The organism is Alteromonas sp. 5E99-2, assembly GCF_017368475.1.
In the GTDB taxonomy this organism is placed as follows: domain Bacteria; phylum Pseudomonadota; class Gammaproteobacteria; order Enterobacterales; family Alteromonadaceae; genus Alteromonas_F.
In genome coordinates this window covers 1-57,671 of sequence record NZ_JAFNJE010000013.1, presented here as the reverse complement: position 1 = coordinate 57,671, position 57,671 = coordinate 1, and the positions used below count along the sequence as shown (strand labels likewise).

The window sequence follows — 57,671 nt, the reverse complement described above, 5'->3', positions numbered from 1 at the left end:
AGTGCAACGTGCTTTAAAGATCTTTTGCGAACATTACAATTTAACTGAAGTTAACGCTTACGAGATATCAGCAGGCAAGCGTAAAAAAAACGAAGACAAGAGACTAGCGTCCGATTATTACACCATTGAGGACGTTGTATCTATTACATACGCAATTGAACTAGGGCTGAGTACCAAAAGCTTATCGAGTCACGATGAGTTATTGCTGCGTCTTGCGCGAGTTTTTATTAAAACAGGCTGGAACCTTTCCCCTGTATTGAGATTAGAAGTTGACGACATACTACAGCTAAGTGCACCAATTACAGGTAAAGCCATGCACTTCGTTAGGCTTTTCAAAAAAAGAGCTAAGTATGACACTCAATTTTATGAATTCGACATGGATGCAGACAATATTGATGAAGAAGGCTTAATTTTTGGTAAGGAAGTCACAAATGCTCTATCAGACCTAGAATACATTCGTGACAAGCTATCGTCCTACTTGCGTGCTCAATTAAAACCAGATAGCAAGCTGAAGTACCGTTTAGCTCTATATAAGGATGAGGATGGTAAAACATTTGGATTCGCAAAAGAAAGCTTCTCAAGCAAAGTTAATGACGTTCTCAAGATGTTTCAATGTGACGTATCTTTCAACACTCAACGCATTCGCAAAGGTGGATTGAACTATGTTTACAAGAAATTTGCCAAGGACTTTAAGAAATACAAAAAGGCAGGCCAACATTCGTTAAAAGTGTTCCTAGATGTATACCTTAGAGATGATGGCATTGGTTCTGAAGAAAAAATAGCATCAGCATCAACAACCATGTCTGACTACTTTTCAGGTCGTCCGCTTACTGATGACATAATCATCGTTACAGAAATACCTGCTAGTACTAAGCAAACACCCTCTGGTCGATGCGCCTCCCAAGGTAACGATGAAGAAGCAGAAGCATTTCGAAAAGCTCAACAGCGCCTCAATAAAGATTCCGGCACAGAAACATCTCAATGTGGCGACTTCAACGCCTGTTTATTTTGTAGACATTTCAGGCTAGTTGCTGATGCAGAACATGTCTGGCGTCTCTTGTCTTACCAATATTATGTAGTCGGTGAAATGGAGCGAGGTGTTAGTGACTATGAAGGCACTACAGATCAAGCTGAATATATTGAAATCATTAACAATCGAGTCGATGAGATTCTAGATGAGTTATCAGAATATAGCCAAGAAGCCGTAAGCCTTGGAAGAGACCTTTTAGAAGAAAAAGGATGCCATGAAGATTGGGCTTTTTTCGCTAACTTGGGAGCGCTGTAATGCAGTTAATCGACCTAATAGAAAGTATCTCTAAGCCAGATGAAACAGGGCTATTGACCATAAAATTATTGCAAAATTTTGAGGTTAATTCGCTCAATTCGGTTGAAATCAATACCGTTGAAAGTGCAAATGAAAAGTACAACGGCCCGATCCACTTCGGAGATGACACATGGCGAGAGTCATCTTCCGAATCAATTAGCTTCAAAGGCTTAAAACCGAACTTCATGTATGAGGTGAAATCAGCAGCACTGCTGGCAACGCACTCTGGATTGTTTGAAGGTGGAGATGGCCAAAAATTTGGAACTACTGTTAGACAGATTCGTCCTTTGATTAAGTTTGCTAAACAACTTCAAAGCTTAAATGTAGACTCATTTGCATCTTTTAATTTATTGCCACCTCTTATTCGAAGAAACCACTTTGTTGACTTCATAACAAAGGAGCTAGACCTAGAATCAGGAGAGACTTTAGCAAGCCCCAGATTCTTCGGCATACACACAAACTATGGCCTGTTTTCAGAAGATTCGTTAGATATCTTCTGGGAGGAAATAGATAAACTCGGCATTACAATAGAAAGGAGCCATCCGGCAAAATCATACCCAATAATTCCATCTGGCATTTTAAAAGAAATTATTAAAGACTGTGAGAGACGGTTAAAAGAGGCAAAAGAACAAATTAGCAACTGGGAAGCTGTAAATAATGAGTTTATAGATGCTATAGGAAATTCTTTCATAGTTAATGTCGAAAACAACACCTCTTCAATAGTGAGGCAGGCTGTTGGAGAAAGCTTCAATGATAGGTTAAGAGCTGGTTTTTCTGCATTCAATAACCTGAAGTTAAATGTTTTAACCTACATTCTCACTTATACGGGCATGCGAAGAGAAGAAGCACTGAGCTGTACATTAGGTTGCGCTACTAAAAAAGATGGTCGTTATTATGTTGAGGCCGTCCTAACAAAAACCGATGAAGGTGAAATCAAGTTAAAGTGGGTAGCAAATAAGGACACATATGACGCGATAAAGCTTTTAGAACGCTATATAAAAGGTATGCATAAAAGAGCAAAAGTCATACTAGAAAACCACAGTGATATTTTAACGAGCGGCCTAAAACATCGTTTGCAGCATGGATTGGATAAGAAACTAATCTTTGGGGTCGCTGACTATCTGACGTCTATTAACTTTACTGAATCAAAGCTGGGCCAAACCTCTTCTAACCCTGAAAAAGATCCAAAGTTTTCTTTGCACAAGTTTGAATATCGATTATCTGCTGAAGATATTGACCAGCTAGAAGCACTGGACTGCAATTACAAACCAGTTCGTGGAAAATACAAAGGAGTAAAATACATAGAAGGTGAGGTTTATCACATATCACCCCACATGTTCAGGCATAACTTTGCTTGGTTCATAATTGCAAATCGCTTGGGAGAACTAGACGACATAAAACATCAGTTCAAACACCTAGCAAGCTCAATGACAATGGTTTATGCCACTCGTGGTTATCAATCAATGGACGAAATGATCAACATGTTTGAAGATTTTGAAGAACTACTTGTAGAAACAATTGCTTCAGAGCTTGCTGAAGAAGCTGAGGAGGGTAACTTATCTGGTGCGGGAGGTGAACGACTAAACAAAGGAGCAAAAAGCCTTGTATTTGACGTTGACGCTTCTGGTGAATCGAATACTGGTCGCACAATTAAGCAGATACATTTCAAAGACCTCAACTCATACAAAGAATTCCTAGTTCAGAACCTCAAAAACATACGTGGTTTACCGCATGGCTACTGTACTGGTGGTGCCGAATGTAAATTGAAGAACGTTGGCCTACCCAGCGGCTGTGTTTATTGCCCTAGTTACACGGTAACTGAAAAACAAAAAGTACACTGGCGAGCGATGAAAAACCAAGCAAATAGCATGTTAACGCGTTTCACCTCTCTTTCACCTTCCGAACAAGAGGAACATTCCTTGATGGCTGAAAGTTGGCGAAACACTGTTAATGCTGCAAAAGTTATCTTAACTGATAGCAAGCCATTTGTTGTGGACGATGAGGCTATCGCATGATCATCAATAGAATAAAATAGGTCTCCATTAATGACTAACTCTAATCAAGAACAAACAGTTGAATTGACCGGGCAAGAGCTAATGGAGAAAGCTCTAGAAAAGCTTATAGCAAATCCAACAGCAGTAATAAACCGACTACAGGTCGCTAAACTCGCTGGACGGAGCCATTCTGTCTTGCGGAAAAAATCATATGAAAAAATTCGGACTAAAATAATTGATGCTGAGAAGATACGAAAAGTCGAGTTAGAAAACCTTAGCCTCCAAGAGAGAGTAAACAAACTGGAAGCTGAGTTGGAAGAAGCCAAGTCTAAGATTTCCGAGTTGAAAAAAAATAAACCTAACGGTCCAAGTGAAAAAGAAACGAAAGAAGCGGAAGGAGCTTTAATATCCCGACTTACAGAAATGTATCGATACAATGACGCATTGAGATTTCAATTAATCGAAAAACACCAGATTGATATCGATGAAGAAACTGGCGAAATATTACATGTTGAGTTTGGAAAAAAGAGATAACTTGGAGATTAAAGTGCCAGAACAGAATCTGGCACTTTAACTAATCTACATATTTTGCTCTGTAAACTGAGCTAAGCTACTACGTTCTACCTCATCGAATATAAGAACAGAGCCTTTCTCATAATGACGATAGACGTTGACGGCGGCAGAAGCTCCACTTGAGGCGGCTGTTACAAACTTATCATCAATCTGCGCGAGGTTACCTAGTACAATAGTACGACAGTTCTTTCCACCTCGACTGAGCATCCCTTTGATTTGAGCACGCGTCATATTCTGAGCTTCATCAATAATGAGAACCGCATCATCGATAGAACGCCCTCGAAAATAAGCCATGCTGGTGAACTCAATGTTTGCTCGCTCAATGATATGCTCCACTGTAGCATGGATGTTACCATCATGGTTGTCGTCTGAATGCATTGATATCAGGGCATCAGTAATACCAGCCAATAATGGCATCGATTTTTCAGTCAAATCTCCGGGTAAAAAGCCGGGGTCGTCATCCATGAAGTCACGAGAACGAACTACGACGATTTTTTTGTACTGCTTTAATTCAACTACCTGATGTAACGCAGCAGCGACAGCTAAGAAAGTCTTTCCTGAGCCAGCAGGCCCAAGAATAATGTTTAAATCATAATATGGGTCGGTAAGTTGATTTAAAGCAACTGCCTGACGTTGGTTCTTAGGTGAGATGCCCCAAATTTTATCTTGCTTTCTAGGCAGTAACTTGGTGTATACCTTTTCGTCAGCAACTTCAGTGACCAAGCCAATGTGCCCAGCTTCATCGTACCAATACATGTTAGGTTGAACTTCATCATTAAATAATGAAACTGGGAACGCATAAACCTCGCCAGACAGTTTAAAATCTTTGTCCGACTCAATAAGATCAAATAGATCGCCCTCGAACGCTTGCACACCTGTATATAGCAGATCAACATCAGATATTTGATTATCAACAGAGACATCTTCAGCAGCTACACCTACAGTACGAGCTTTCAGACGCATATTGATATCTCGACTGACTATCGTAACGTCTTTTTTCAAATCTTTTTGAAGATGAAGTGCGTAGTTGATAATGCGGTTGTCCGCATCACTTCCAATTCCGTGCTTAAGCTCTTTCGCCATATCTAGCTGAGTATCGATGCCTATGAAAAGCTTGCCTCTTTTAGCTGTTTCAGTTGACGGTAAAGGGATACCAGCTTCCATTTCATCAGCGCTATGACCATTGATTATATCTTCTAGCATCCGAATACAAACACGTGCGTCAGCACTGACAGATTTATTAGTTCTTTCTTTTAAGTTATCGAGTTCTTCTAATACTGTTAAACAAATATAGACATCACCGCTATATGCAAGGAGAGACTTTGGGTCGTGAACTAAAGCAGAGGTATCGAGTACACGTAAGTTATTTTCTTTTGAATTATTCATTATAGATTTACCTCAAGATTATTGATTGTAGTTAGTGCCTTCTTGCTGGTTAAATCCTTACAGTTATGAGTTTCACTCTCTATTTTTTGTTTGACTGGTTCGTTATTAACATTAAAGATATTCATACTAAGCCACCTCTTTCAAGTGACAGCTCATTAAGCAATCATCATTTGCTGAATCTAGGGGTAACAACCCTGTATTTTGAGCATGATTCTTATAGTTAAAATTACTTGTTTTTTGAGAAAATAGTGTTACCCCTTGCTCAGGCCAGTAAATACGGTGGGGTAACAAGATATTGACCAAATAAGAAATTGGGTAAGGTGTTAGATAGTTGCTGTCTATTTGCGATAAGTTTCCTCCACAAATCAGCTTAGTCCCTTCACCACAACGGGTAATGATGGTTTTCAGTTGAGATGCAGTTAGGTTTTGCGATTCATCAAGAATAACGATGGCATTTTGAATGCTACGCCCACGCATAAAGTTCACCGATTTAAACTGAATATTGGCTTTTTCCATAATGTAACTCATGGAGCCTTTCACGTTTTCATCGTGTTTGTGTAGCACTTCTAAAGAATCGGTAATTGCCGCCAACCAAGGCGCCATTTTTTCTTCTTCAGTGCCGGGTAAAAAGCCAATAGATTCAGCTATTTCCGGTGTGCTTCGGGTAACAATGATTTTGTCGTACATATTCCTTTCGACAACCATTTCTAGCGCTGCGGCTAAAGCTAGCAGGGTTTTACCGCTACCCGCGGGTCCTGTGAGTATAACTAAATCTATGTGTGGGTCTAGCAAAGCATGCAGCGCCATGGCTTGGCCAATATTTTTAGGTGAAATTCCCCATGCGTTTCGACCCATAATTCGTTCAACACCTAGGTCTAACACTTCGATATGTTCATCGGAAATATGTTCAACCAAACCAGCGAATTGATTTGATTCATCAACAAGAAACTCGTTGATATAGGCATCGGGCACTAAACTACGTTCAATAGTATGAACTGTATCCCGACCTTCAGTTTTACTTTCAACGGACTTAACTTGGTCCCAAAAGTTACCTTCAAACTCGTGATAGCCTTTAGACAGGTATTTAATATCCGTAACTAACTGATCGGTGCGGTAATCTTCAACTTGTGCCAGCCCTGCGCCTTTGGCTTTTAAACGCATATTGAGGTCTTTGGTTACCAACACAACTGGCTGAGGTGAGAATTCATTTTGTAAATGTAGGGCGACGTTAATAATGCGGTTGTCGTTTTCGTTAGAAGCAAATACTTGTAAGTTTTTAACCATACTCAAATCGCTGAATATAGATAAGGTTCCAGTAGGCGCTGTTGGCCCCGACCCTAAACCTTTTAAACTTACCCCTGCAAGCATTTGTTCCGGTGTAGCGTCGTGGAGTAAATCTTCCATTGCTCGAATTGACACTCTAGCATCTCGAGCAACGTCCTTCTTGCTGTCTTTGATGTAGTCGAGTTCTTCAAGTACTGTCATTGGAACAACTACGTCATGCTCTTTGAAAGACATAAACGCGTGTGGCTCATGCAGTAGTATGTTGGTATCAAGGACATAAATCTTAGTGGAATCACTTTTTTTCGGTGGCATAGTTCACTCCTTTACCCTCTCTCTTCCAACATTAGTGCAGTTTGCAAAAAAACACACCAATTTCTTGCAGATTTTTGCATTGCTTGCCACGCTTACATACAATACGCGCCGCACAAAATCGTGCATTGTCGGCAAGGAATTTTATGAGTAACACACCGTCGTTTTCTATGGGCCAGCGTTGGCTAAGTAATACCGAAAGTGAATTAGGCTTAGGTATGGTTATGAATGTTGAGGGGCGTACTGTTGAAGTACTTTATCCCGCAACAAATGAGAGCCGTACTTACACGCAAAAAGATGCACCGCTCACGCGCCTGATATTAGCGGAAGGTGATAAAGTAAAAACAGCTACAGGTTGGCCTTGTCGCATTACTGACGTAGAAGAAAACCAAGGTGTTGTTATTTATCGCGCTATTCGCGAAGACGACAAATCAGATGTAGTAATTCCTGAGACTCAGCTAGATCACAACTTACAAATGGACAAACCCGAAGAGCGTTTGTTTAACTTGCAAGTTGATCACCCTAAATGGTTCGATTTACGCCTTGCATCACTTCACCATAGATATCAGCACGGTATATCTGAAGTACGTGGTTTATCCGGTGCTCGTATCTCTCTTATCCCACACCAAATTTACATTGCATCAGAAGTGGCAAATCGCCACGCCCCGAGAGTGCTGTTAGCCGATGAAGTTGGACTGGGTAAAACTATCGAAGCCGCGCTTATTATTCACCAGCAAATATTATCGGGCAGAGCAAAACGGGTATTGATAGCGGTACCTGATTCTTTAGTTCATCAATGGTTAGTAGAAATGCTGCGCAAAGTGAATTTAGCCTTTGCCATATTTGATGACAGCCGTTGGGAAGCTATTAAAGAATCAGAAGAAGGAAACCCCTTTGAACAAGAACAACTTGTTTTGTGCAGCACGTCGTTTTTAACGGGCTCCGAAAAGCGTCTTGCCGCTTGCGCAGAAGCTGGATGGGATTTATTGGTTGTTGATGAAGCCCACCATTTAAGTTGGTCTGCTGAGGCACCATCAGAAGAATATTTAGCGGTAGAAACTTTAGCGGCCCAAAGCGCTGGCTTAATATTGTTAACTGCAACCCCAGATCAGCTTGGCCATGAAAGTCATTTTGCACGGCTTCGCCTGCTAGACCCTGACCGTTTTTACGATTACCAAGCTTTTCTAGATGAAGAAGAAAAATACGCAACCTTAGCTGAAGCGGTTTCCCCTCTATTCGAGAATGCGCCCTTATCTCAAGCCCATACAGATACATTGACCGCGTTTGCACCAGAAATCATGGCGCAATTCACTCATGTTGAATCTGACGAAGAAAAACACGAATTACTCACCCAGCTTATCGATTGTCACGGTACAGGTCGTTTATTGTTTAGAAACCGCCGTGCCAATATAGCAGGTTTCCCTTCAAGAAAGCTTATTCGCCACCCACTTGAAGGCGCTGACGAGTTAAAAGCCAAAATAGTGTGGCTCATTGGCCAGTTGGAAATTTTAAAACCAGAAAAAGTGCTACTTATCTGCCAACGTGCAGACACGGCGTTATTACTAGGTGAAACACTGCGTACGCAAACGGGTATTCGTCATACTGTATTCCATGAAGGCATGAGTATTGTAGAGCGAGATAAATCAGCTCACTTTTTCTCTGATCCTGACGATGGCGCACAAGTTATGTTGTGTTCTGAAATTGGCAGTGAAGGTCGAAACTTCCAATTTGCTCATCATTTGGTTTTATTCGACTTACCCATGAGCCCAGATTTACTTGAACAACGTATTGGTCGTCTCGATCGTATTGGGCAAACTCGGGATGTCAATATTCATGTTCCTATTATTGAAAATACCTCTCAAGCTGTTTTAGCTGACTGGTATGAACATGGCTTAAATGCCTTCGAGCAAACGTGTCCAACAGGCCGTGCGGTGTTTGAACAAGTACAAGCTCAGCTAGATGAAGCTATGCATGTGCCAGAAGACGACGAGTTAATTGAGAACTTAATTCAAGAAACCGCCGACATTAATCAGGCGCTAAAAGCACAGCTAGAGGAAGGCCGTGACAAACTGCTTGAACTTAGTGCCTCTGGTATGAATAAAGTTGACCCATTGTTAGATGAAATTGTAGAGCAAGATACGTCATCTGAACTGCCTCGTTTTATGAGCCGTTTATTTGATGCCTTAGGCGTTCACCAAGAAGAAAAAGATGTCGATACCTTTATTCTAACGCCCACAGAAACCATGGTGAGTAACCTACCAGGCTTAGACCCAGAAGGCATGACGGTAACTTATCGCAGAGCAACAGCGACATCTTTAGAGCATGTACACTTTTTAACTTGGGATCACCCTTTAGTGCAAGCGGCAATAGACAATGTATTGCTTGAAGTCATAGGTAAAAGCTCACTGGCGTTTATTGCAGATAACAAACTGCCTAAAGGTCAATACTGGGTAGAGTGTGTATTTAAACTACAAACTAGTGGTCCAAGTGAATTACAAATTGACCGTTTTCTTCCGCCTACCCCTATTCACCTGACTATTGACCCCAACGGCAATGCCTGTGATTTGTCTGCGGAAGTAAGCCGCAAGGTGAATCGCAAAATAGCCAAACAATTGGTTGGCGCACTGCAACCCTTAATAGAGCAGCATTTAACCACCGCAAGGGATATCGCTCAGTCTCGAGCCGATCTTATTTTGCAAGGTGCGTTAGCAGATATGCACGAGACTATTGGTGGTGAAGTAACACGTTTGCAGACCTTAAAAACCTTGAACCCTTCAGTACGAGACTCAGAAATTGCGTTTTTTGTTGCACAACAATCGCAGTTAGACACCTTGCTAAAAAATGCGGAAGTACAACTAGACGCAATAAGAGTCATAGTAAATAACCCAACATGACACTAAGGGATTTTGTCTATCGCCCACCGGCTCGCCCTTATTTACCCCTGCTGTATGTTGATGACCACATTGTGGTTATCAACAAACCCAGCGGGCTTTTAAGTGTGCCTGGTAAAGAAAAGGCTCATTTAGATTCGGCTTGGTATCGCGCTAGCCGTGTTTTTCCTTCGGTATCTGTTGTGCATCGTTTGGATATGGCAACCTCAGGGGTATTAGTACTTGCCAGAAACAAAGCCGCTCATAAACATTTGTCGTATCAGTTTGCTAACCGTATCACTCACAAACGCTATTATGCCCGTTTATTTGGAGAGCCAGACGCCGACAAAGGAATAATGAACATTCCATTAATTGTGGACTATCCCAATCGGCCGTTACAAAAAGTCGATTGGGAAAACGGTAAACCCTCTTTAACCTGCTATAAAGTCATTCAGCCAGAACCTTTCGGTATGCTTGTTGAGCTACATCCAATTACCGGGCGTTCGCACCAATTGCGCGTACATATGCGCGAATTGGGTACGCCCATACTCGGCGACCGTTTATATTCTCCAGTAGAATCGGTAAAAGCCGTTACTCGACTGCAACTCCATGCGCAAACCATAAATTTTGTTCATCCGTTAACGGGAAAACGAATCAGCTTTAGCGCCCCTATACCTTTTAGTCAATATTCCCCACTTTGTTTAAAAGAAACCTATACTGAAGCTAAAGAAATGCTGATACAGCACGATATAGAGATATCAGACTTTATAGAGTAACTTTCGTTGAATTTTCGCTTCTTGGTATGTGTCGTTGCACTTATTCTTTGCCAGCATACCGTGTTGGCTAGCGACATTGCGCGTCAATTTCCCACCCATACAGTGAATGAGATTAACCTCGAAAACAGCGCAACATATAGCATAAGAATTGATGCTCAACGACCTTTAACTCTCGGTTTAGCTACGGTTTTTGTCAGTCCAGGAAGAGGAAAGTTATCTTTTTATTCAGCATTAGATTTAGCCAATGAATTGGCGCAAAAAGGCTGGCATGTCGATCTTGTATCTTCTAGTTGGTTATCGTCACAACCCAACCCCAAAATTGACCTAATTGACAAAGAGAGCATGAAAGACGCAGCAACTATGACTGACGCTGCAAGCATGAAAGAGACTGAAACCATGGCTATGACGGAAAAAAACATACAACCTTGGATGTCGACGCTAGAGCCGGATATCGATTTCACTTCGCTACAAACACAAATGGTTTCGCTGGTTAATCATTTAAACGACACCACCGATACCAATGGTTTTAGGTTATTTATTGCAGAGGGCGTAGTCGCAGCATTACTGTTAGCTTCAGCATCAGACACGTTGGTTGCTACTCCTGACGCTGTTGCTTTAATTTCTCCGTTTTGGCCTCAAAACGAAATAAATAATACAATTCCAGAATTGACCGCTGCTTATCCTTATCCACTTTTAGATATTGGATTTGCTGCTTCTAATCGATTTGCGTTATCGACAATTAACGCAAGAAAGACGCAAGCCAACGTAAAAATAAAATTAGATTATCGCCAACGTATGCTGCCGAGAGCCCAGTCACGTACGGCAATTGACTGGGTTGGGACCGAAATAGTGGGTTGGACAAGATCCTTAGGATGGTAATGCGAATTAATTAATATTGTCTATACTCTAAAAGGTTAGTTTTTGACAACACAAAGAGTATGGCCGTTAGTAACTTCATCAGACATAAAACAGTACAGCTAGTGTATTACGTTCGCGGATTTTGGCGAGGCCTAATTCCGTATAGCGAAATTAACTTGTTTGTCTGGGACACCTTTGAAGAATGGAGGCAGGTCACGAATAGACATTCCTCTCCCCTGAGTGAACGAGAACAAGTGTTTTGGCACTTAATTTATCAAGTGCATGCTTTGCCTCCAGATTCACTTCTTCAAGACAACACGCTTCGCACAGAGCTTGCACAGTGTATTGAGTTTCTTGAACACGGCGGGTTTAAACCTTTTGAGTGTGTTGGAATTCGCCCTTAAGGTGTTGTAATTTTACCGTAAAGAAGGTCAAATGGCCTTTGTATTTTCTTTAGAGTTTCTTTTTTGACTTCGCTCAAACACGCAATATCACAATTTCGCGACAAACGCCTTCTCACCATTTTTTGCTTTGGCATCGCCAGCGGTTTTCCTTGGATAATGATAGGTTCAGTCATGTCTGCATGGCTGAAAGATGACGGATTTTCACGAACTGACATTGGACTTTTTGGCCTTGTGTTTGCTATGTATACCTTTAATTTTGCCTGGTCTCCATTAGTAGACCGACTTTCTTTACCTATTTTTAAACGACTCGGTCGAAGGAAAAGTTGGGTCTTTGCTATGCAACTGCTGTTAGTTGTCTTTTGCCTAATTATTTCCCAACTGCAATTAAGCACCCAAATTTGGTGGCTAGCGCTTTTAGGTGTTGCCATTGCAACCAGCTCTGCTACTCAAGACATTGCGATTGATGGTTATCGAATCGACAGTATGGGCAATGACAAAGCAGCCATGACAGCGTCATCCTCTATGGCTACCGCTGGGTGGTGGACAGGCTACGGAGGTTTAGGCGCTATTCCTTTTTTCCTAGCAGACCTTCCCGGTTGGAGCTGGCCTCAAGTATATTTAGTGTTAGCTGGAATCATGTCATTACTGGCGTTAATAACCTTGTGCGTAAACGAGCCGCCACTCATACAAAGAACGAGCGAAAATAACACTGAATCCATGCCTCTATGGTTCGTTAATACATTAATAAAACCGTTTGCTGATTTCTTTGCTCGTAATGGAATAAAAATCGGCCTTACCATTTTGTTGTTTATATTTTCGTTCAAAATTGGAGAAGCGTTCGTTGGCCGTATGAGCATTGTTTTTTACAAAGAACTGGGGTTTAGTAATTCAGACATTGGAGCTTATTCAAAGTTAATCAACTGGTGGGTTACTATTGTGTTTGCCATTATTGGTGGCGCCTTCACTATACGCTTTGGTATTTATAAAGGGCTTGTAGTCGCTGGCATTGCGATGGCGGCAAGTAACCTGATGTTTTCAGTGATGGCTCAAGTTGGCCCTGACCCAAGCTGGTTTATTGCAGCAGTGGTAATCGACGGTTTCACCGCAGCGTGGAGCACAGTAGCTATGGTAGCCTTTATTTCACTACTGTGTAATCACACTTTTTCCGCTAGCCAATACGCGTTAATGGCATCTGTGAGTTCCTTTGGTCGAACTGCGCTTTCAGGGGCCAGTGGTTGGCTAGTAGATATCATGAATGGCAATTGGACCTTATTCTTTTTAATCACCGCATTAATGGTTATACCTGCGCTAATGTTATTACGGCATCTCAAATCAAAATTACCCCTACTCAATAATTAGCTGAAGGCGTAAATAATAAAATTGCTTAAAAAGGCCCTTGAAATGCATATACAAAAGTTATACATTATATTCTCGATGTATATTTATTAAGGAAGTGCCACCATGGCTAAAGTTAAAACAATCAAAAAAGAAATTAAAGCTAGAAAATTAAAAATCGCAAAACAAGAAAAAAAGCTTAAAAAACTTAAGAAGCAACTTAAAAAAGCGTAATAAAAATACAAAAAAGCGACCTTCGAGTCGTTTTTTTGTATCTGCTAAAGCGAAAGTTGAAAACCCGATTTAACAGGGCTATTCTGCCAGCTATAAATCGACAACCTTTATTCATTCCAGCATGACTCCACATACAGCACCACTTCGATTCGCCTACGTCTTACTATCTTTACTTTTACTGTCGGCATGTAATGGAAAAGTCATCACACCACCAACTGATGAGCACACTACTTTGACCAATACCGTGAAATTTGCTTCTTTCAATGTGTCGTTTGCTCACGATGGCGATCCATCGGAGAACTTTGAACAATGGGTAAGCTTTATGAATATCCCCGTTGAACAACAAAAAGTGCTCATTCAGTCGTGGAAAAAGGGGACATTAGATGAAAGCCAGAACCGACTAGCTGAACGTATTATTCAAATTCGCAATGTTGCCGCCATTATCCAAAAAGTACGACCCGATGTGCTGTTACTCAATGAATTTAATAACGACGGAACAGGCAAAAACACCCTAGCGTTAACAGGGTTTCAAACACACTATTTGTCCGTAAGCCAAAGCATGAATAGCGTTGACGGTGGCGACATGCTAGAGCCGATTCACTACCCTTATCAACAAAGTTACGCAACAAATACAGGCCTAGCTTCAGGAATGAATTTAACCAAAAGCGCAACGGGTTATGACAATACAAATCCTAACAACGCCTATGGATACGGTGTTTATCATGGCCATTATGCATTTGCCTTGTTGTCGAAGTATGAAATTGATCAAAACAACACTCGCACGTTTCAGACATTTAAACGCAAAGATTTACCCCACGCAGTCAATCCCACCATTAATGTTTGTGATGATACAAAACCCTTGCCCTCAGCCATGGCATGTGGCGACAACTGGTTTTCCGATGAAGAATGGCAGAACCTAAGATTGTCTTCAAAAAACCACGTTGATGCGCCCATTCACATTCCTACCCAATCGGGAGTAAAAACCATTCATGCTCTGTTATCTCACCCTACTCCACCGGCATTTGATACCTTTAGCGACAATAATAAATACCGCAACAGTGACGAGAACTTGTTTTGGCTGCATTACATCAGCAATAACGACACCAGCGTCTTATATGATGACAAGGGTCAATACGGTGGACTTGGAAAAGAAAGCTTTGTGATCATGGGCGACTTAAATGCTGATACAACATGGGGAAGAACCACTGACGAGAGGTTCAATGGTATTCAACAGCTTATGTTTCATCCACTCGTCAATCAAAAGGTTACCCGTATCGACGGTAATCACTTTCCTGTTTCCTTAGGAGCTGAACAAGAGCCAAATAAGCGCAACCACCCTCACCCGAAAATTCGTACAGCGACCTTCGGAAGCAAAGCCGATTACAGCGTGCCCTCTGCCGATTTGCAGGTGCTTGATTCTGGTGTGTATTGGCCCGCTGAATCTGAGTCCGGCCGCTTACTGTTCAACGACCCACGTATAGGGCAACGGGGAACAGATAAAGAAGTTTCATCAGATCACCGATTGGTATGGGTAACTCTGGACGTATCCAACTAACGCTATATTGATAACTGGTATGCGCACATATTCACTGCGCTTGCCAGATTAAGTGAATCAATAGCACCATTCCCCGGAATAGTAAAAGCCTGAGCGTTACATTTCGCTAACGCTTCTTTGGGTACACCTCTAGCTTCGTTACCAAATAAATAGCATTGATAATCGGCAAATTCTGGAGTAGAAATCGGTTTGCCTTGCATGTCCAAGTATGCAAATTGGGTATAGCGCTTTTGTAAATCCGCTAGCGTCACATCTAATTCCATAGGTACATGAAATATCGCCCCCATACTTGCGCGAACCACTTTAGGGTTAAAAGGATCGACGCTATTTTCACTCAGCAATAATTTGAAATTCCCAAACCACGCCAACGTTCTCAATATCGTACCTAAGTTACCGGGGTCTTGTACTTCGTGCAGGTAAACACTGGGCATAGTGTTTTTTAAAGCTGGAGCAACATTAGCCTTACTGGGTAAGGGAACACAAGCAATAATACCTTGAGGGGATTTCGTATTACTCAACTGAGACATTTGCTTGTTGTTAACCACTACCAAGGTATAGTCAAACTGTAACCTTGCCGCCCAGTCTTGGTAGTCGCTGGTGACATAAAGCGTAATATCGGTATAGTCACTTTTAGACAAGGCTGCTTTTTGTAACTCCAGTACTAGATGCTCTCCTTCAACTAGATAATAGCCAAATTGCGCTCGGTACTTTTTTTGATGTAACTTTTTGACGTCGTCTAATTTCATGTCGCCTTGCCTAACAGCTATAACGGAGTCTTAATAGGGTGAATTATATCTGTTTGCGTAATTCAAGTCAGAAAAAACCGCTGTCATAGGTTAAATGCAAATAAACCTCTGAATTGTGGCGCCAATGAATTGGAAAATATCCGTTGCCCGCTTACAATAGGCGGGATTCCAAAAACAGTAACGGCAGAGTAATTTATGGCACAGTCAGGCAGCAGTAAAAAATGGATGGAGGAACACTTAAGTGACCTCTATGTAAAAAAAGCCCAAGCTGACGGCTACCGCTCTCGTGCTAGTTATAAATTGCTTGAAATCAATGAAAAAGACAAACTCATTCAGCCCGGTCATGTGGTTATGGATTTAGGTGCAGCGCCAGGTGGTTGGTCGCAAGTGATTGCGCCCATAGTTGTAGACTCAGGGCGCCTGATATCCTCCGATATCCTTCCTATGGATAGCATCATTGGTGCGCATTTTATTCAAGGTGACTTCACCGAAGAATCTGTATACAACGAAATACTAGCTGCGTTAAATAACCAAAAAGTTGATGTAGTAGTCTCCGATATGGCGCCAAATTTAAGCGGCGTAAAAACCACAGATCAGTACTCATCTATTTACCTTGTTGAACTTGCCTTAGACATGGCTCGAAATGTTCTTAAGCCCAATGGCAGTTTTTGCGCCAAGGTGTTCCAAGGTGTGGGTTACGAAGCCTATGTAAAAGACGTACGCCAATCTTTTAACAAAGTGATTATTCGCAAGCCCGATGCGTCCAGACCCCGATCACGAGAAGTCTATGTAGTAGGTAAAGGCTTTAAAGGTTAAGCACGTATTCCTGTACCTTGTGCATGCACTGATTTAAAATAGTCTAGCCCTGACAGAAAGGCTGTCCGGCATATTCAAGAGACTGTTTACTATGTTGCGCTTAACCGATATCAAATTACCCCTAGATCACGATGACCAAGCCATTGAACACGCTATTTTAGCCAAGCTTAATATTAGTGATAATGAGCTAGTATCTTTTGATATGTTCAAACGAGGTTACGACGCGCGAAACAACAAAAATATTCAGCTCATATACACCTTAGATGTTGCTGTCACTAATGAAACCGAACTATTAGCCACCTTTGAAAAAGACCAACACGTTCGTCAAACCCCTGACATGACGTATAAATTTGTCGCTCAAGCCCCCAGTAATCTAACCGAACGCCCAGTGGTCGTTGGGCTTGGTCCTTGTGGTTTGTTGGCGGCTTTAACGCTGGCACAAATGGGGTTTAAACCCATTATTTTAGAACGCGGAAAAGTGGTTCGTGAACGCACCAAAGACACCTTTGGTTTTTGGCGTAAAAAGAATGATCTTAATCCCGAATCCAATGTGCAATTTGGCGAAGGTGGTGCCGGTACATTTTCCGATGGCAAGCTTTATAGCCAAATAAAAGACCCCAAACACTATGGCCGTAAGGTACTAAAAGAATTTGTCGACGCTGGTGCTCCCAAAGAAATCATGTACGTCAGTAAGCCTCATATTGGTACTTATAAACTGATCAATATGATGGAAGCCATGCGTAAAACCATTATCGAACTGGGCGGTGAATTTCGCTTTAGTACTCGCGTGGAAAAGCTAGATTTCGACACCACAGATGACACCAACAAACGCAAGATAAAAGGTTTGTTCTTGTCTAATGACGAATACCTGAGTTGTAAACACGTTATTTTAGCCATAGGCCACAGCGCTCGTGATACCTTTGAGGCTCTTTATGACCAAGGTGTGTACATTGAAGCCAAGCCCTTTTCAATTGGCTTTAGAGTTGAGCATAGACAAAGCATGATCGACAGTTGTCGGTTTGGCGATAACGTGGGTAACCCAATCCTAGGTACCGCAGATTACAAATTAGTGCACCACTGTAAAAACGGCCGCTCAGTGTATAGTTTTTGTATGTGTCCTGGTGGAACTGTGGTTGCCGCTGCATCGGAAGAAAAACGCGTTGTTACCAATGGAATGAGTCAATATTCCCGTCATGAAAGTAACGCAAACAGCGCCATCGTGGTGGGCATTACCCCTGAAAAAGACTACCCCGGACACCCATTAGCGGGTATAGAATTACAGCGTAATTTGGAATCACTCGCGTTTCATGCTGGCGGCGAAAACTACCATGCCCCCGCACAATACATAGGTGATTTCCTCAATAATAAGACCAGTGCAACAACCCCAGAAGGTGATGTAAAGCCCTCTTATACTCCGGGAATAACCTTAACCGATTTAAGTAAGGTCGTGCCTGATTATGTAACCAATGCCATTCGTGAAGCCATTCCCGCTTTTGATAAAAAGATAAAAGGTTTTGCCAAAGCAGATGGGTTACTGACCGGTGTTGAAACCCGCACTTCTTCGCCTATTTGTATTAAGCGAGACAAGGATTTTCAAAGCGTTAATGTTCACGGTTTATACCCAGCAGGAGAAGGCGCTGGCTACGCGGGCGGAATTTGGTCGGCAGGTATCGACGGCATACGCATTGCAGAAGCTGTGGCCTTGTCTATAACCGAAAACAACTAATACAATGACTAGCCAAACACGTAGGAAAAAAACAAAATGAGGCTGTTTTATTGGCTCACTATCCTTGCTAGCTTGTCTTGCTCCGCAAAGAATAATGGATTCGATATTGTCGCCTTGGGTACAGCGGGGGGAACAAAAAGCAGTAATCTGTCGTCGTTTTTAATTGCTCCTCATGGCAGTCAATCCGGTGTTGCTTGCGATGCAGGTAGCTTAGTTGACGGCATAGAAAAAGCGGTAGAACAAGGCAGTTTTGTTGAAGCTAATGACTCAATAAAGCAAAGAAACAATGGGATAGTTATTCCTCGTTCATCAACACATCAGCTTACTGGAAATGTATTACAGAACTATATAAAAGGGTATTTGATTTCCCATAGTCACTTAGACCACTTGGCAGGTTTACTCGTAGGTTCGGTAGATGATTCGGCAAAACCGCTTTATGCTTTTGAACCTGTATTACAAAACATTGAAACCAACTATTTTAATTGGCAATCGTGGCCAAATTTTGCTGATAAAGGCAAACAACCTAGGCTAAATAAATACCAATATCGTGAATTACTTCCCGATAAAAAGCAGCAAATTCACAATACCGATATGTTCGTCACAGCTTATCCGTTAAGTCACAGCGGCCAACTATCAAGTGCTTTTGTAATTGAATATCAAAACGACATAGTTCTATGTTTGGGTGATACAGGCGCAGATTCCATTGAGCAAGTCGACAAGCTAGCCTCATTGTGGCAAGCCATCAAACCTGCCGTATTAAAGGGGCAGCTCAAAGCGATTATAATAGAAAGTTCTTTCTCAAATGAAAGGCCTACTAACCTGTTATTTGGGCATTTAACGCCTCAATTGGTAAACCAAGAAATCGCTTTCCTTGTACAAATCCTTGGTGAGCCTTCGGCCATTAAAGGACTTCCCATCATTATAAGCCATATTAAACCGGTGTTACGTCGCCCCAATCCAACGAACCCCGTAACAATACAAGAAAAAATTCTGGCTCAATTAACCGCAGAAAACCCCTTCGGTGTTAATTACATTATTCCTGAACAAGGACAATATTGGCATGTTGAATAGTGTCTTGGTAGGTTAATTGAAAATTCATACTTTATTTCGGAAGTCTTAGCCTATTTCTTTTCGTAACACTTTAATGGGAAATATGTTCCTATCCAATGCTTATAATTACTGGTAAAAATAATTAAGGTTAGCAGTGACAGCCAGCCAATTATTGGCAATGATAGCTTAAATGCGCCCAAGGTAATCAAGCATAATAGTATTGATACACCCCATGAATAATAATAATTAACTTCAATGATTGAGCCGCACCCTAGGCATTCAGCTCCAATAAATAAGTCATTCTCATTAACACTTTGAATTTTACATACGGGGCACTTCCTAAGCTTTGGCTTCATAATGACATCATTACTTATAGCGACTAAACGACAATATTTGTTTTTGCTGTAAGATAATCGACTTCTATTGGCATCTTATGATTTTTAGGTATTTCAGGAAAGTCAGCTGGGGAGCTAAGTCCAAGTTTGAGTATCTGTTTATTTTCCGTAATTTTGGAACGAATATTCATACCAAAAGACTCGGCTAGATCTACAATCAAATAAGGTGCAATGCTAAGAAATGCCCCCTGAGAATTATAAATATCTGAGTGTCTGTTATTGGCCTCTTTATGATGTGCTAGCAGCATAGAGTCTATCGCAGCAGACAAACTATTTTCATCTCTTTTAACCAAATGAGAAATGGCCTCAACAGACCCCGGTAATACTAATGTATACTTTTTACTCTCCATTTTGCTAAACCAATCCAAATATGGAGTATAATCACATCCCAACTTTAAACACGAAATGACTGTGAATAGATGAGTGATATACTCATTTGTATTGCTACTAGCTAACGAAACTATCTGTTTAGCAATGTCAGTCACGTCTTCTAATTTTATTGTTCTTGCCAGAAAAACAGCTTCTAAACTTTTCAGCGTACTCTCAGAATGAGCTTGAACAGCGGATAAACTCATTTCATTTATGTGCATTAGTGTATTATTTCGAGACTCTAACTTTTCTGATAATGCAGTTTCATATATATAGATACCGTAGTATACACCTGCCAATGATCTATATCTGTTAGCTACTTTTGCCCCCGGCAAACTCATATTTGGTCTGGTTTGAGCTAAGCCTTTCAGATAACTTAGCCTGAACTCAATTTCATCTTTTACATTCATACCATATGCCTTACAACAAACACAGTGACGTATATAAATACGCCACTCTTAAAGCTTTTTTGGCTCTATATTTAGAAATCCCCAAATATCTGCCACACAATAATTTACGGATTAATCGGTACTTCAATAATTACGATATCGTCCAATTTGTCAGAACCATTTTTTCCAAAGGTTGAATCGTTGGCAAGTCGTTGGGTGATTCCTGAACCAACATATCTAGATTTAGTAACCCTTAGAAAACTGCCGCTAATGCCGTTGAATACAATAAGCGTAACAACTATAAAAAAAAGATGCAGCAAGCCCAAATAATATACCTGTGACGTGCGCTACTGTAGCTGAATTGGAGTTTAATAGTTCACCACTAATTAAACCGATAATACCGACTATTCCGATAGTGTAAGAAAAGCCTTGAGGTAAGTTATTTTTGTAAAAGCAGTTGTAACCTAATAGCCAACTAAAAAGAGCAAAATTACCAGATGAAATACCGCCATAATTATCAAATACACTCCCTCCGAAGACAAACTGACAATAAGCACCAACGGCATTACCAATAATAAATATGAAGGTACTTTTATACCCAGTTAGAGAAATAGATAACGTCCCCACCATTAAAAGAGTCAAATAGTTTACAAAAAAGTGAAGCAAAGAATAATGAAGGTTGGGGCCTGTAAAGAATCGCCAATAATCCTGATTAGAAACCTCTTCATACATAATGCCATAAAGTTCAAATACAGCATCAGTGGTACCTAAAAATTGTTGAAAAAACAATTGTAAAAAAGCTATTCCACCGCCATACAAAACACAAAATAATAATGCTTTTCGGGGTACTACAGAGTTAAATAACCAATAATAAAATAGTGACCTTTCCTTTATTAATTTTGTATTACTTAAACCAAGCTTATAGGTTAAGAAATACGCCAAACATAAACCAATAAATCCTAGGGCACTACCTACAGCTTCATAATCGAATTTGTAATTGAAAAAAAAATGTAATAGTAAAAAAAGGTACACAGGAATAATAGAAGTAACCGATATTACCTTATACCTGTATTTCAAATTATTTTTAATGATTTTCCGATATTTACTACAGTAAATTGGAGGAACCATCCGATGAAAACGATTCAAGTTGATTAGCAGTCTTTGCTGAGGTTGCCACCTCCTAATACGCTCGCGTTGCTCTTCTAGCGAGCTTAGTTTTATTTCATTTTTATTCAACTTTCCCCAACAATCCCCCTCTTTTAAAGGAAGGTTTGTATGTGAAAGCCACTCAACTCTATTCATTAACTTTACCTACGTATTTCCCTAGGTATGCCCAAATTTGACTCTTGCCTAGCCAAGCTTGTGATAAAGCTATTAGACTATCTAATGGCTGCTCACTATATCAATTTTGTTTAATCGTTATGCTAGCTGAAACTTATAAGAGTTCTCGATTTAAACAGAAACACAATAAATCCTTCAAGCACGGGTTAATCAAGATTAAAAAGATACAATAATTTACTTAATGGACATTATGTTATTCAGGTATCTGATCAGCTACAAATTGCGCAACAGCTAAACCTCCCGCAGCTCCCAATGCAAAAGCACCTACAGCCCAACCGATAGGAGTAACAGATAATGCAGCTCCAAAACCATACACGGCAATGACAGCCCCAGCACCCTCGTAGTCACTTATTCCACCATTAACTTCTTTAATTTCGCCTACGTTTAATTCACGCATGATGTTTTCCTCCATGAGTCCGATTTTAGTCGGTAATAGTTAGCTCAATACCTTATAGTAATCAGCAATTAGGCTAGCTTTATTTATGTCGCTAAAGTTAATTAAAACCAGCCCGTCTTATTTCCTATTCGAGAGTATTTAATAAAACTTTGAATAGGAAATACAAACTTACACAACCGCAGAGTATATCGAAACTGTACTAATGGAGAAAATCAGAGTGAAATACTGTTGCAATGAGTAACGCCCTCCTTTGATGTTAATTGCATTATTCCTAAGCAAGGGCAATATTGGCATGTTGAATAATATTATTGGTGAACTTTACTAAAAATAACTTTTATCACCACTACACAGAAAACGGATAGTGAATTGCCTCATGGCTTTCATAGCCTTCAACAGTAAAATCATCTGTTGTCACCCAGGTTTCAATATCTTTGAGTGTTTTAATATCGGGATTGATAATGAGCTTTGGTGATGCAAAGGGTGTGCGCTTTAGCTGTACATCTCGCATTAATTCCAACTGGTTTTCATAAATATGTGCATTCACAATCTTATGAAAAACTTTTGCCGGTTTTAGGTTTGTGATTTGCGCAATTAACGCCAACAAAACAAAGCACTGTATTTGATTAAAATTTTGTCCAAGAGGTACATCACAGCTGCGTTGTATACTGGTTAAATAGAGTTCATCGCCAAGCAATGAAAAATTGTGGGTGTGCATACAAGGTCGTAAACATCCAAGGTCGAACTCTCCCGGATTATAGAAGGTCACGATTTCACCTCGATCATCAATCCCTTTGGATAAGTTGTCGACCACTTTAGCTAGCTGATCCAAACTGGTTTTATCGGGGCGCATCCAAGAACGGCCTTGTACACCATAAACCCGCCCCATATCGTCTTCACCTTTGCGATTTGGGTTGTTCAACCACACTGCATTGTCGTTTGCGTTCGCATCCCAGGTTTTACACCCAATTTCCCTAAATTGAGCGGCATTGTCATAGCCCCTTAAATAACCTAAAAGTTCAGCAATTGCCGACTTGTAGTAACTTTTTCTTGTGGTTACTAATGGAAATTCGTTATTTGCTACGTCGTATTCCATATCAGCGTTAATTACGGTTAAGCAACGCACACCGGTTCGTTTGTTTTCAACCCATTTACCGCTATCAATGATTCTTTGGCATAACTCTAAATACTGTTTCATGGTCACTATCTCTTAATAAACGGGTTAATCTGAATGTTCTTATTGGCGGCTAATGTCCAAAACAATGCTGCTCCCAATATTATCATTGGTACACAAAGAAGTTGCCCCTGAGTTAGCCCTATTTTGTATAAGCCAATATGTGCATCGGGTTGGCGAAAAAACTCTACAATAAATCTAAATAGTCCATAACAAACTAAAAACAACGCTGACACAGTTCCGTACTTTCGTGTTGTTGCTGAATACACCCAAAGTACAATAAACAGTATCATCCCTTCTAGTGCGAATTCATAAAGCTGTGACGGATGTCTTGGATCGCCACCAGCATTGGGAAAAATAACAGCCCAAGGCAATGATGATGGCCGCCCCCACAGTTCAGCGTTAATAAAGTTTCCAATATGCCCAGCCCCTAGCCCTATTGGTACAAGAGGAACTATGTAATCAGTGACAGGCAAAAAGTCACTATTCATCACTTTTGACCTCCATGCAATAACCCCAATGGCCCCGAGCAAAGCACCGTGAAAAGACATGCCACCGTGCCAAATTTGAAATAAAAATAAAGGGTTATGCAATAAAAAATCAAACTGATAAAAAACGACGTAGCCAAGCCTTCCACCAATAATAATTCCTACGAAACACCAAAAGAGTAAATCTACAATTTGTATTTTTGTCCAATTCGTTTTTTCTTGTCTACGAAAACCAAGGTATAAGGCTGCAATAAAGCCAACCAGATACATAAGGCCATACCATTTTACACTGACAGGCCCAAGGCTAAACATAACTGGGTCGATACCTGAAAAAATAAGGTACTCGTTTCTATTCATACTCTAAAGTACTCCACTTATCATTTTCGCGCTGACTAACAACAAAAAAAAAGCGAAAACTCGCTTCAACTTATCGGTATTCATATTTTGTCCATACTTAGCGCCAAGTGGAGCTACAAGTACTGACGTTAGTGAAATGCTCACAACTGCGGGGATAAAAAGATAACCATATGCATACACTACATCTTCATTTACAGCGCTATCAAACAAAAGGAAACTAAGAGTACCAAATAGCGCTATGATTAAACCACACGCAGATGAAACGCCTATAGATGTACGCAAGGCCACACCGCACCAACATAACGCCGAAACCAAAATTGCGCCACCACCAATTCCCATTGCCGCCGACATCATCCCCGTGGCCATCCCCACCACAACAAGAAGTATTTTATTAGGAGTTTGTTGTTTAACTATCATTCTTCCGAATAGCATGTTCAATGCAATAGCAAAAGCAAACACAGCGATAATCACTGTCAGTAGTTCACCGCTAACACGAGATACAAATTGCGCTCCGGCCACTGCGCCAATTGCAACACCAATGCCACAGGAAAGTAATATTTGTTTGTCTAAATTACCTAATTTGAAATGTGCTTTTGCAGAAACGAAACCGGTAAACACAATAGTTGAAAGCGATGTCGCTACAGCCATAGGCATCGCGGTAGACAAAGAAAGGTTGAAGTATTTCATGAGCAAGAAACTGAGCACAGGAACAATAATCAAGCCACCGCCAATACCAAGTAACCCAGCAAGCCACCCAACGACAATACCCATCAATAAACAGGATAGAACGACAATTCCTAGGGTATTCATTAACTCCCAGCTCGCACCAAACCGCCGATGCCGTTTTTTTCTAAATAGTGATTAAGTAGTTCGAGAACCTGCGCAGGTGTATCGGCAGCTATAGCCTCTGCCATAACCAATTCAGCTTCTTTTAAATCTACGTTACGGATCACCCATTTTATTTTACGCAGGTTATGAGGGCTCATACTGAGCTTTCGATACCCCATTGCCATTAACAACAAAGCTCCGCCAGGTTCCCCTGCAAATTCACCACATACGGTAACCGGAATATTTAGTGCACGGCTTTGATTAATCACGCTAAACAAGGCGTTAAGTACGGCCGGGTGATACGTGGTAAATAGGCCTGCGACACGCGGATTGTTGCGATCTACAGCCAACAAGTATTGAGTAAGATCATTGCTTCCTACTGAAAAGAAATCAACTAAACGAGCCAGTTGGGGAAGTTGATAAAGCACCGACGGCACTTCTAACATAATACCAATTTGCGGCTGATAAATGGTTTTGTTATCGCTTTTGGTTTCTTCTGTTACTTCCCTAAACGCTTGTTCGATAAGACGCTTTGCCTCAACAACTTCTGTCACCGAACTTATCATCGGCAACATAATGCGTAAATTATCAAAGCCTGCACTGGCCTTTAACATTGCTCGTATTTGAACAAGAAATATCTCTGGGTGATCTAGTGTAGTGCGAATACCTCGCCAACCCAAAAACGGATTTTCTTCCGCTATTGGAAAATAAGGTAAAGGTTTATCACCACCCACATCAAGCGTTCTTAATGTAACTTCGGACTCAGGGAGTTCTTTAAAAATTCTTGCGTAAAGGGTGACTTGCTCACTTTCTGATGGAAAGCGGTCGCTTAGCATAAAAGGAATTTCTGTTCGGTACAGCCCAATTCCTTTCGAGTCGCTAGTCTTAAATTCCTCGGCTTGAGCAGAAAGCCCAGCATTGGTTAACAGCGTAATATCTGAACCATCAAGTGTTTCTGCTGCTTTACCCGCTTCGGCATCAATTCTTTTGGCTAGCAAAGCCTCTTCGGTAACGAGGCGCTGAAATTCCTCAAGGATAGTACTTTCCGGCGATATAACGACATCACCTGAATAACCATCAAGTAATATCAGCTTATGGTTTAATAGGCTTGGTGATACGTTTTGTAACCCCATGACCGCAGGAACACCCATGGCTCTTGCTAAAATAGCAGCGTGAGAATTATTAGAGCCCTTAATAGACAAAATACCTTTTAGATACTCCCGAGGAAACTCCGCTAGCATTGTCGCCGATACTTCTTCAGCAACTAAAATGCTATTTTCTACAATGGGTTTTGCTTTTTTTGCAGTATCACTAATTTGCTCAAATATATTAATCAGTATTCGGTCTGACAAATCAATGATATCTATTGCCCGTTCTTGCATATATGGGTCTTCCATCGACTTAAATCTAGCCGCATAGTCTTCTATAACTTGCTTCAACGATGACGCCGCGTCCCAGCCTTCCCGTATTTTTTTTTCTACCTCTCGGCCTAAGCTATTGGCATCGAGTAAATGATGATAAAGCTGAAAAATAGAACGAACATCTTCAGGAATAGAATTTTTCAGGCCATTCGAAAGTGCTTGAACTTGCGATCTGGTTAGCTCAACAGCTTGGCGGTAATAGCTAATTTGCGCATCTGTATTATCACTTTTCCGTAATGATATATTGCGCAAATTAATGGCTAATTGGGGTGTTACCCCTTTCCCCAACGCTAACCCTGGCGACCCAGCCAAACCGTGTAAACGACGCTGTTTAGCTAACCCCGAATGTTGAAAATTAAGCGACCCTCGCATGTCGGCATTGGCAATTTCTAATGCAATTTGTGCAGCTAAGGTTACAAGGAAGGCCTCTTCATCTTCACTAAATCGTCGGTGGTTTGTTTGTTGTACCGCAAGTACACCAAGGACTTTTCGCTGATGAATAAGAGGTGTACCTAAAAAAGAAGGGTAACCTTCCTCTTGTACTTCTGGAACATGCTTGAATCTTGAATGGTTGGGTGCATCGTAAACATTTACAGGTTCTTCACGCTGACCTACCCAACCAATTAAGCCTTCAGAAAACCCAATGGATACATTGTCTATGGCATGAGAAGCTAAACCATCTGTGGCTCGTAATACGAAGCTCTGATTTTCAAAATCAGCTAAGTACAATGAGCACACATCAACGCTCATAGATTGCTTAACTTGAGATGTTAGATGACTAAGTGCTTGCTCTAAATGAGGGATCCGCGAAACTTCCTGAACAATCCGTTTCAGAATCGCTAGCATGCCACCTCGCTCATTCGTGCTCACATCACTCACTCCATCTAAAATTATGCGCGCTTACGACGTCGATGCCTTTTATTCGATGAATGTTGTCTTTGTTGCAAAGGCATCGCCGTTGAAACAAATTCCCGCATTACTTTTCGATAAACATCCCGTTTAAATGAAACAACATTTCTTATTGGATACCAATAACTGACCCATCGCCAATCATCAAATTCTGGGTGTCCTGTTTTAAGTACATTAACTTCTTTTTCTGCACAGTTAAGCTGTAGCAAAAACCACTTTTGTTTTTGACCAATACACACTGGGTTAGTCCCCTGTCGTATTAATCTCTTTGGCAATTTGTAACGAACCCAGTTTTTAGTCACACTTAAAATAGTGACATCTTTCGGACCTAGTCCTACTTCTTCATACAGTTCTCGGTACATTGCCTGCTGTGGCGATTCCCCTTCATCAATTCCACCTTGAGGGAATTGCCATGAATGTTGGCCATAACGCCTTGCCCAAAATACTTGACCTATCTTGTTGCAAATCACTATGCCCACATTCGCGCGGAATCCGTCGGCATCTATCACATAGACTCCCGGGCAAGTAAGACTTTTATAATCTTCTATTCTGGCATAAGCTGTGTCTGTTTCATAGCGTAACAATTAAGCCTAAAAGATAAACAGATGCAACCACCGGCAATTCCTCCTTCTTCAATTGATAGCTTAGCCGAATTGGCAAATGCTATTGCAGGCTATACCCTTGGTGAACTTGCGCAGTTTGCATCTATTGAAATACCTACTAATTTTCAGCGTCATAAAGGTTGGAGTGGTCAACTTATCGAACTCTGGTTAGGGGCAAGTGCAGGTTCAAAACCTATACAAGACTTTCCTGAACTAGGAATAGAGCTAAAAACAATCCCTATTGACGCACTAGGTAGGCCATTAGAAACCACCTATGTATGCTACGCTCCTCTGCTTCTTAAACCAGGTGAATGCTGGGAAACCAGCAATGTTCGCAACAAGCTAAACTTAGTATTGTGGGTTCCTATCGAAGGAGAGCGAAGCATTCCAATTCACGACCGTAGAGTGGGTACACCTTTTCTTTGGCAGCCGAATGAACAAGAATCTGCGCAATTAGCCCAAGACTGGAACGAACTATCTGAACTTATTATGTCAGGCAAAGTAGAATCCATTACATCACGCCACGGTAACGTACTCCAGCTAAGGCCCAAGGCGGCCAATGGTTCAGTGTTAACCGATGCCATAGGTGAAGAAGGGCAACGCATTCAGACCCGCCCCAGAGGGTTTTATTTAAAAAAAGCCTTTACTCAGAATATTTTGTTGAGTGCATTTACCTAGGATTACAAATAAACCAATTTACGTATCAGTTACCAATACATATTTTTACTGACAGCCACTTGTCGAGTGCGTTCCATAATACTGAGCAGATGATCGAGCTTTTCCTCTACCCAAGCTTCTAGACCTTCTTCATACTCTAATTCGGCTTCAACTAACGCTTGCTTAAGAAACTGCAAAGCTCTAATTTCGTCTATGCCTTCCAGTAAGTCGAGCCAAGGTGCCCGAGCTGGGCCACTGTTTGCAAACAAGCCGGACAATATAAATCCATTAAATAAGGTTTGCCGCATTAATGGTTCTACCGCAATGTAATTCGCTGCTTGTAACGTACGCGCAGGCTGAATAGCTTGATGCAAGATTTGCCAGCCTTGGGACAACCAGCCTTTAGCGTGGTCTATAACAGGCATGTTAGAAACAGAAATTTGTGAGCGCCATGGCTTCTCAATGAGTAAGGTTAACACACTCATTTTAATATGATTTGCGTCTTCACTGGAAAATAGCGCTTTCGGTTGATAACTATTTAAAAGCCCAACATGGCGCCCTTGTAAATAACTCGTTATCGCTGTTTGTCTAGATAATGTCTTAAAAAATGGCCCCTTCCGAGACAATAAAAATCGTGTGCATTGTAAGTCGTCAACCCATAGCCACTTTTCTGAGAACAGTAATAAGTCTCGCTGTAAAACAAGCAGAGGTTGGCACTGAATTACAGGGAGAAACAAGGTTAAGCTTTGTAATAAAAGTCTTACGCCTGTGGCTATCTCAATGAGCATTTTGTCGCTATCAGTTTCACTATACAAGTGCTCATGGGTTTGCCAATGCTTAAGCGCTTGCTCACAACTTCGACAAAATGCATCTTCAGTGGTCTCGTCTTCGCTTAGTGCTAAACTACTCGGTAGCTTTTTGACTTTATTTGGCTGGCCATTCAGTAATGCATACCCTTGTGCGGCTTTAGATACGTCGCTCAGTCTTACACCGAAAGGTTCAAGCACCTTAGCAGCATTAAGCAACACAGAAATAGGCCCTTCAACCAATTCGATTTCGATTTCATTAATAGGTTTAGTGCTATTTTCTGTTTTTACTTCTCCCTCATCGAGCACCAATTCACATGTTCCCATAGCATTAGACAGCAAAATAACCTGTCGCACGAAGTGAGTACTAAATTGTGGCTTAAGCTCAAATGTAGAAACCTCACCGAGCAATTCTTCAGGCCAAGCTTCGTCGGGGAAAAGTGCTAAATCAGGCGTGTCTGTATCTAATGGAATATTGTATTCGTTACGCTGATGAACACCTGCGTTCACAGTTTTCTGAGTTTTGAGAGTTTGTTCAAACTTACCGTCACACCCTCTTACACGCATTCCCATTTTATATGTTTCAAAATGGTTATTTTGCGTATCGAAATAGATATTAGTTAAGCGAAGGGTTGGTTTTTTTTCAATAGCAAACCCCGCGGCCAAAAAAGCCCCCTCTAGGTCACTGTTCCATGCGTTACTAACGGGCGTATCTAAAACAAATTTAACTTCTAACTCTTGGTTGGACATGCAGTCAAATAGTAAAATGAATAACTGTCTTCACTTTACCTCAGCATACCCTATTTAGGCAATTTTAGTATTGGCTCTTGCACTCAGTTCTAACCACGCCTAACATCATACACTTAATAATTATTTGGAAAGGTCTAATGCGCGTCGTATTCAGTATATTAGTGTTGTTTTTACTGTCATCCTCAAGTCATGCACTACAACAAGAAAGTGCTTCAGAAATAACCAACACTCATTTTATCAGTGATGATTTATTTATTTTTATTCATGCCGGTCCGGGGCGAAATTATAGAATTTTAGGAAGCGTTGATGCTGGTGATCCAGTCAACAGAACTGATGAGAATATCACCGACAATTATGTTCAGATAGTTGATAAAAATGGCAGAACTGGCTGGATAGAAGCAAAGTACCTCAGTGAGAAAATTTCAAGACAGCTGGAAATAGAACAGCTTCGCGAAAAATTGGAACAAGCGACTATTGCAACTAACCCAATCCGACAACAACTGGCTAATGTTAAAAAAGATTTTGAGAGTTTAGAAACTGACAATGCTGATTTACTCGCAGAATTGGAAGACACTAAAGTTCGTTTAACCGCAGCAACCTCAAAATTGAATGAACAATCACAAACTGAAAATTTACGTGTATTAATGGTGGGCGGTGGCCTAGTAGTAGGTGGATTACTACTAGGCGTTATTATCGCATATTTGCCTAAACGCCGTAATCGTAACGACGGTTGGATGAATTAACCTGTTTCCTCTTCTAGCGTCATCAGTGAGGTATTGCCTCCTGATGCCGTTGTGTCCACACTTATTGTTTTTTCAGTTAGCATTCGCAACACTAAGTTATCATTATACTCAGCACTTATTACAGGCAGGATTGCGCCCTCACGATGGCTTAACATAGCAGTAATTCTAGCAGTGCGTTCTGTATTACTATCTACGACAACACCCGCCAGTAACTCGTGCATTAATAAGCTATCTAAATGTTCAAGCTTCGCAACTTGGAATATTCCCTCATTCCCCCCTGCAGAGAGAAATTTATCTCTAAACTCCATAGCTTCCTCGAAAAACAAATCAGACACCACCGCTACAACACAGTTACCGGTAGCTAGCGCCGTTACAATAGAGAGCGTCCAGTATTCAAACGTCACTTCTCTGTCTGCAAAACAGACCAAGGTGCCTCTGGGTTCCAACATCAAGGTATTCGACTCTCCCGTAGGTCCAGGTAAATACACAGGTTCTTTTAGCACTTTATCAATAGCAGTCAGTTGATTTCGCGACGTCGCCAGTGTGCGATTTAGATCATCAGCAAGCTCATCAACAATATCCACTTGTGCTAGTTTGGCTAAAAGTTGACGTACCATAGATATACGATCGTTCAACGCCATATGACGCCATTCGTCTTCCGCCTTGTATGCACGAAACATAAGCTCATTAGCTTGTTCATGAGCTTTTTCACTTCCCGTTAACGCACCATCTACCGAAGTTAACTCAGTTATGAGCGAAGGTTTTGGTGTTGCTTTTTCCATTCTTAAGCGAGTTAAATAATGTGGCCCCCCTGCTTTTGGCCCAGTACCGGATAGCCCTCTACCACCAAAAGGTTGAACACCGACAATAGCCCCAATCATATTTCGATTAATATATACATTACCTGCTCTACTTCGCTTAGCAAGCAGGTTAGCCCTGTCTTCAATACGGGTATGTATGCCCATGGTTAATCCATAGCCACTGCCATTTATCTCATTAATGACCTGATTTATATCACCAGCTTTAAATTGCACTATATGCACCACAGGCCCAAAAACTTCTTTCTCTAACACATTAATATCTGAAATTTCGTAGAGTGTTGGAGGGAAAAAGGACCCTTTTCCAGCGTCTTTGGGTAGCGTATTTTGATATAGCAATGTCCCTTTCTTTTTCATATACGCTTGATGTGTAGTTAACGCATCGAGGGCTTTGTTGTCGATTACAGGGCCAACATCCGTCTCTAAGAGCATAGGATCACCAATAGACAGCTCTTTCATGGCGCCTATCAACATCGCTTTCACTTGATCTGCGATATCTTCTTGCAAATATAGAACTCGAAGCGCAGAACAGCGCTGGCCCGCACTTTGGAAGCCAGAATGAATAATATCGTCAACTACTTGTTCGGGCAGCGCAGTAGAATCAACTATCATACAATTTTGCCCCCCGGTTTCAGCAATAAGAGGAACTTGCTCTGCCCCCCGCTGTGCCAAGGTTTGTGAAATTAATGACCCAACTTGAGTAGAGCCAGTAAAAATAACAGCCTTAATCCTTTCATCTGGAAGTAGTAGCTCACCAACACCTTTACCCGGAGCGATAATTAACTGAAGAGCATCTTCAGGTAATCCATTTGAACGCAAGATCTCTACCGCTCTTTTTGCTATCAAACTTGTTTGTTCAGCGGGTTTGGCTAGCACGGTATTACCGGTCACCAAAGATGCTACGACCTGACCTAGAAAAATAGCTAACGGGAAGTTCCATGGACTAATAGCTAATACAACACCTCGTGGACACAGTCTGTCGTCGTCCGCCAACTCCTCTGCTCTTGCAGCATAGTAACGACAAAAATCTACCGTTTCTCTAATTTCATCAATACTGTCTTGAGTGACTTTCCCCGCTTCTCGCATGCATAAAGACATCAGCTCTGGAGTATGTCGTTCAAGAGCATCCGCGAAACGTTTTAATAACGCCGCCCGCTTGGACGTTGGCCATGCCGACCATGAAGAGAAACCTTTATCGACTAAATCTAAAGCCTCTAACATCGCTTTTTCATCTGCGTAGATATTGTAACCAACAATATCTGAACTATCTGCGGGACTGCGCACCGCGTGCCCATGAGCAGGGACATTTTCCAGCGACAACCGATAATTTTCATGGCAATTCAACAAAGCCTGACTCAACTGATTCATTTCATTAATATCAGTAATGTCTATACCCTTAGAATTAATTCTCTCTGGAGAGTAAAGCTCAGATGATACTTTTATTTTAGTATTTGCGTGTTGGCGCTGATGCTGAGTTTTTTCTACTGGGTCTTCAAGTAACGCTTCCACGTGCTGTTCATCATCCACAATAGCATTAACAAAAGACGTGTTAGCCCCATTTTCCAGTAAACGTCGCACTAAATAAGCCAAGAGATCTTCGTGCACACCAACTGGCGCATACACGCGACATTGAATGTTTTCTTCACTTACAACTTGGTCGTAAAGAGAATCCCCCATGCCATGAAGACATTGAAATTCAAAGCCTTGTTTATCATTTCCAGCAAGTTCAATAATAACTGCTGCGGTATATGCATTGTGTGTTGCAAATTGTGGATAAATTGTATCTCTGTATGCTAGCAACCTGTTGGCACAAGCGTGATACGAAACATCCGTAGAGCTTTTACGCGTGAAAACAGAGAAATTATCTACACCGGTTTGCTGAGTTAGTTTTATTTCGCTATCCCAATAAGCCCCCTTAACTAACCTCACCATCATTTTTCTGCCAACATCTTTGGCCAACCAATGTAGCCATTCGATCACATGAATTGCGCGCTTTTGATAAGCTTGAACAGCTAGGCCAAATCCATCCCAACCTTTAAGTTCTGGATCTCGAAATACCATTTCAATAACATCTAGCGACATGTCCAACCGGTCTGCTTCTTCTGCGTCTACAGTCAAACCAATATTGTATTCTCGCGCTTTTAAACAAAGTGCTTTTAAACGCTCAGGGAGCTCTTGCATTACACGAGTTATATGAGTGTGTTCATAGCGAGGGTGAATAGCCGATAATTTAACGGAAATACCGGGTGACAAACGAGGCCCCTTTCCATTAGCCGCTTTACCTATGGCTTCAATTGCATCCATGTAAGAATTATAATAGCGTTCCGCGTCAAGCATGGTACGTGCACCCTCGCCTAACATGTCATATGAGTATACGTACCCTTGCTGTTCTTTCTCTTTCGCGCGAAAAAGCGCATCAGCAATATTTTCTCCCATTACAAATTGACGTCCCATAACTCGCATCGCAATCGTCATAGCTCGGCGGATAACGGGTTCACCTAATCTTCCAATCGTTTTTTTCAGTAGATTAAATTGATCTTTTTTACGTTTATCTGAATACCTAGTCATACTTCCAGTAAACAAAAGCCCCCATGACGACGCATTAACAAAAAGAGAATCACTATTTCCTAAATGAGCACTCCAATTCCCTTGAGATAATTTATCTCGAATCAATTCGTCTTGAGTAAATTTGTCGGGTACCCTAAGTAGAGCTTCAGCTAAGCACATTAGCACTACACCTTCTGACGTAGAAAGCGAATATTCATTGAGTAAAGCATCGACACCACCATGAGCCTCTTGATCTCTTCGAATGCGCAACACCATGGTTCTCGCTCGCTCCCACGCTCTTGATCTGGCTCTAGGGTTTACCTCTGCATCTGCCAATATAAAATTCACTGCAGCGGTTTCATCTAATCGATAAAAATCGCGAATTTTTTGTCTTAAAGGATTGCTGTGAAAAAGACTCTTATTTGCAAACATACACTTTCCAATATTGTCGTTATAATTATTGTTCTTTTAAATAAAATGAGTAGAACTACTTTTTAGCGAAAAAGCTATTAAAAAATCGCTAATAAGTAGCTGGCATGGGTTTAATTGCGCGTGCATAATAGAGTGCATAGAGAAATCAGGTTTGAAAAGTATGCTGAGAAGAAACTGGGTTAACCTTTTGCTTTTAGTGCTTATTGGAGCACTTCAGGCTCGGCTATGGCTGGGTAAACATAGCATTCCAGATTTTCACGGCTTTGAAGCTCAAGTAAAACAACAACAATTAAAAAACGCTAATTTAACCCAACGTAACGCTCTATTAAAAGCGGATATAGAAGATCTCACTCTTGGTTTAGACGCCATTGAAGAACGAGCTCGCAGTGAGCTGGGCTTAATAAAACAAGGCGAAACCTTCTATCGTATTTTGCCTGACGAATACTAATTATGAATTCAAGTACTATTACGGCTATTGTGCCTGCAGCGGGCATAGGTAGTCGGATGCAATCAGACATCCCTAAGCAATATTTAAAATTAGGTGGGCAGTGTATTTTAGAGCTCACATTACGGCAATTACTATCCAACGATAATATCGATTCAATTGTAGTCGCCTTACATAAAGAGGATACTTGGTTTAATAAATTGCCCAGTGCTAGCAACGCTAAAATCAACACTATTTTAGGCGGTGAATCACGTGCCGACTCAGTCATCCAAGCACTGACTCTATGCCAATCTGAGCACTGGGCGCTAGTCCATGACGCCGCAAGACCTTGTGTTAGACAAGCTGATATCACTGCGCTTATCAACTACTGTATGTCAACAAAAAGTGGTGGTGCTATTTTAGCGGTTCCGGTAAAAGACACAATGAAAAGAAGCCACAACCACAGCGTACAAAGCACAGTATGCCGTGAAAATTTGTGGCATGCTCTGACTCCACAAATGTTTAACTGTGGTGAATTACTTTCCGCTTATCAGCACGCTCAAGAAAACAACCACGTAATTACCGATGAAGCTTCAGCAATGGAATACGTTGGAGCCTCTGTTAAACTGATTAATGCGCACCCCGGCAATATAAAAATAACGCGCCCTGAAGATTTAGAGTTAGCTGCGTTTTACATGAATAAGGAATCTTAGTAATGCGAATAGGACATGGTTATGATGTACATGCCTTTGGTGGTGAAGGCCCCATTATTATTGGTGGACAAGCAATCCCCTACACTCAGGGACTAATCGCTCACTCAGACGGGGATGTACTGCTACATGCCTTATCAGATGCAATATTAGGTGCAGTCGCATTGGGTGATATCGGTCGCCATTTTCCTGATACCGACAGCGAGTATGCCGGAGCAGACAGCAAGCTATTACTTAAGCACGTTGTACAATTAGCATTAGATAAAGGCTGGGAAATAGGCAATGCCGATATGACTATTGTCGCTCAGGCGCCTAAAATGGCTCCGCACATCGAAACGATGCGCGCCATCATAGCGTCAGTATGCAGTACTGACATCGATTGTATTAACGTAAAAGCAACCACCACAGAGAAGCTCGGTTTTGTAGGAAAAAAAGAAGGCATTGCTGCCCATGCCGTAGTACTTATGACCCAGCGGAAATAACAGAGCAATGACAGAATTAACCTTTGATACTCAATGGGCATATCGACTAGGCAAACCTGAATCCACCGGGCAACTTAAAGTTAAACCAGAAGACTTCGTCGTCAAAGAAAATTTAGGCTATGAGCTAAGTGAAGACGGTGAACACATCTTTTTATGGGTAGAGAAACAGGGACTAAATACCGCCTACGTTGCAGAAGCACTGGCAAAGTTCACTGGGCTTCCTTTACGCCAAGTGACCTACGCGGGGCGAAAAGATAAACACGCAATAACCCAGCAGTGGTTTGGGTTACATGCTCCAAAAGGTATAAAGGTAAACCCAGCAGATATGGATTTACCCGGTTTTAAAGTACTTAGTACTCACAAACACCATAAAAAACTTAAAGTGGGCCAGCTGGAAGGAAATCACTTTTCGATTACGTTGAGAAACGTCACTCAAATGGATTTAGTTGAACAACGACTCAACATTATAAAGCAAGAAGGTGTACCTAATTATTTTGGCGATCAACGCTTTGGCGTAATGGTGACACCTGAAGGTAAAGTTCAAATGGGCGGAACGCTTTTCTTAGGACTGAGAATGGTTTCAGGAGAAGTAATCCGCAATAGAAATAAACGAAACATGGCGCTTTCATCACTGCGTAGCGCCCTATTTAATACCCTAGTAAGTCAGCGTATTGCTGATAACTTATTTGAAAAAATTAGTATTGGTGATGCCTGTTCGCTCATTGGCTCAAATAGCTATTTTATTGAAGATGGAGAAAGCCTAGAGGCGTCACAGTTGCGTTATGAAAAGCGCGATATTTCTCCCACTGCGCCTTTAGTTGGAATAAGCAAAAACAGCGTAACAGGTACCATTTTAGAATGGGAAAATAACGTACTCAGTCTTCATGAAAATATCATTGCTACATTGCGAAATGAGGGTTTATCCAGTATGCGTAGAGCTATGAGATTATGGCCTACCGAATTAGAATGGCGTACCGATGGCGACAAGCTTCATATTCAGTTTGGCTTACCCGCAGGTTGTTTTGCCACGTCAGTTTTACGAGAATGTATTCACCTTCAACCTTCCGATGATTCAGGGAATGATTAATGCGCCTTTTACTAAGTAACGATGATGGTGTTTTTGCTGAAGGGCTAACCTTACTTCACAAACGGTTAGCCATCGAGCATGATATTACGGTAATCGCACCCGACCGAAACTGCAGTGGTGCAAGTAATGCGTTATCTTTGCACTCACCCTTGCGTATTCAGCAAATGCAAAACGGGTTTTATGCGATTAACGGCACGCCCACTGACTGTGTTCATATGGGCGTAAATGCATTTTTAGAACAAGAGCCTGAACTTGTGGTATCAGGTATTAATCACGGCCCCAATATGGGTGATGACGTTGTGTATTCTGGTACGGTTGCCGCAGCCACAGAAGGTCGTTATATGGGACTACCCGCTATAGCGGTTTCCCTTGCGAGTCATGAAGGGAAATACTTCGATACCGCAGCCAAAGTAGTTGCCAGTGTTATTAAACGGCTACCTGAACATCCACTAAAACAACATCAAATATTAAATATTAATGTTCCCGATTTACCGTATGATGAGTTAAAAGGGGTAAAAGTCACTCGTTTAGGTAAGCGCCATCCTTCGGATAAGATGGTAAAACAAATGGATCCTTTTGGTAGAACCATTTATTGGTATGGCCTTATTGGCGCAGAATTAGATGCGAGTGAAGGCACCGACTTTCATGCGGTCGCAAATGGTTTTGTATCAGTAACGCCATTGTCTGTAGATATGACAGCTCATGATAGCTTAGATGATTTGTGTAGTTGGTTGGATAAATAATGAAAATAAATCGACGTGGGGAAACACTCGCCCAACTTTTACACCAAGAAGGCGTGCAAGATCCAAAAGTATTACAAGCCATAGCGGCAACACCAAGAGAGTATTTTTTACCTGATGCGCTAAAACACAAAGCGTATCAAAACACGGCGTTGCCTATAGGGCAGGGTCAAACCATATCACAGCCATATATAGTGGCAAAGATGACTGAATTGCTATTAAAAGGTAATAATAGTCCTAAAAAAGTGTTGGAAATAGGCACAGGTTCTGGTTATCAAACGGCTATTTTATGTCAACTTTTCAAGCATGTATTTTCAGTAGAGCGCATCAAGACATTACAATTTCAAGCTCGACGAAGAATGAATCAATTGGATTTGCACAACGTTTCTATGAAGCACGGTGACGGTTGGAAAGGCTGGGCGAGTAAAGGCCCCTACGACGCAATAATAGTGACAGCAGCTGCAAGTGAATTACCTCATAAGCTATGTGACCAATTAAAGGAAAATGGGCGTTTAATTATACCCGTTGGCGACGCTGATCAATCTTTGCTTTGTATTGATAAAATTGATGGCGAGCTAAAATCCACAACCATTGAATCGGTGCGTTTTGTACCTTTGGTTGCAGGCGCCATACAATGAAGTTGTTTTCTCCATTATATGATCTTGCATTACGTTGGGCTCGTCACCGTCACGCCAGTATATATCTTGGTGTGTTAAGTTTTTCAGAATCCGTCATTTTTCCTATCCCACCTGATGTTATGTTAGCACCGATGTCACTGTCGCAACCAAACAAGGCATGGCGTTTTGCCGCACTCACCACACTGATGTCGTTATTAGGTGGACTTGTTGGGTACACCTTAGGGTATTTCGCGTTTGATGCATGGATCCAGCCATTAATTGAAGGAACCCATAACGCCGAACGACTAGAGCATGTTATGGAATGGTTTGAAGCTTATGGTATTTGGATCGTGTTTCTTGCTGGGTTTTCTCCTATTCCCTATAAGGTCTTCACTATAAGTGCTGGTGTATTACAAATGGCCATTATTCCTTTTTTGTTAGCGTCTTTAATCGGCAGAGGCGCCCGATTCTTCCTAGTGGCGAGTCTAATGAAATGGGGTGGAGCCTCAATGGAAGCGAAATTAAGGGAATACGTAGAAATACTCGGCTGGGCAGTAGTAGTTTGTGCTGTCATCGTTTACTTACTTGTCAGGTAATATGTGAACCAGATTAAGCTAACATCCTTTGTCGCTTTAAGCATGACACTAATTTCATGCAGCTCTGGAACTCCCCCCGCCCCTTTAACGGTTTTAAATAGCCAACCTGTGAAAGAAGTATCAGCATTTGATGGCAATACTTATGTTGTAACCGAAGGCGACACTCTATATGCTATTGCGCTCTACAGTGGGAATGACTACCGCGATATAGCAAAATGGAATGGAATATCAGCACCTTATACCATTAATGCTGGTCAGGCGTTGGTAATCCGTCAAATAAGCGTCAAGAAACCATCGCGCCCCCCCCTTTCTACAAATACAACTCCAACCACTCCCGTAAATATCACGAAACGTGTTGAATCATCAAATCAGCAGGCGTATGGTAAAAAAGAAAAAAGTGTTTCACAGCAATATGATACGGAAAAAAGTTCTAAAGATTTTGAAACTTTTCCCGATAGAGTTGCTAGATGGGTCTGGCCCTTACGGGGCAAGGTCATCGAAACATTTAACAATACGAGTGCTGGCAACAAAGGCATAGACATTCAGGCACCATTAGGAAGTCCGGTTGTTTCTGCAGCCGATGGAAAAGTGGTTTATACAGGAAGTGCATTACGCGGTTATGGAAACTTAGTCATTGTTAAACACAGTGAAACTTTTCTAAGCGCATATGCACATAACGAAAAGATATTAGTAAAAGAACGGCAATGGATTAAAGCCGGACAGAAAATTGCTACTGTAGGAAGTAGTGGCACAGATACGGTAAAGCTTCATTTTGAAGTGAGATACCGAGGGAAGTCTTTAGATCCCTTGCGATATTTACCGACAAAATAATAATAATAAAATTTAATAATAAAAATAAGTTCGTTCGGAGATAACACAATTAAACACACTTGAATCAATAGGAGATGCAGTTGTGGAAAAGCAAGATACTGTAATCGAAGATATTCCTATCGATAAGTCTTTTGAAAAGGCCATCGATTCCGAATTTGTAACAGACCCAGTTCTATCTAAGGACGCCCCATCTAACGAAGATGATGCTCAGGTAACTGAGGCCGTTACCAAAAACTTGGACGCCACTCAGCTTTATTTGGGTGAAATAGGGTTTTCTCCCTTATTAAGTGCTGAGGAAGAAGTGTTTTTTGCTCGAAAAGCACTAAAAGGGTGTGAAGCATCAAGAAAACGCATGATCGTAAGTAATTTACGACTAGTTGTGAAAATTGCACGGCGATATAACAACCGCGGGCTTGCGCTGCTCGATCTTATCGAAGAAGGTAATTTAGGTTTAATTAGGGCTGTTGAAAAGTTCGACCCAGAACGAGGGTTTCGTTTTTCTACCTATGCAACTTGGTGGATAAGACAAACTATTGAACGTGCGATCATGAATCAAACTCGCACCATTCGCTTACCAATTCACGTGGTTAAAGAGCTTAATATCTACCTTAGAACGGCACGTGAGCTAGCTCAAAAACTCGATCACGAACCTTCAGCAGAAGAAATCGCTGAAGCGTTAGACAAGCCAGTAGAAGACGTCAGCAAAATGTTGCGTTTGAACGAACGTATTACATCCGTCGACACACCTATTGGTGGCGATAACGACAAGGCACTATTGGATATTATTGCAGACGACCAAGAATTTGGTCCTGAAGAAAAGCTGCAAGAAAATGATATGCGAGACAACATCATAAAGTGGTTGGGTGAACTTAACCCTAAGCAGCGTGAAGTACTTGCAAGGCGTTTTGGTTTGATGGGTTACGAACCATCAACACTTGAAGATGTAGGCGCAGAAATTGGCTTAACTCGTGAACGAGTAAGGCAAATACAAGTAGAAGCATTACGTAGATTGAAAGATATGTTGAGTCAAGAAGGTCTTGATTTAGAGAATTTATTTGATCGATTGCGCGGCTAATTAAACGCGCGCTTCGTCGCGTTTAAGGTGCAATGTAATGAATCCAGTTTTACGACTGTGGGCATCCGCCATAATAGCCTTGGTTGCTAATGGTGGATGGAGCTTCTTCGCCAACTCTTTAGTCACCGACGATATGTCGGTGATTATTCGTTCAGCCATAGTACAAGGTGGCTACAGCTCGATTATTACCTTACTGTTTACGTGGGTACTTGAGCGTACTTATAACCGAGCAAGTACAAAATACATTTCTTTTGCGTTCGTTGTTCCGCTTGTGTGCTTTGCACATCACAAAACGCTACACGCAAGTATCATTAGAAAATCCTTTAATAATGCGTTAGATACATCAGCATCTTGGTTTGATGGCCTGTGTTGGCCTAGTGTCGTATTTGCGCCGTTACTACCACTTAGCATTCAAACAACACTGGTAGTGAGTGTGAACTTATTAAATCAAACTCCGAACCTTGCACTTACCGTTGCGCCGTCCATTTTATTTAGCGCTTTATATGGGTATATGTATACACTTTACCTATATAAACAACATAAAAGTAACTCAGATTAGGCTTTCTCTAAACAGACAAACTCACAATCGTAAGCATTTTTTTCATCAGCAGCATAGTGCTCTGATGAAACTGTTACCCAGGATTCTGGTGAGTAATCGGGAAAGCATGTGTCGCCGTCGATTTCGGCATTAATAAAGGTTAGATGTAAACGATTTGCCTTAGGTAGCATGGCTTCATATAAGGTTCCACCACCAATAATCATAACCTCTTCTAAATCAGGTTGTTGACTTGTAGCTTGATGCAAAGCGCCATCTATTGAGGTCACTACGTCAGCATCAGCCAAGTTGTAATTCGGCTGACGAGAAATCACTATGTTATGGCGACCAGGTAAGGCTTTACCTATAGATTCGTAAGTTTTCCGGCCCATAATGACAGGTTTACCTAAGGTTACTGATTTAAAGTGCTTTAAATCAGCAGGTAAATGCCAAGGCATGTCGCCATTTGCTCCAATAATACGATTGTTAGCCATAGCCGCAATCATAGTTATTCGAGGTAAACGAACTTCACTCATTTTCGATAAACCACTTCAAAGTCGTCATCGCCTTCTTCGTCGTCATCATCCCACTCATCATCAAAGTTGTCGTCGGTATCGTTATTCACACCTTGGGGTTCTTTTTCGTAGGTATCCCACTTAAACTCAACATCATTAGAATCAACCGCTGTTTCTTCTTCAGTAGTTGGTAAGGTTTCCAAGTAATTCATTACGTTAGAGCATAGGTCGTGAGTATTGAGCTTTTGGAACGCAGAAATTTTAAAAACTTCACCATTCCAGTCCAATTCAGTCACGATTTTTTCGCACAATTCATCAACTTCTTCATCTAGCATCAAATCCACTTTGTTAAATACTAACCAACGGGGTTTTGCTGCTAATTCAGGGCTGTATTGCTCTAACTCAGAAATGATTGTTTTGGCATTTTCAACAGGATCGCTTTCGTCCGCAGGCATTAAATCAATCAAATGCAATAAAACACGACAACGCTCCAAATGTTTTAGGAATCGTATACCTAAACCTGCGCCATCAGCTGCACCTTTTATTAGCCCAGGAATATCAGCGATAACAAAGCTGCGCTGTGAGTCTTGTCTCACCACACCCAAATTAGGAACCAGAGTGGTAAATGGATAATCAGCCACTTTGGGCTTAGCAGCGGATACAGAGCGAATAAAGGTAGATTTACCAGCATTCGGTAACCCCAATAATCCTACATCAGCAAGCAGCATCAGCTCTAATTTTAAATTGCGAATTTCACCTGGAGTACCATCGGTTTTTTGTCTAGGCGCTCTGTTAGTACTACTTTTAAAGCGTGCGTTACCTAAACCATGGTAACCACCTTGGGCTACTTTTAGACGTTGTCCATGCTTGGTTAAATCACCCAAGACTTCGCCAGTATCGGCATCTGTAGCACGGGTACCAATGGGCACGGGAACGCTAAGGTCTTCGCCACCACGTCCTGTACAGTCACTGCCCTGACCATTTTTCCCCCGCTCTGCACGGTGGAAACGTTCAAATCGATAATCGATAAGCGTATTTAAATTTTCATCAGCAAGTAGATATACACTACCTCCATCACCGCCGTCGCCGCCATCAGGACCGCCCTTAGGAATGTATTTTTCGCGTCTGAAGCCAACAGTGCCGTTACCACCGTCACCTGCTTCAACACGAATATCTGCTTCATCTACAAACTTCATCTTTTACTCGCTTAATCTCTTAGAACACGCTCTCAGAGTATAATGACTAATTGCTTAAAAATTAAGCTGATCGGTGATAATAACTAGTCATTACACTCTATGGATATTTTTTAGCTTCGTTTCTAAATTTTAGCATCCCATGGGTACAAAGTTTAGTTGATCATTCAATAACGAAGACAAAAAACCCCGCCGAAGCGGGGTTTTGAAATTTAGTTACAGGAAGTAAACCTGTACCGTAATTAGTCAGCGATGATGCTAACAAATTTACGGTTTTTAGGACCTTTTACTTCAAACTGTACTTTACCGTCGCTAAGCGCAAACAAAGTATGGTCTTTACCAATACCCATGTTGTCGCCTGCATGGAAACGAGTTCCACGTTGTCTAACGATAATGTTGCCAGCTAATACAGATTCTCCGCCAAAGCGTTTTACGCCAAGACGTTTACTTTCTGAATCGCGACCGTTTTTAGTACTACCACCAGCCTTTTTATGTGCCATGTGTACGTGCTCCTATATTATGCGCTAATGCCAGTAATTTTCACTTCCGTGAACCACTGACGATGACCCATTTGTTTACGAGAATGCTTACGACGACGGAACTTAACGATTTTAATTTTCTCGCCACGTCCGTGCGTTACTACTTCAGCAGTAACTTTGCCACCAGCTACGTATGGTGTACCGATCTTAACGTCTTCACCATTGCTCACCATAAGGATGTTATCGAACTCAACAGCCTCACCAGGAGCAACTTCAATCTTTTCAAGACGAACGGTCTGACCTTCGGCCACACGGTGTTGTTTACCACCACTTTGGAAAACCGCGTACATATCTAACTCCGCTCTGCGTATCTTTACGCTCATTACAAAAACAGGGCGCGAATTGTACGTGAAACGCAAACCGATAACAATAGGGTTTTACGAGAAAAATGGTTAAATATTACGCTAGGCCTTATTTTCTCTCATATTATCACTAAAAGATAGCCTCTTGGGTGGCGAAGTATTTGAATTAAGGTACAATCTTGCCACTTATTTTCATTGGTTTAGGTTATTCATTTGCATGATGCTACTTGCAGATATTAGGGCGCTCGCTGATAGCGACATGAAAGCGGTTAATGCACTTATCCAAGAGCAAGTTAGCTCTGATGTCGCACTAATCAATCAACTAGGCTTCTATATCATCAACAGTGGCGGCAAAAGAATTCGCCCACTCATCACGGTTTTAGCCGCAAAAGCAGCCGGTGCTGAATCCAATGAACATCATACACTTGCAGCCATTATTGAATTTATTCACACGTCAACATTGCTACACGACGACGTGGTGGATGAATCCACTATGCGCAGAGGTCGGGAAACAGCAAATGCATTATTTGGAAATCAAGCCAGCGTTCTAGTGGGCGATTTTTTGTATTCTCGTTCATTTCAAATGATGGTTGACTTGAACAGCATGCGAGTGATGCAGGTACTTTCTGATGCAACCAATCGCATAGCTCAGGGCGAAGTGCAGCAGTTAATGAACTGTAACGACCCGGAAACCACAGAAGAGAGCTATTTTGATGTTATTTACGGCAAAACAGCCCGTTTGTTTGAGGCAGGCACAGAGCTAGCAGCAGCTTTAGCTTGTGACAACGAATCCATCATTACTGCGTTACAGCAATATGGTAAATATTTAGGTACTGCCTTCCAATTAGCCGACGACATTATGGATTACAGTGCAGATAGCGAAGACATGGGTAAAAACGTCGGTGATGACCTTGCCGAAGGTAAACCTACTTTACCTCTTCTGTATGCGATGTGGCACGCAGATGACGCTAATAAAGCGCTTATCCGCAGCGCCATTGAGCATGCTGATGGCAGCGAACACTTAGATACTATTCTGGCTGTGATGCGCGATACTGGCGCGCTTGAATATACTCAGCAAAAAGCCGATGAAGCAGCTCAAAGTGCCATTGATGCCTTAACGCCTCTTGCTGATACCGCTTATAAGTCTGCGTTAATAGCTCTAGCGAATATAGCAGCCAATCGAACGAGTTAATTCGATTGGCTTTGCTCTACTACTTCAATTTCCTGCCACATGGTTTCAGCCTGTAGTGTTAATTCAGCAAATTTTCGCATATCACCGTTGCGCTGAGCGTACATAGCCTGTTCTTGCAACTTTGCATGCTGCTTTTTCTTTTTTGCCAAAGAGTTAGACTTCAAAAAACCAAACATAGCACATCCTATTACTCATTATTTAAAGTGGGTACGCGAGATGACAGGTTCAGATCAGATATAGCCAGAAAAGCCGCAACCCACAAAACCAATTATTGAATAAGCGAATAATTCTAGGCAAAGTTAGCCCCTCTTTTTTGTAAAGGTATTAAAAGTAAAGTGAGATTCAAAATAGCTAGCACCATCATGGCATTATTTGCGCTCATTGGTTTAGGAGTAACCATATTTGCAGGCTTTGGCAATACGCTAACAGTGTTCTTGTGCTTGATACTCTATGTTGTAATTCCTGCATATGGGTCGTACGGGACTTTTGTGAAAAGCAAAAAAGCTATAGTTATTTCAATGGTTTTCTTTATTTCTCAAAGTATTAGAAATATTGACAATACGAGTTTACTCCCACACATTTCCCCTATCAGTATTTCTTTTGCTTTTGGTGACATCGCCAACGGACAAGGGTATTTAATTGATTATTTTGCTATTTTCATGGTCCTATTCTTAGCATGGTTATTTAGAGTGGAATTTAACACTAGAAAATGATAATTAAGTAGCCAATAATACTTTAAAAAATACACAAAAGATCAACATCCCCTAATGTTATAGAGACATAAAGTGAAATTATTAATCTACCTGTTTTGCCTACTGATTATAACGCCTTTATCCTATGCTGAAGATGCTCAAATACAGGCGCTTTTTGAACGAAATAACGCCAGTGGAACTATGGTTATTTCCTCACTTAATAGTCATACGGTTTATATACATAACGCTGAAAGAGCAAATACCCCATTCAGTACTGCATCTACGTTCAAAATACCGAACTCCCTCATTGCACTTGAAGAAAATCTCATTAAAGACTCAAAAAGTGTTATTAAATGGGATGGCACTGAATACGAGTATACTTCGTGGAATAAAGATCAAACTTTACAAAGTGCTTATAAAGTTTCATGTGTTTGGTGTTATCAAAAACTCGCAAATGAAATTGGGCCAGCCAAATATAAAAGTTACTTGTCAAAAATGAGGTATGGGCAGCTTACGGAAAGTTTTAATACCACTACATTTTGGCTAGACAACAGCTTAACAATTACAGCGACACAACAAATTGATTTCCTAAAACATGTTTATAATCGCTCGCTTCCTTTTAGCCCTTCATCTTACGATACGTTGAGCGAAATTATGATAGAAGACATCAACGATACAGCTATTCTGAGAGCTAAAACAGGCTGGGCCGCGCGCCTAACCCCTCAGGTTGGTTGGTATGTTGGTTATGTGGAAAAAGGCGTTGACGTATGGTTTTTTGCCACCAACCTAGAAATTAAGAATAAATCAGATTTAACGCTCCGAAAGCAACTAACACTGGAAGCGCTGAGAATAAAAGGAATACTAAAAAGCCATTAATTTTGAACTGAAAGATTCAAACCCAATGTATCATTTAAACATGGGTTTAAAGAAACTGCGCTCATAACTAACGATACATTTTGTTTCTTCCGCATAGTCAAAAGCCGCTATACATTCTTTATCTTTAAATGATTCACTTCTATATTTTTCGTAGTCTGCGAGGCTAGGAAAAGTAAACAGAGCTAACGCAATATTACTCGCCCCTTCTGAAGGTAAAAAGTAGCCATTATGCTCGCCACCAAATTTATTAACCAGCGGTATCCATCTTTTTGCATAGGCTTCAAACTCCCTTAATTTATAGGGATCTATTACGTATTTAATAAAGCAAGTTACCATATCAGTCATCCTTAATCGGGCTACTATTTATTGATCTACAATAAAAGGGCCCATTAAAGCCCTACATCTCTTGTCATATTTTCATTTCGATCTCTGTGAACAATAATATTATCTTCAATACGGATACCGCCAAAGGGGGCGAGTTCCTGTACTTTTTTCCAATTGATAAATTGTCCATTTTGCGTGGTTTTTAGTTCATTTAACAACGAATCAATAAAGTACAAACCTGGTTCAATAGTGAATACTTGCTTAGCTTCTACCACACGTGTACAGCGAAGGAATGGGTGCTCTGACGGTGCTAGCTTAGGCGTACCACGATCATCTGCAATTAAACCACCGACATCGTGAACTTGTAAGCCCAGAAAGTGGCCTATACCATGAGGAAAGAAAGTGCGTGTAATGCCTTTTTCAACAATATCAGCGGCATCTAAATTCACTATACCTGCGTCTTGTAAGATTTGTGCAATACCCTCGTGGGCCAACAAATGTAAATCACCATAAGGCACACCGGGTTTCAGCGCGTCGGCTAATGACAATGTGACTCTATCTAACGCAGTAATTAAACCTGAGAACTCATTACTCGACTCACTATAAGTACGGGTAATATCCGCCGCATAGCCATTAAAATTCGCACCAGCATCAATAAGAAAGCTCAGGTGCTGATTCGGGGCGGTGGTTTCACAATGCATGTAATGCAAAATAGCCCCATGATTATTCAATGCCACTATGCTGCTGTATGGCAATTCATGCTCAGCGGTTTTAGCCGCTTTGCAATACGCTAGGTGAATGTCTAATTCGCTTTGCTTTTCGTCAAAAGCCCGTTTCGCGGCTTTATGCCCAGCGGCCGCAATACTGTTAGCTTGTCGCATGCAATACAACTCATAATCCGTTTTGTATGCACGGTGATAATGCAGATAGTGTAACGCTCTGTCAGGATTCACGTTAGAAAAGCCCAACGCACCTGCTACGTCAATGTATTCACCTACGTAGGCGTATCGAGATTTGTCATAAGGCAGTAGCTTTTCAACGGCATTGGCTTGTTTCAAATAGTGTATATCAACAAACTCTGTCCAGTATCCTGTTTGTTCGGGCGGTACTTTGTGCCAGAAATCGTCTGGGCGATAAAAAACTAACTTTGGTTTATCAACACCATTCACCACCAGCCAACAATTAGGGTTATCAACAACAGGCACCCAGGCTTTAAACTGTGGATTAACTTTAAATGGATAATTATTGTCATCGAGAAATAAACGTTTACTTTGGCCTGAGTGTATAACAAGTCCATCTAACCCCTCTCGTTCCAGCGCATGTCTTGTGCGAGTTTGAAGGGTTTCTATGTGTTGTTGATAAAGGTGTTTTAAATCCTGCATCTTATTCCTCACGTTGTCGCGCGCCGCGATATTTTATTAATTATTATTGGGCTTTATTGTTTCTGTCATTAAAACATTAAAACGATTTGTTGGCTGATTTCTTTGCCAGTCGTAAATGAGTTGATAGGCCAAAATGGCTTTTACATATTCACGTGTTTCTTTAAAAGGGATAGTGTCTATCCAAATATCAATGGGAACATCATCCTTCTCAGGTAACCACTGCATTACTTTTTGCCAGCCTGCGTTATAAGAGGCCATTTTAAGTACGTCGCTCGACCCTACCTTTCTCTCTAAATAATTCAAATAACTAGCGCCAAACTCTATGTTACTTGCCCCTTTAAATAGCTCATAACGAACCGTTTTACGCTTCATTTTTCGTTCAAATTCAGGTTTAACAATGCCGCCACTATTAAGCAAAAACGTCGCGGTTGAAGGTAACAATTGCATTAAACCACGGGCATTTGCCGAAGACACAGCATCTTCCATAAATGAGCTTTCTCTTCGGGCAATGGCAAACACGAGACTAGGATCCACCTTGTAATCTAGGCTTATCTCCTCGACTTCAACGTCATACGCAGTAGGAAAGCGAATCGCTAGGTCATTATTTGCTCCCGCTTTTAACGCCCCGACTATGGCTTGATCGTGCCAGTTCCAATCATAAGCCAGCTTAACTGATGCGGCAATTTGGCTACCCGAGAGAGTTTTACGCAACGCAAACCACTCCCGTCTGGCATTGACATATTCGCCTAATACAAATAATTCTCTAGCTCTAATTGCCTGAGGGTGCTCCTGTAAACTCAAATACGCCACTTCGTCTACTAATAATGACTCATGATTAAACACAGGCTCAAGGTTAATACGCGCTGCGGCGAAAAAACCATAATAATGTCGCTCTTTTGCTAAGGCTTGATACACACTATTTGCTTCATGTTTCTCATTAGTTTCCGTTAAACCTCTTGCATACCAATATTGAAACTCTGACGAATTGCGTATTGATACTGGTGCAGTTTTTACTACACTCACTACCTCAGACCAATCTCGGCTTCTCACTGTATTTAATAAATACCAACGCCAAAGACCATGAGAAGATTCACTTGAAGCTGCGCGCATTAACCATTCTTGTGCGTCTGGCTTGTGGGCGAGTGTTAAGCTAATCGCCACGGTTTCTTTGATAGTTTGAACTGAAGTGTCACTGAGTTTGCCGCTTTTCTCCCACTGAGGAAGCGCTTTAATGACCTTGTGAGGATCACGCCAACTCATTTTTACCAACCCCCACTGCGCTATATCTTCGTCATATTGACTGTAAGTGAATGGAAAATGTTTAGTAGACAAGCTTAATGCTGGATTTCGGCGTACCTTGGCCCACAAATCAGAGATATAATGCGCATTGTTTGGCGCAAACCGTTTTAAATAATTTGATAAGCTTTTTTGCCCCGCTTTACCAGCCAAACTCATTCTTTCTATAGCTAACGGCTCAATTAACTTGCCTTGTTTTATCCAATGAGCCAGTACTGAATTACAGCTATCAGGCAATGAATAGCCTGACAACCAAATAACCTCTACTTGCTGATACCAAGCTTCATTTACACCGTTTTTCACTCTGTCTATATGTAAATGACTACATAATAAATCTGTTCCTAAGCCAGCTTCGTATGCTTCGAGAAAAAGTGTTTTGTAGTTATTTTTTGCTAAATACTTCAACCACTTTTTTAATAGTTTATTACGTACTGGCAACCCTTTTGTATCTTTTAAAAAGGCATTAATCTGGTTTCGATTACTGTAACTGATATTCCGGCTGACTAAGTCATAATACAAGTAAGGGAACAATGGATAATCATTCATTGCATCTAAATCGCTCACAAGAGAATTGAGCCTGTGTTTAGATGTTTGCCGGATTTTCTTTTTAAGGGATTGGTACGACTCCCGTTGGGAGTCTAATTCTGGTGTTGATGGTATAGCCGCGCTCAAAGGCTTTACTAAAACTAACGTACACCAACTAATAACAAAAAGAAGTCTTTTAGCTAAGTTTAAAAACTCATCCACCCATGTACGTTTTATTCTCAAATGAATACTCTATACTAATATTTGACAGCTAAAGCATACCCCATGGCTGACCAAGGTAAACAGAATTTTAACCTTGAATTTTGTCGCTTTACCGCCAAATCGTAAAATTCAAACTCCTGTTTGAGTTTTACATTGAAATATCCGATAGTCATGCCACTATCTTTTCACATATTTTTTACAAGGCCATTTAACAGGAGAGTAAGTATGATTTACTCAGGCTCCAACCTTAACGTAACGCCACTTGAAGATGGCTTTGCAGAACTTGTTTTCGATGCCCAAGGGTCGGTAAACAAATTCGATAGCCTCACAATCAGTGAATTGGAAGCCGCAATTCACGCTTTGTCGTTAAAGACCGATTTAAAAGGGCTGTTAGTTCGCAGCAATAAGCCTGCGTTTATCGTGGGCGCGGATATAACCGAATTTATTGATATTTTTGCACATCCTGAAGAAGACATACTTCAGTGGATAGGCAAAATCTCCCGTATTTTTAATCAGTTTGAAGACCTTCCTTTCCCAACAATTTGTGCAGTAAATGGCTTTGCCTTGGGCGGAGGCTGTGAAATGGCATTGGCTTGTGATCTCCGCGTAGCTGACGAAACAACGAAAATAGGCTTACCCGAAGTCAAACTAGGTATAATGCCTGGCTTTGGTGGTTCAGTTCGCTTGCCTCGTGTTATTGGCTCAGATAACGCACTGGAATGGATGACTACAGGTCGTGATCGCAATGGCGAAAAAGCATTAAAAGAAGGTGCTGTTGATGCAGTAGTAAGCAGTGACAAATTAGCAGAAATAGCACTGCTTATGTTGCAAGATTGTGCAGCAGGAAAACTTGATTGGGTCTCTAGACGCAATCAAAAAATGGCCCCTTTACAACTAAACAAAAACGAAAGTGCCATGAGCTTTTCAACCGCTGCTGCCATGGTTGCCGCTAAAGCGGGTAAACACTATCCGTCTCCTCACTTGATTGTAGAGACAGTTAAAAATGCCTCTAGATTAACCAGAGATGATGCGCTCGAACTCGAAAACAAAGCCTTTGTGCAACTTGCTAAAAGTAACGAAGCAAAAGCTCAAATAGGGATTTTTCTCGCCGACCAAATTGTTAAAGGCAAAGGGAAGAAACAAGCTAAAGCTGCCACTAAGTCTATCGATTTAACCGCAGTACTGGGTGCTGGTATCATGGGTGGCGGTATTGCCTATCAAAGTGCAGTAAAAGGCACCCCAGTGATTATGAAAGATATTAATACTGAGGCATTAGATTTAGGCTTACAAGAAGCGGCCAAAATACTCAGTAAAGGATTAGAACGAGGAAAAGTGACGCCTGCCAAAATGGCAAAAACGCTTAACTCCATTACCCCTACTCTTGAGTACTCCGCCTTACAAGACGCTGATTTAGTAATAGAAGCTGTAGTAGAAAACCCCAAAATCAAAGGCTTGGTGCTTAAAGAAGTTGAAGAGGCAGTATCTGAAGACGCGATAATCTGTTCCAACACCTCAACAATCTCTATAAACCAGTTAGCCGAAAGCTTGGGCTCGCCCGAACGATTCTGCGGCATGCACTTTTTCAACCCTGTTCATAAAATGCCATTAGTAGAGATTATCCGCGGTAAAGACACTGCTGAAGAAACCATTTCGGCAGTAGTAAAGGCCACTTTGGCAATGGGTAAAACCCCCATTGTTGTGAATGATTGCCCCGGCTTTTTAGTAAACCGAGTTTTGTTCCCTTACTTTGCAGGCTTTGCACAGCTAATCCTTGATGGTGCAGATTTCACTACCGTCGATAAAGTGATGGAAAAAGTATTCGGCTGGCCGATGGGCCCTGCTTACTTAATGGATGTAGTGGGGATCGACACAGGTGACCACGCTGCAAATGTAATGGCTGCGGGTATTCCAGAGCGCATGGCAAGAATTGAAAATGACCCAACTACCCTACTGTATAACGCAGGGCGATTAGGGCAGAAAAACAAGCAAGGTTTTTATAATCACGGAGTAGACAAACGTGGCCGTCCAACCAAAGTTGCCGCGGAAGAAGCGTATGCGCTTATTACACCGGTCAGCGCTGCAACAGCTGAATTTGATAAGAACGATATAATCGCAAGACTAATGATACCCATGGCGAATGAAGCTATTCGTTGCCTAGAAGAAGGTATTGTTGATAGTGCAGCTGAAGCAGATATGGCCTTGTTATACGGCTTAGGTTTCCCACCGTTTCGCGGCGGTATTTTCCGTTATATAGAAACCATGGGCCTATCGCAGTTTGTCGCATTAGCTGACAAATACGCGCATTTGGGGCCTATTTATCAAATTACTGATGGTGTGCGTGAAATGGCCGCCAACGGCAACTCTTATTTTGCATAACCTAAGGAGACTAAGATGAAAGATGTAGTCGTTATCGATTGTGTTCGCACCCCTATGGGCCGCTCCAAAGGTGGCATATTTCGCAATGTGCGCGCTGAAGACTTATCAGCTAGCTTAATGACCGCGTTATTAACGCGTAACCCGAATGTTGATCCATCGGAAATTGAAGATATTATTTGGGGCTGTGTTCAACAAACCAAAGAACAAGGCTTTAATGTTGCCAGAAATGCTCAGCTTCTAACGTCTATACCCCGCTCTACCGGCGCGGTAACCGTAAATCGATTGTGTGGTTCATCCATGCAAGCATTACACGATGCAACCAGTGGCATTATGACTGGCCGTGGTGACATTTACATGATTGGTGGCGTTGAACATATGGGCCATGTCCCTATGACATTTAACGTTGATTTTCACCCTGGCCTTGCCAAGTACACCGCAAAAGCATCGGGCAATATGGGCATGACCGCAGAATTACTTGGTCGCCAAAATGGGATTACTCGTGAGATGCAAGACACCTTTGGCGCTCGCTCTCACCAAAAAGCCCACCAAGCTCATATTGAAGGACGTTGGGCCAACGAAATAGTGCCTATTGAAGGTCATGATGCAGATGGACGGTTACTGAGCGTTGATTTTGATGAAGTTATTCGTCCCGACTCTACGGTTGAAACACTAGGCGCATTACGTCCCGTTTTCGACCCAATCAATGGAACAGTTACCGCAGGAACATCGTCTGCAATTAGCGATGGTGCATCAGCCATGTTGCTCATGTCAGCAGAAAAAGCAAAAGCCTTAGGCTTAACCCCTAGAGCCAAAATCAGGGCAATGGCCGTAGCCGGATGTGACGCAGCAATTATGGGATATGGCCCAGTACCCGCAACTCAAAAAGCACTTAAGCGCGCAGGGCTAACTATGGATGATATTGAACTTGCTGAGTTTAATGAAGCCTTTGCAGCCCAAGCATTGTCTTGTGTAAAACAACTTGGATGGTTAGATAACTACGACGAAAAGGTCAACTTAAATGGCGGAGCCATTGCACTGGGCCACCCGCTAGGTTGCTCAGGGTCTCGTATTAGCACAACTTTGCTAAATGTAATGGAAGCTGAAGACAAAACGCTCGGGCTTGCCACTATGTGTATTGGCTTAGGCCAAGGCATAGCGACTATTTTCGAACGTATTTAATGATGATATGCCCCATTTAGTTTTAGATGGGGTCATTCAAATCATTCTAGTTCAAAAATTGTGCTGAATTGTGCGGTAATTGGGATGAATTAATTTGAGTATTAAGGGGAATATTGGCAGACTAAATTTTCATCAACTCTCCAAGGAATGATAAATGCCCCCCAAAATAGTCACAGGTACGTTGAGCTTTATATTTTTACTTCTTACTACTAGTGTTTTTGCATCGAATAAAATTGCATTAGTAGGAGGGCGACTAATTGATGGTTACGGTGCAAGACCAATAGCCAACAGCGTAATATTAATAGATGATGATATTATTCAAGCTGTAGGCAACCAAGATAGCTTACCCGTTCCCTCAGACTATAAAGTGGTGTCAACAGAAGGCATGGATGTATTGCCCGGATTATGGGAAAGTCACGCACACCTTATGCTTAATGGTCATGCTAATTACGCCCATTGGCACCCCACCTATAAAGACAGATTAGCCGATGAAATTATGCCCGCGAGTGCTATTCAGCTCTTACTTGCAGGCATTACCAGTACAAGAGACTTAGGCGCTCCTTTAGCGCCATCCATAGCCGTCAAAAACAAAATCTTAAGTGGCGAACTGGCAGGCCCTCGTTTATATGTAACTGGACCATTTATACAAGCCGAACCTTATCCCGGTACCGAAAACTATCGATGGGGAGTGAAGACAGTAAAAGAGGCCAAGCAAAAAGTAAAACAGCTCGCTAACGCGGGAGTCGACTTAATTAAGTTTGTCGACCAAGACAAAGTACCATTAGATGTTGCTCAAGCTGTAGTAGATGAAGCCCATGCTAACGGGTTAAAAGTGATTGGTCACAGTCACAGACCTGATGAAATAAGAGTAGGCTTAAAAATTGGTATCGATAACTTTGAACATACTGGATTAACCACAGCTCCGGCTTATCCTGACGATATAGTTGATCTATTAGTGGAACGAACTGCAACAGGTCGAGTGGCAGGAGGCCCTTTGTTTTGGACACCTACAGTAGAAGGCCTATTTCAATATGATTTGACCGTAGATAACCCAGAACGACTAGACGACACCTGTTGGCATAGAGGCTTACAACCAGACACTATTGCCGACATTAAGGCCTCGCTTGCCTCACCAGGGAAATTAGGATACATGCAGCTCACTCCTTTAAGAAAACCAACTCTGAAGCGAAAAATAGCTCAATTACGTGAATCCGGTGTCGTATTTTTAGTAGGAACGGACAGCGGCATACCCACAAAATTTCACTGCCAATCTACGTGGAATGAAATTGCAGTATGGGTAAACGAAATGAAGATTCCTGCAATGGATGCAATTCGCGCTGCGACCTATTGGCCTTCAGTGTTTATGGGATTACAAGATAAAGTTGGTACCGTAAGCGAAGGGAAATGGGCCGATATTATTGCAGTAAAAGGCGATGTATTACGCTATGTAAACAAGCTTTCTGATGTGGATTTTGTCATGAAAGGCGGAGTTATTTATAAACAAAACGGTCAAGTCGTTGAAGACGAAATTCCTATATCACAGCAAGTACACTAGTTATTTACAGAGCATTAGGTGGCATTGTTTTTGTTGCTCATATTAGTGCTATTCTGTTTTTACAGTATTAATCAATAACATCGGTTTTGATTTTATTCACTAACCAATAAGGAATCTATACATGGACAATACATCATTGTTTTTGTTTATCATCGCTTGCTTGTCTATAAATCTCATTCCCGGCCCTGATGTTATTTACATTATTTCAAACTCAATGAAAGGTAGAAAACGCGATGGGATGCAAGCCGCTTTAGGTTTGGGGCTGGGTTACATCATCCATATCATGGCCTCATGTTTAGGTTTATCAGCAATAATTGTAAATTCAGCAATCACATTCACCGCGATAAAATGGTTGGGCGCAGCTTATTTGGTGTATTTAGGTATTCAATCTCTTATATCCATGTGGAAAGGACAAACTAGGCTCACCTTAGATAAGAACACACTAGATAATAAAAATGTGTTTATTCAGGGGGCAATCGTAAGTACGTTAAACCCTAAAGTAGCGTTATTTTTCTTATCTTTTCTTCCTCAATTTATCGACCTTTATCAAGGCTCGACAAGCAATCAGCTTCTAATGCTTGGATTGTTATTCAGTGTATTAGCAACTCTGTGTAATCTTGTTTATGCCATGGCTGGAAATTGGCTATTAAGTAATAAAAAGTCTGAAAATTACTCTCGTTGGTTGGAAGGACTATCTGGATTTTTACTGATTGGTTTAGCCGGTAAAATTGTATTGGACCAGCGCTAGTTTTTGTAGCATTTAAACTTAACCACTATTTAGATAGCATTTTGCTTTTTTAAAAAAGAATATTAACACCCTAAAGCGTTCTAAACCCATTTACTTGGAGCTGCCTTTTGTCAAAGTAACTCAATTTATTATTGCTACGATATTGCTTACTTCAGCGTGAATGAAAGTGCGCTTTGAACATGAAGGGAGGTTGTGTCGTAAAGCTTTACTGGAGTATCTGTTTGTTTCAATAGTAATGCTATTTCAGTACAACCTAGAATAATTCCTTCTGCACCTTCTTTTTGCATTCTCTCAACAATTTCTACATATTGAGCACGAGATGACGCTTTTATCTGCCCACAACACAGCTCCGAATAAATAATGTCATGCACTACATCCCTTTCCTTTTGATTAGGCGTAATAACATCAATACCGTAATTACCGGAAATATACCCTTTGTAAAAATCTTCTTCCATTGTAAATTTTGTGCCTAATAAACCCACTCTTTTAATACCGTCAGCCTGCAGTTTTTGCGCTGTAGCATCTGCAATGTGTAAAAGAGGAATACCAATTTGCGATTGAATACCGTCTGCAACTTTATGCATAGTATTAGTACAAATTAAAACGACGTCAGCACCTGCAGATTCAATTCCTTTGGCGGCATTAGCTAACAACTCAGTTGCTTCATACCATTTGTTTTGTTGCTGATAGTCTGCTATTTCTTGAAAATCGACACTGTGCAAAATAACCTTTGCTGAGTGCAGCCCACCAAGCTCTTGCTTTATCCCTTCATTAAGAAGGTGATAATAGCTAGCGGTAGATTCCCAGCTCATTCCCCCGAGAAGGCCAATGGTTTTCATAAACATCGCTACCTTTGAATGTGTAATGCTTCTAGCTTATCCTTTTTAGTAAATTACAGGCAATAAAAAAGGCCACCTAAGTGACCTTTCTTTCATCCTTAACTAATGCAATATTAGTCTAGGATTTTTGATACAACACCCGCACCTACTGTACGACCA

Annotated in this window: 53 protein-coding genes and 1 pseudogene (1 of these 54 running past the window's edge); 31 read left to right on the top strand and 23 right to left on the bottom strand. The window is 41.4% G+C overall.

Annotated elements, in window-relative coordinates; genetic code table 11:
• The 3 genes in view from J3L16_RS13255 to J3L16_RS13245 are tightly spaced (at most 30 nt apart) and all read left to right on the top strand, a layout consistent with a single transcriptional unit that may run on beyond the window.
• On the top strand, positions 1-1,285 hold the final stretch of the coding sequence (locus tag J3L16_RS13255) for a hypothetical protein (RefSeq protein WP_207613469.1). 1,472 nt of this gene lie to the left of the window's left edge; 1,285 of the gene's 2,757 nt are visible here — the last part of the coding sequence; its start codon lies off the left edge, out of view; the stop codon is at positions 1,283-1,285.
• A complete protein-coding gene (locus tag J3L16_RS13250; RefSeq protein WP_207613468.1) occupies positions 1,285-3,339 on the top strand; it encodes a tyrosine-type recombinase/integrase in 2,055 nt (684 codons plus the stop codon). The genes J3L16_RS13255 and J3L16_RS13250 overlap by 1 nt, the downstream gene beginning before the upstream one ends.
• A 30-nt stretch (positions 3,340-3,369) precedes the next feature.
• Positions 3,370-3,852, top strand: coding sequence for a hypothetical protein (locus J3L16_RS13245; protein WP_207613467.1), 483 nt, complete (start codon positions 3,370-3,372; stop codon positions 3,850-3,852).
• 45 nt (positions 3,853-3,897) lie between these two features.
• Here J3L16_RS13245 and J3L16_RS13240 read toward each other — a convergent pair whose 3' ends face one another.
• Positions 3,898-5,277 carry a PhoH family protein gene (locus tag J3L16_RS13240; RefSeq protein WP_207613466.1) on the bottom strand — a complete coding sequence of 460 codons (1,380 nt, stop codon included), beginning with the start codon at positions 5,275-5,277 and terminating at the stop codon, positions 3,898-3,900.
• A 321-nt stretch (positions 5,278-5,598) separates the two neighbouring features.
• A pseudogene (locus J3L16_RS13235) lies at positions 5,599-6,873 on the bottom strand (PhoH family protein); the annotation flags it as partial.
• A 143-nt stretch (positions 6,874-7,016) separates the two neighbouring features.
• On the opposite strand from J3L16_RS13235, the gene rapA reads away from it, so the two are divergent.
• From rapA to J3L16_RS13215, 4 genes are read left to right on the top strand one after another with little or no spacing between them, the layout of a single operon-like run.
• A complete protein-coding gene (gene rapA, locus J3L16_RS13230; protein WP_207613465.1) occupies positions 7,017-9,764 on the top strand; it encodes an RNA polymerase-associated protein RapA in 2,748 nt (915 codons plus the stop codon).
• On the top strand, positions 9,761-10,516 hold the full coding sequence (locus J3L16_RS13225) for a pseudouridine synthase (protein ID WP_207613464.1): 756 nt from the start codon (positions 9,761-9,763) through the stop codon (positions 10,514-10,516). The genes rapA and J3L16_RS13225 overlap by 4 nt, the downstream gene beginning before the upstream one ends.
• A 6-nt stretch (positions 10,517-10,522) precedes the next feature.
• Entirely contained in the window at positions 10,523-11,395 is an 873-nt protein-coding gene (locus J3L16_RS13220; RefSeq protein WP_207613463.1) for a DUF3530 family protein, read from the top strand.
• Between the two features lie 59 nt (positions 11,396-11,454).
• The gene (locus tag J3L16_RS13215; protein WP_207613462.1) at positions 11,455-11,778 is read left to right on the top strand and encodes a hypothetical protein; all 324 of its coding nucleotides are present in this window, start codon (positions 11,455-11,457) and stop codon (positions 11,776-11,778) included.
• Here J3L16_RS13215 and J3L16_RS16315 read toward each other — a convergent pair.
• Positions 11,775-11,951, bottom strand: a complete 177-nt coding sequence (locus J3L16_RS16315; RefSeq protein ID WP_242698832.1) for a hypothetical protein — start codon at positions 11,949-11,951, stop codon at positions 11,775-11,777. The genes J3L16_RS13215 and J3L16_RS16315 overlap by 4 nt on opposite strands.
• Here J3L16_RS16315 and J3L16_RS13210 point away from each other — a divergent pair.
• On the top strand, positions 11,950-13,137 hold the full coding sequence (locus J3L16_RS13210; RefSeq protein WP_242698831.1) for an MFS transporter: 1,188 nt from the start codon (positions 11,950-11,952) through the stop codon (positions 13,135-13,137). The genes J3L16_RS16315 and J3L16_RS13210 overlap by 2 nt on opposite strands.
• Before the next feature lie 331 nt (positions 13,138-13,468).
• Entirely contained in the window at positions 13,469-14,902 is a 1,434-nt protein-coding gene (locus tag J3L16_RS13205; protein WP_207613461.1) for an endonuclease/exonuclease/phosphatase family protein, read from the top strand.
• A gap of 2 nt (positions 14,903-14,904) precedes the next feature.
• Here J3L16_RS13205 and J3L16_RS13200 read toward each other — a convergent pair whose 3' ends face one another.
• Complete coding sequence (locus J3L16_RS13200; protein WP_207613460.1) at positions 14,905-15,648, bottom strand: RNA methyltransferase; 744 nt, start codon at positions 15,646-15,648, stop codon at positions 14,905-14,907.
• A 195-nt stretch (positions 15,649-15,843) separates the two neighbouring features.
• Between J3L16_RS13200 and rlmE the strand changes: the two genes are divergently transcribed.
• From rlmE to J3L16_RS13185, 3 genes are all read left to right on the top strand, one after another.
• On the top strand, positions 15,844-16,464 hold the full coding sequence (gene rlmE / locus J3L16_RS13195; RefSeq protein WP_207613459.1) for a 23S rRNA (uridine(2552)-2'-O)-methyltransferase RlmE: 621 nt from the start codon (positions 15,844-15,846) through the stop codon (positions 16,462-16,464).
• Between the two features lie 91 nt (positions 16,465-16,555).
• Positions 16,556-18,190 (top strand): NAD(P)/FAD-dependent oxidoreductase, encoded by a 1,635-nt coding sequence (locus tag J3L16_RS13190; protein ID WP_207613458.1) that lies wholly within the window; start codon positions 16,556-16,558, stop codon positions 18,188-18,190.
• 36 nt (positions 18,191-18,226) lie between these two features.
• The gene (locus J3L16_RS13185; RefSeq protein ID WP_207613457.1) at positions 18,227-19,261 is read left to right on the top strand and encodes a 3',5'-cyclic-nucleotide phosphodiesterase; all 1,035 of its coding nucleotides are present in this window, start codon (positions 18,227-18,229) and stop codon (positions 19,259-19,261) included.
• A 358-nt stretch (positions 19,262-19,619) separates the two neighbouring features.
• Here J3L16_RS13185 and J3L16_RS13180 read toward each other — a convergent pair whose 3' ends face one another.
• From J3L16_RS13180 to rppH, 8 genes are all read right to left on the bottom strand, one after another.
• The gene (locus J3L16_RS13180) at positions 19,620-20,414 is read right to left on the bottom strand and encodes a hypothetical protein (RefSeq protein WP_207613456.1); all 795 of its coding nucleotides are present in this window, start codon (positions 20,412-20,414) and stop codon (positions 19,620-19,622) included.
• Between the two features lie 246 nt (positions 20,415-20,660).
• A complete protein-coding gene (locus J3L16_RS13175) occupies positions 20,661-21,695 on the bottom strand; it encodes a rhomboid family intramembrane serine protease (protein WP_207613455.1) in 1,035 nt (344 codons plus the stop codon).
• Between the two features lie 232 nt (positions 21,696-21,927).
• The gene (locus J3L16_RS13170; RefSeq protein ID WP_207613454.1) at positions 21,928-22,131 is read right to left on the bottom strand and encodes a hypothetical protein; all 204 of its coding nucleotides are present in this window, start codon (positions 22,129-22,131) and stop codon (positions 21,928-21,930) included.
• Positions 22,132-22,474: 343 nt separating this feature from the next.
• Entirely contained in the window at positions 22,475-23,326 is an 852-nt protein-coding gene (locus J3L16_RS13165) for a thymidylate synthase (protein WP_207613453.1), read from the bottom strand.
• Positions 23,327-23,331: 5 nt separating this feature from the next.
• The gene (gene lgt / locus J3L16_RS13160) at positions 23,332-24,147 is read right to left on the bottom strand and encodes a prolipoprotein diacylglyceryl transferase (RefSeq protein ID WP_207613452.1); all 816 of its coding nucleotides are present in this window, start codon (positions 24,145-24,147) and stop codon (positions 23,332-23,334) included.
• Between the two features lie 3 nt (positions 24,148-24,150).
• Positions 24,151-24,957 carry a sulfite exporter TauE/SafE family protein gene (locus J3L16_RS13155; protein ID WP_207613451.1) on the bottom strand — a complete coding sequence of 269 codons (807 nt, stop codon included), beginning with the start codon at positions 24,955-24,957 and terminating at the stop codon, positions 24,151-24,153.
• Positions 24,957-27,242, bottom strand: coding sequence for a phosphoenolpyruvate--protein phosphotransferase (gene ptsP, locus J3L16_RS13150; protein WP_207613533.1), 2,286 nt, complete (start codon positions 27,240-27,242; stop codon positions 24,957-24,959). Before ptsP ends, J3L16_RS13155 begins: the two co-directional genes overlap by 1 nt.
• Positions 27,243-27,286: 44 nt before the next feature.
• Positions 27,287-27,814, bottom strand: a complete 528-nt coding sequence (gene rppH / locus J3L16_RS13145; protein WP_207613532.1) for an RNA pyrophosphohydrolase — start codon at positions 27,812-27,814, stop codon at positions 27,287-27,289.
• Positions 27,815-27,910: 96 nt separating this feature from the next.
• Between rppH and mutH the strand changes: the two genes are divergently transcribed.
• A complete protein-coding gene (gene mutH, locus J3L16_RS13140) occupies positions 27,911-28,585 on the top strand; it encodes a DNA mismatch repair endonuclease MutH (RefSeq protein WP_207613450.1) in 675 nt (224 codons plus the stop codon).
• Positions 28,586-28,614: 29 nt separating this feature from the next.
• Here the strand turns inward: mutH and J3L16_RS13135 are convergent, their stop codons facing one another.
• The gene (locus tag J3L16_RS13135; RefSeq protein WP_207613449.1) at positions 28,615-30,120 is read right to left on the bottom strand and encodes a CYTH domain-containing protein; all 1,506 of its coding nucleotides are present in this window, start codon (positions 30,118-30,120) and stop codon (positions 28,615-28,617) included.
• 137 nt (positions 30,121-30,257) lie between these two features.
• Between J3L16_RS13135 and J3L16_RS13130 the strand changes: the two genes are divergently transcribed.
• A complete protein-coding gene (locus J3L16_RS13130) occupies positions 30,258-30,863 on the top strand; it encodes a TIGR04211 family SH3 domain-containing protein (protein WP_207613448.1) in 606 nt (201 codons plus the stop codon).
• Here J3L16_RS13130 and putA read toward each other — a convergent pair.
• Positions 30,860-34,660 (bottom strand): bifunctional proline dehydrogenase/L-glutamate gamma-semialdehyde dehydrogenase PutA, encoded by a 3,801-nt coding sequence (gene putA, locus J3L16_RS13125; protein WP_207613447.1) that lies wholly within the window; start codon positions 34,658-34,660, stop codon positions 30,860-30,862. The genes J3L16_RS13130 and putA overlap by 4 nt on opposite strands.
• A 160-nt stretch (positions 34,661-34,820) precedes the next feature.
• On the opposite strand from putA, the gene ftsB reads away from it, so the two are divergent.
• From ftsB to J3L16_RS13075, 10 genes are all read left to right on the top strand, one after another.
• Positions 34,821-35,108 carry a cell division protein FtsB gene (ftsB, locus tag J3L16_RS13120; RefSeq protein WP_207613446.1) on the top strand — a complete coding sequence of 96 codons (288 nt, stop codon included), beginning with the start codon at positions 34,821-34,823 and terminating at the stop codon, positions 35,106-35,108.
• 2 nt (positions 35,109-35,110) lie between these two features.
• Positions 35,111-35,797: a 2-C-methyl-D-erythritol 4-phosphate cytidylyltransferase gene (ispD, locus tag J3L16_RS13115; protein ID WP_207613445.1), complete on the top strand. Its 687-nt coding sequence runs from the start codon at positions 35,111-35,113 to the stop codon at positions 35,795-35,797.
• Between the two features lie 2 nt (positions 35,798-35,799).
• On the top strand, positions 35,800-36,276 hold the full coding sequence (gene ispF / locus J3L16_RS13110) for a 2-C-methyl-D-erythritol 2,4-cyclodiphosphate synthase (RefSeq protein ID WP_207613444.1): 477 nt from the start codon (positions 35,800-35,802) through the stop codon (positions 36,274-36,276).
• A gap of 7 nt (positions 36,277-36,283) precedes the next feature.
• The gene (truD, locus tag J3L16_RS13105) at positions 36,284-37,363 is read left to right on the top strand and encodes a tRNA pseudouridine(13) synthase TruD (protein WP_207613443.1); all 1,080 of its coding nucleotides are present in this window, start codon (positions 36,284-36,286) and stop codon (positions 37,361-37,363) included.
• The gene (surE, locus tag J3L16_RS13100) at positions 37,363-38,106 is read left to right on the top strand and encodes a 5'/3'-nucleotidase SurE (protein WP_207613442.1); all 744 of its coding nucleotides are present in this window, start codon (positions 37,363-37,365) and stop codon (positions 38,104-38,106) included. The genes truD and surE overlap by 1 nt, the downstream gene beginning before the upstream one ends.
• Positions 38,106-38,741, top strand: a complete 636-nt coding sequence (locus J3L16_RS13095) for a protein-L-isoaspartate(D-aspartate) O-methyltransferase (RefSeq protein WP_207613441.1) — start codon at positions 38,106-38,108, stop codon at positions 38,739-38,741. The genes surE and J3L16_RS13095 overlap by 1 nt, the downstream gene beginning before the upstream one ends.
• Positions 38,738-39,316, top strand: coding sequence for a YqaA family protein (locus J3L16_RS13090; RefSeq protein WP_207613440.1), 579 nt, complete (start codon positions 38,738-38,740; stop codon positions 39,314-39,316). The genes J3L16_RS13095 and J3L16_RS13090 overlap by 4 nt, the downstream gene beginning before the upstream one ends.
• A gap of 108 nt (positions 39,317-39,424) precedes the next feature.
• Entirely contained in the window at positions 39,425-40,147 is a 723-nt protein-coding gene (locus J3L16_RS13085) for a peptidoglycan DD-metalloendopeptidase family protein (RefSeq protein ID WP_347564675.1), read from the top strand.
• Between the two features lie 82 nt (positions 40,148-40,229).
• On the top strand, positions 40,230-41,222 hold the full coding sequence (gene rpoS / locus J3L16_RS13080; protein WP_347564674.1) for an RNA polymerase sigma factor RpoS: 993 nt from the start codon (positions 40,230-40,232) through the stop codon (positions 41,220-41,222).
• A gap of 37 nt (positions 41,223-41,259) precedes the next feature.
• On the top strand, positions 41,260-41,781 hold the full coding sequence (locus tag J3L16_RS13075) for a hypothetical protein (protein WP_207613439.1): 522 nt from the start codon (positions 41,260-41,262) through the stop codon (positions 41,779-41,781).
• Here J3L16_RS13075 and folA read toward each other — a convergent pair.
• The 4 genes from folA to rplU form a co-directional block, all read right to left on the bottom strand.
• On the bottom strand, positions 41,778-42,263 hold the full coding sequence (gene folA, locus J3L16_RS13070; RefSeq protein WP_207613529.1) for a type 3 dihydrofolate reductase: 486 nt from the start codon (positions 42,261-42,263) through the stop codon (positions 41,778-41,780). The genes J3L16_RS13075 and folA overlap by 4 nt on opposite strands.
• A gap of 26 nt (positions 42,264-42,289) precedes the next feature.
• Positions 42,290-43,468, bottom strand: coding sequence for an Obg family GTPase CgtA (cgtA, locus tag J3L16_RS13065; RefSeq protein WP_207613438.1), 1,179 nt, complete (start codon positions 43,466-43,468; stop codon positions 42,290-42,292).
• A gap of 239 nt (positions 43,469-43,707) precedes the next feature.
• Entirely contained in the window at positions 43,708-43,965 is a 258-nt protein-coding gene (gene rpmA, locus J3L16_RS13060) for a 50S ribosomal protein L27 (protein ID WP_207613437.1), read from the bottom strand.
• Between the two features lie 17 nt (positions 43,966-43,982).
• Positions 43,983-44,294 (bottom strand): 50S ribosomal protein L21, encoded by a 312-nt coding sequence (rplU, locus tag J3L16_RS13055; protein ID WP_207613436.1) that lies wholly within the window; start codon positions 44,292-44,294, stop codon positions 43,983-43,985.
• 232 nt (positions 44,295-44,526) lie between these two features.
• Here rplU and ispB point away from each other — a divergent pair, with 232 nt between their 5' ends.
• Complete coding sequence (gene ispB / locus J3L16_RS13050; RefSeq protein ID WP_207613528.1) at positions 44,527-45,498, top strand: octaprenyl diphosphate synthase; 972 nt, start codon at positions 44,527-44,529, stop codon at positions 45,496-45,498.
• On the opposite strand, the gene J3L16_RS13045 is transcribed toward ispB, so the two are convergent.
• Entirely contained in the window at positions 45,495-45,674 is a 180-nt protein-coding gene (locus tag J3L16_RS13045) for a DUF6435 family protein (protein ID WP_207613435.1), read from the bottom strand. The genes ispB and J3L16_RS13045 overlap by 4 nt on opposite strands.
• 186 nt (positions 45,675-45,860) lie before the next feature.
• Between J3L16_RS13045 and J3L16_RS13040 the strand changes: the two genes are divergently transcribed.
• Both J3L16_RS13040 and blaOXA read left to right on the top strand, forming a co-directional pair.
• Positions 45,861-46,211: a hypothetical protein gene (locus J3L16_RS13040; RefSeq protein ID WP_207613434.1), complete on the top strand. Its 351-nt coding sequence runs from the start codon at positions 45,861-45,863 to the stop codon at positions 46,209-46,211.
• Positions 46,212-46,283: 72 nt separating this feature from the next.
• Entirely contained in the window at positions 46,284-47,066 is a 783-nt protein-coding gene (gene blaOXA / locus J3L16_RS13035) for a class D beta-lactamase (protein ID WP_207613433.1), read from the top strand.
• 30 nt (positions 47,067-47,096) lie between these two features.
• Here blaOXA and J3L16_RS13030 read toward each other — a convergent pair whose 3' ends face one another.
• Genes J3L16_RS13030 through J3L16_RS13020 form a run of 3 tightly spaced genes read right to left on the bottom strand, consistent with a single transcriptional unit; the run spans position 47,097 to position 50,836 of the window.
• Positions 47,097-47,402 (bottom strand): NIPSNAP family protein, encoded by a 306-nt coding sequence (locus J3L16_RS13030; RefSeq protein ID WP_207613432.1) that lies wholly within the window; start codon positions 47,400-47,402, stop codon positions 47,097-47,099.
• Between the two features lie 53 nt (positions 47,403-47,455).
• Entirely contained in the window at positions 47,456-48,772 is a 1,317-nt protein-coding gene (gene pepQ / locus J3L16_RS13025) for a Xaa-Pro dipeptidase (RefSeq protein ID WP_207613431.1), read from the bottom strand.
• A gap of 36 nt (positions 48,773-48,808) precedes the next feature.
• Positions 48,809-50,836, bottom strand: a complete 2,028-nt coding sequence (locus tag J3L16_RS13020) for a transglycosylase SLT domain-containing protein (RefSeq protein WP_207613430.1) — start codon at positions 50,834-50,836, stop codon at positions 48,809-48,811.
• A 204-nt stretch (positions 50,837-51,040) separates the two neighbouring features.
• On the opposite strand from J3L16_RS13020, the gene fadB reads away from it, so the two are divergent.
• From fadB to J3L16_RS13000, 4 genes are all read left to right on the top strand, one after another.
• Positions 51,041-53,191: a fatty acid oxidation complex subunit alpha FadB gene (fadB, locus tag J3L16_RS13015; protein WP_207613429.1), complete on the top strand. Its 2,151-nt coding sequence runs from the start codon at positions 51,041-51,043 to the stop codon at positions 53,189-53,191.
• A gap of 15 nt (positions 53,192-53,206) precedes the next feature.
• A complete protein-coding gene (gene fadA / locus J3L16_RS13010) occupies positions 53,207-54,370 on the top strand; it encodes an acetyl-CoA C-acyltransferase FadA (protein WP_207613428.1) in 1,164 nt (387 codons plus the stop codon).
• Positions 54,371-54,524: 154 nt separating this feature from the next.
• Positions 54,525-55,925, top strand: a complete 1,401-nt coding sequence (locus J3L16_RS13005) for an amidohydrolase family protein (protein ID WP_207613427.1) — start codon at positions 54,525-54,527, stop codon at positions 55,923-55,925.
• 121 nt (positions 55,926-56,046) lie between these two features.
• Complete coding sequence (locus tag J3L16_RS13000) at positions 56,047-56,673, top strand: LysE family translocator (RefSeq protein ID WP_207613426.1); 627 nt, start codon at positions 56,047-56,049, stop codon at positions 56,671-56,673.
• A gap of 146 nt (positions 56,674-56,819) precedes the next feature.
• Here the strand turns inward: J3L16_RS13000 and J3L16_RS12995 are convergent, their stop codons facing one another.
• Complete coding sequence (locus J3L16_RS12995) at positions 56,820-57,512, bottom strand: aspartate/glutamate racemase family protein (RefSeq protein ID WP_207613425.1); 693 nt, start codon at positions 57,510-57,512, stop codon at positions 56,820-56,822.
• Positions 57,513-57,671: the final 159 nt, after the last annotated feature.

Coding starts and splice junctions, on each gene's coding strand:
- fadA (WP_207613428.1), top strand. CDS start 53,207: ATGAAAGATGTAGTCGTTATCGATTGTGTTCGCACCCCTATGGGCCGC.
- J3L16_RS13000 (WP_207613426.1), top strand. CDS start 56,047: ATGGACAATACATCATTGTTTTTGTTTATCATCGCTTGCTTGTCTATA.
- J3L16_RS13005 (WP_207613427.1), top strand. CDS start 54,525: ATGCCCCCCAAAATAGTCACAGGTACGTTGAGCTTTATATTTTTACTT.
- J3L16_RS13090 (WP_207613440.1), top strand. CDS start 38,738: ATGAAGTTGTTTTCTCCATTATATGATCTTGCATTACGTTGGGCTCGT.
- J3L16_RS13165 (WP_207613453.1), bottom strand. CDS start 23,326: ATGAAACAGTATTTAGAGTTATGCCAAAGAATCATTGATAGCGGTAAA.
- J3L16_RS13135 (WP_207613449.1), bottom strand. CDS start 30,120: ATGTCCAACCAAGAGTTAGAAGTTAAATTTGTTTTAGATACGCCCGTT.
- putA (WP_207613447.1), bottom strand. CDS start 34,660: ATGTTTGCAAATAAGAGTCTTTTTCACAGCAATCCTTTAAGACAAAAA.
- J3L16_RS13185 (WP_207613457.1), top strand. CDS start 18,227: ATGAGGCTGTTTTATTGGCTCACTATCCTTGCTAGCTTGTCTTGCTCC.
- lgt (WP_207613452.1), bottom strand. CDS start 24,147: ATGAATAGAAACGAGTACCTTATTTTTTCAGGTATCGACCCAGTTATG.
- J3L16_RS16315 (WP_242698832.1), bottom strand. CDS start 11,951: ATGACTGAACCTATCATTATCCAAGGAAAACCGCTGGCGATGCCAAAG.
- rpmA (WP_207613437.1), bottom strand. CDS start 43,965: ATGGCACATAAAAAGGCTGGTGGTAGTACTAAAAACGGTCGCGATTCA.
- J3L16_RS13170 (WP_207613454.1), bottom strand. CDS start 22,131: ATGCGTGAATTAAACGTAGGCGAAATTAAAGAAGTTAATGGTGGAATA.
- ispF (WP_207613444.1), top strand. CDS start 35,800: ATGCGAATAGGACATGGTTATGATGTACATGCCTTTGGTGGTGAAGGC.
- J3L16_RS13180 (WP_207613456.1), bottom strand. CDS start 20,414: ATGAATGTAAAAGATGAAATTGAGTTCAGGCTAAGTTATCTGAAAGGC.
- J3L16_RS13040 (WP_207613434.1), top strand. CDS start 45,861: ATGGCATTATTTGCGCTCATTGGTTTAGGAGTAACCATATTTGCAGGC.
- J3L16_RS13155 (WP_207613451.1), bottom strand. CDS start 24,957: ATGAATACCCTAGGAATTGTCGTTCTATCCTGTTTATTGATGGGTATT.
- J3L16_RS13205 (WP_207613461.1), top strand. CDS start 13,469: ATGACTCCACATACAGCACCACTTCGATTCGCCTACGTCTTACTATCT.
- J3L16_RS13245 (WP_207613467.1), top strand. CDS start 3,370: ATGACTAACTCTAATCAAGAACAAACAGTTGAATTGACCGGGCAAGAG.
- ispD (WP_207613445.1), top strand. CDS start 35,111: ATGAATTCAAGTACTATTACGGCTATTGTGCCTGCAGCGGGCATAGGT.
- pepQ (WP_207613431.1), bottom strand. CDS start 48,772: ATGCAGGATTTAAAACACCTTTATCAACAACACATAGAAACCCTTCAA.
- ispB (WP_207613528.1), top strand. CDS start 44,527: ATGCTACTTGCAGATATTAGGGCGCTCGCTGATAGCGACATGAAAGCG.
- J3L16_RS13095 (WP_207613441.1), top strand. CDS start 38,106: ATGAAAATAAATCGACGTGGGGAAACACTCGCCCAACTTTTACACCAA.
- folA (WP_207613529.1), bottom strand. CDS start 42,263: ATGATTGCGGCTATGGCTAACAATCGTATTATTGGAGCAAATGGCGAC.
- J3L16_RS12995 (WP_207613425.1), bottom strand. CDS start 57,512: ATGAAAACCATTGGCCTTCTCGGGGGAATGAGCTGGGAATCTACCGCT.
- rlmE (WP_207613459.1), top strand. CDS start 15,844: ATGGCACAGTCAGGCAGCAGTAAAAAATGGATGGAGGAACACTTAAGT.
- surE (WP_207613442.1), top strand. CDS start 37,363: ATGCGCCTTTTACTAAGTAACGATGATGGTGTTTTTGCTGAAGGGCTA.
- J3L16_RS13210 (WP_242698831.1), top strand. CDS start 11,950: ATGTCTGCATGGCTGAAAGATGACGGATTTTCACGAACTGACATTGGA.
- fadB (WP_207613429.1), top strand. CDS start 51,041: ATGATTTACTCAGGCTCCAACCTTAACGTAACGCCACTTGAAGATGGC.
- truD (WP_207613443.1), top strand. CDS start 36,284: ATGACAGAATTAACCTTTGATACTCAATGGGCATATCGACTAGGCAAA.
- J3L16_RS13190 (WP_207613458.1), top strand. CDS start 16,556: ATGTTGCGCTTAACCGATATCAAATTACCCCTAGATCACGATGACCAA.
- J3L16_RS13075 (WP_207613439.1), top strand. CDS start 41,260: ATGAATCCAGTTTTACGACTGTGGGCATCCGCCATAATAGCCTTGGTT.
- ftsB (WP_207613446.1), top strand. CDS start 34,821: ATGCTGAGAAGAAACTGGGTTAACCTTTTGCTTTTAGTGCTTATTGGA.
- J3L16_RS13130 (WP_207613448.1), top strand. CDS start 30,258: ATGCGCGTCGTATTCAGTATATTAGTGTTGTTTTTACTGTCATCCTCA.
- ptsP (WP_207613533.1), bottom strand. CDS start 27,242: ATGCTAGCGATTCTGAAACGGATTGTTCAGGAAGTTTCGCGGATCCCT.
- J3L16_RS13030 (WP_207613432.1), bottom strand. CDS start 47,402: ATGGTAACTTGCTTTATTAAATACGTAATAGATCCCTATAAATTAAGG.
- cgtA (WP_207613438.1), bottom strand. CDS start 43,468: ATGAAGTTTGTAGATGAAGCAGATATTCGTGTTGAAGCAGGTGACGGT.
- mutH (WP_207613450.1), top strand. CDS start 27,911: ATGCAACCACCGGCAATTCCTCCTTCTTCAATTGATAGCTTAGCCGAA.
- J3L16_RS13225 (WP_207613464.1), top strand. CDS start 9,761: ATGACACTAAGGGATTTTGTCTATCGCCCACCGGCTCGCCCTTATTTA.
- rplU (WP_207613436.1), bottom strand. CDS start 44,294: ATGTACGCGGTTTTCCAAAGTGGTGGTAAACAACACCGTGTGGCCGAA.
- J3L16_RS13045 (WP_207613435.1), bottom strand. CDS start 45,674: ATGTTTGGTTTTTTGAAGTCTAACTCTTTGGCAAAAAAGAAAAAGCAG.
- rapA (WP_207613465.1), top strand. CDS start 7,017: ATGAGTAACACACCGTCGTTTTCTATGGGCCAGCGTTGGCTAAGTAAT.
- J3L16_RS13240 (WP_207613466.1), bottom strand. CDS start 5,277: ATGAATAATTCAAAAGAAAATAACTTACGTGTACTCGATACCTCTGCT.
- J3L16_RS13250 (WP_207613468.1), top strand. CDS start 1,285: ATGCAGTTAATCGACCTAATAGAAAGTATCTCTAAGCCAGATGAAACA.
- J3L16_RS13215 (WP_207613462.1), top strand. CDS start 11,455: ATGGCCGTTAGTAACTTCATCAGACATAAAACAGTACAGCTAGTGTAT.
- J3L16_RS13175 (WP_207613455.1), bottom strand. CDS start 21,695: ATGAATAGAGTTGAGTGGCTTTCACATACAAACCTTCCTTTAAAAGAG.
- J3L16_RS13200 (WP_207613460.1), bottom strand. CDS start 15,648: ATGAAATTAGACGACGTCAAAAAGTTACATCAAAAAAAGTACCGAGCG.